The organism is uncultured Mediterranea sp. (assembly GCF_902493215.1).
Lineage (GTDB): Bacteria > Bacteroidota > Bacteroidia > Bacteroidales > Bacteroidaceae > Bacteroides.
The window spans coordinates 57,672-115,342 of record NZ_CABUOL010000004.1; the positions used below are offsets into that span (position 1 = coordinate 57,672).

Sequence of the window (57,671 nt, forward strand, 5' to 3'; positions counted from 1 at the left end):
GAAAACCGTCTGAAGAAGATAGAACGGGAAATCACTTCGGTACTGCCCGAATACATTCTGGAAAGAGTGTACAGAAATCCGCAGGCCAGAGTGGCCGAATGGGGCGAAGTGGCCGAACTGATGAGAAAGGACGGCAAGAACGAACAGGCGGAACAAATAGAACAGACCATCAGTACCTGCAAGGACAAGAACCGGCTGGGACTGGAGATGAAGAAACTGGACTTCTACCAAAGCGAAATAACGGAATACCTGAAGCAGCTGAGAGCCGTGAACTACAACTGCATCTACGAGGTGTACCGCGAGCCCAACGAGAAGGAAATCATGGCGCTGTACAAGCAGAAAGGTATCGATGGAGACTATACACGCTATGAATACTGGAGACTCTTCGAACTGGTGAAGGACGAACACGAACGCGAACTGCTGTACAAAAAGGCGTACCAGCAATCGCTGGAGGAAGAAAGACCCTGGGCACTGGCAGGCAACAACCTGGCCGCTGCCTACCTGAAAAGGGACACGACGGACACCAGCATCCTGGAACCGCTCATCGACCGAACCGTACACATCACCGACTATGAACGGGCCAGCGACGACAACGCACGCAAGACCCTCATCAACTCCTCGGAGGTGGTGAGCAACCAGCTGTGCATGTACATCAAGCAGGGAGACTTTGAAAATGCCAGCATCCTGGCCAAAATGCTGCCCGACGACTCCAAATATGACCTGATGAAGGCTTATGCCTGGGCCATGGGCGGATATTACCACGGAGGCAGAACGGCGGAAGAAAAAGAAAGGGCGGAAAAGACGTTCAACACCATCAAGAACTCGTCGCCACAGAATGAAGTCGTGATGTACCTGGCTCTGGAAACACGCGAAGGAGACCGGATGGCAGAAGAGGCTGTGAAGAAACTGCCCGAGAACAAGGCACTGACACAGTACTTCATGGCCATCATTGAAAACAGAAAGGGAGAAGTGGGATTCATGAACGCAGCCACCAGGCTGGTGAAATGCTTCAAACTGGACAAGAGCTTCGTGGCCAAAGCACAAAACGACGGAGAATTCAGCGAAGACCTGGTGATGACAGCCATGGACATGTGTAACTTTTAACAGGCAGACATTATGAAATTGAAATATATCATTCGGACCGTTTGCTTATGTACCGGACTGGCTGCAGCGGGAGGCACATACGCACAAAACGGCATGACAAAGGCCGACTCGGCCAGACAATCGTTCAACGCACTGGACTACACGCTGCAGAAAAGATACATACCGAACGGCAGAAGCATCGACCCGAAAGCTCCGGGAAAGAATTTCTTCATCTCGGTAACAGGAGGCATGCAGAAACTGACGGGAATGGGTGCGGGACTGCCGGCCGTATTCGACGGAGGACTGTCCGTGGGCAAGGAGGTGAGCCCCTTCAATACCTACAGACTGTCGGTCATCGGCGGATTCAACAAGCAGATGAAAAGAGGCGGACTTGAAATAGACCACCTGTTCAATCTATCGGACTACCTGAAAGGGTATGAGGAGGGACAACACTGGAACCTGTATACGGTGGCCGGTCTGGGAGGATATGTAGTGAAAAGGGACGGCGCAGACCTGAAAATCGCAGGAAGTGTACACGCCGGCCTGCAACTGCAATATCACCTGGGGAAAAACTGGGACGCCTTCCTGGAACCGAAAGTGTATATCTACACCGACGGCATAGATGCCCTGACTTCGTACAAGCGCTATGACATCGGGTATGGTATAACGGCCGGCATCAATTACCGGTTTACAGCACTGCCGGGCGTACGGATGAAATCGGAAGATCCGGGAGACAACCTCTTCATCGAAGCGGCTGTGGGTACGCAGGGTGACTTCGCCAGAGGTGTGAGAAGTAACCTGAAGGGACTGAAACCGCTGGGACCGTCGGTAGCCTTCTCGGTGGGCAAATGGTTCATGCCGCTAGGTGTAAGAGGAACCCTCTTTACCGGATACAACCACACCTGGAGCCCCGGAGACTACAAACAGAAGGAAGGATACGGAGGCGCACGCGTCGAAGCGATGCTGAACCTGAACACGCTGTTGAAGCCGTCGGTAGACGACCCCAGACTGGAGGTGAACCTCTCGGCCGGATATGAAGTGGGAGCCGTGGCACACAGATACTACACGTATGCAAAGAAGATCAGACTGTTTGACGGACCGACCGGAGCCGTACAGGTGCTGTACTTCGTCAACGAACAGATCGGTGTATTCGGCGAGGCACGCTACCGCAGAGACATGTACACACAGACCTTCGTCAACGGAACATCGAGCAACAGAAGACAGCAGAACCTGGGACTGATGTTCGGTGTGCAGTACCGCAGAAGAAAAGCGAACTTCGACGCCAAGAAGGGCGGATTCGAGCCCTACAAGTTTGCCTATGCCACCGTGGGAACAAACTTCCCGGTCAGAACAGCCGGACTTGACGGTAAGGACCTGCCGAAGCTGCTGGGACAACAGATCGGCATCGGTATCGGCAAGCAATATACACCGGTATCGGCACTGAGAGCCACTGTCGAGGTGGGAAGATATGCCATCGACACGAAGTCGGGAGCTTATCCGTTCTCTCTGTCGGCCGACTATATGTTCAACCTGACCAATATGGTAGGAAACTACAGCGATACCCGCATCTTCGACCTGAACGCCTTTGCCGGAGTGGTGTACACACACGTCGACACGGAAAAGAAAAACTACGTGGGACTGCAGGGAGGCGCACAGCAGAGCTTCAAGCTGAACGACAAATGGAGCCTCTTCCTGGAAGAGAAGGCACAGGCTTACAAGGGTAAGATCACACCGACAGCCCGCCAATATACTTCGGGCAAAATATCGTTCGTCATGAACGCCTCTATCGGTACAAGCTACCGCTTCTAAGGCAGGAACGACGACGGGACACCGGACAGGCACGGATAACACGCGCAGACGGACGGAAATCTTTTTCCGGACGGAAATGGCGTGTAATCCGTGCCTTCTTTGTACCTTTGCGTATCATCATCTCAGGAACCCCGCTTATGGAATTACTTGTCTACAAAGCATCGGCCGGATCGGGAAAGACATTCACACTGGCCGTGGAATACATCAAGCACCTCATCGAGAACCCGAGGGCGTACAGACAGATACTGGCCGTGACCTTCACCAACAAGGCAACGGCCGAAATGAAGGAGCGAATCGTGCAGCAGCTCTACGGCATCTGGAAGGCGGACCCCGACTCCGAAGCCTACCTCGGACGGCTGCGCCAGGACCTGAAACCCGGACTGACGGACGAAGAACTGAGGCGCAGAGCCGGAACGGCCCTGCTGTACATGCTGCACGACTACAGCCGCTTCCGCGTGGAGACCATCGACTCGTTCTTCCAGTCGGTGATGCGCAACCTGGCACGCGAACTGGAACTGAGCCCCAACCTCGACATCGAACTGAACAACGCCGAAGTGCTGGACGAAGCCGTGGACAGCCTCATCGAGAAGCTGACACCCGACTCGCCCCTCATGGGATGGCTGCTGGACTACATCGGCGAACGCATCGCCGACGACAAGCGCTGGAACGTGTCGGACGAGATAAAGGCATTCGGCCGCAACATCTTCGACGAGAATTACCTGGAGAAGGGGGAGAAGCTGCGGCAATGCCTCGACGAGCCGCAGATGATGAAGCTGTACAAGCAGGCACTCAAGGAGATGGAGACGGAAGCGCTCGAGCAGATGAAGGCCTTTGCCGACCAGTTCGAGGGAGAACTCGAAGGGCACGGGCTGAGCCCCGACGACCTGAAAGGTGGAAGCAGGGGCATAGGCAGCTACTTCCGCAAGCTGAGGGACGGACGACTGGCCGACAAGGACGTGGCAAACGCCACACTGGCCGCCTGCCTTGAGAAAGCGGACAACTGGAGCACCAAGACGTCGAAGCTGCGGAAAGACATCGTGCAGCTGGCCGAACGGAGCCTGATGCCGCTCCTGCAAGAGGCCGAACGCATGCGTCCGCAACGAAGCATGACCGTAAACTCCTGCCGCCTGACGCGACAGCACCTCAACAAACTGCAACTGCTGAACCATATCGACCAGGAAGTGAAGACGACGAACCGCGAACAGAACCGCTTCCTGCTCTCGGACACGAACGCACTGCTGCACCGGCTCATCAGGGAGGGAGACCCGTCGTTTGTCTTCGAAAAGATAGGCACCACGATACGCAACGTCATGATCGACGAGTTCCAGGACACAAGCCGCATGCAGTGGGACAACTTCCGGCTGCTGCTGCTCGAAGGCCTGTCGCAGGGCGAAGACAGCCTCATCGTGGGCGACGTCAAGCAGTCCATCTACCGGTGGCGGAACGGAGACTGGCGCATCCTGAACAACCTCGAACACAAGCTGGACCACTTCCCCATCCGACTGGAGACGCTGAAGGTGAACCGGCGAAGCGAACCTACGGTGGTGGACTTCAACAACCGGGTGTTCACCGAAGCCGTAAACCTGCTAAACGCCCGACACCTCGAGGAGCTGAAGGCCGAATGTACCGAACTGAAGGTGGCCTACAGCGATGTGGTCCAGCAGTCGCCCCGCACGGAGCAGCGCGGATACGTGCGCGTGGACTTCCTCGAACCGGAGGAAGGCTCCGACTACACCACCGCCACGCTCGAAGCGCTGGGGCAGACCGTGACCGAGCTGACGGGGCGCGGCGTCAAACCCGAAGACATGGCCATCCTCGTACGCAAGAACCGGAACATAGCTACCATAGCCGACTACTTCGACCGCCAGCTGGGCATGCCCGTCGTCTCCGACGAAGCGTTCCGGCTCGATGCCTCGCAGGCCGTGTGCATGCTGGTGGACGCCCTGCGCTACCTCGGCGACGAGACCGACCGCATAGCCCTCGCATCGCTGGCCATGAACCTGCGCTCCGCCGAAGGGGCAGGCGACGGCTCCGCACGCGAGCTGGCGCAGCGCAACCCCGAAGACTGCCTGCCCGAAGACCTGCGCCTGCGACGCGACGAACTACGCCTGATGCCGCTCTACCTCCTCCTTGAGGAGCTGTACCGACTGCTGCGCCTCGACCGCATCGCGCGGCAGGACGCTTACCTCTTCGCCTTCTTCGACGCGGTGACGGACTACCTCACCAGCCATCCGTCCGACCTGGGCAGCTTCCTGCGCCACTGGGACGAGACGCTCTGCCGCAAGACGATACCGAGCGGCGAACTCGAGGGAATCCGAATCCTGTCCATACACAAGTCCAAAGGCCTCGAGTTCCACACGGTGCTCATCCCCTTCTGTGACTGGAAGACGGAGAACGAGCGCAACGACCAGCTCGTGTGGTGTGCGCCCCGCACCCGACCTTACGACAGCCTCGGACTGGTACCCGTGAGCTACTCCCCGCTGATGGCGGAGTCGGTCTACAGGCAGGACTATCTGGACGAACGCCTGCAGCTGTGGGTCGACAACCTGAACCTGCTGTACGTGGCCTTTACACGCGCCGGAAAGAACCTCGTGGTGTGGACCCGCCGCGGACAGCGCGGAACCGTGGCCGAACTGCTGGCCGACGCCCTGCCCCGCATGGCGCAGGACGGACACGGCGCGTGGGACGACGAAGCCGCACGCTATGAGCAGGGCACCCTCCTCGCCTCGGAGCCGCGGACCGAACGGCAGGCGGCGAACCGCCTGGCACGCCGGCCGCTACCACAGCCCGTGGCGATGCAGAGCCTGCGACACGACGTGGAGTTCCGCCAATCGAACCGTTCGGCCGACTTCATTGCCGGGCGGGGTGAAGCGGACTCGGACCAGCGCTTCATCGACCGCGGACGCCTGCTCCACACCCTCTTCTCGGCCATCCGCACGAAGGACGACGTGGACGAGGCCGTGAGCCGTCTCGTCTTCGAGGGCGTCATCACCTCGCCCGAAACGGAAGCCGACATCAGGCAGCTGACGCACCGTGCCCTCGCCCAGCCCCAGGTGGCGGAGTGGTACGACGGCACGTGGCGGCTCTTTACGGAATGCGATATCATCTGGACGGAAGGCGGACGCCTATGCACCCGCCGCCCGGACCGCGTGATGATGAAACAGGGGCGGATTGTGGTGGTAGACTTCAAGTTCGGCTCGCCACGCCGCAGCCACGCCGCGCAGGTGCAGCAGTACATGCAGCTGCTGGCCGGCATGGGATACGACGCCAGCCGCATCGAGGGCTACCTGTGGTATGTCGAGCAGGGAAAAGTCCACCCCGTAAATCCTCCCCGAGCGGCATCCGAATCCGCCTAAGACGTGGTAGAGATGCAGTCGGACAACGTAAAAAAACAACACACTGCATATAGAGGCAAGCACTGCACTGGCATGCGTCGGAGAACGGATGCCGCAGCCGACGAAAACGGATGCCGTTGCAGTGTAAAACGGAAGCGCATCCGTTTAAAATGGAAGCGCATCCATTTCCGACGACTTAAGCATCTCGTTCAGGCCCCGCCCAGAAGCACGTGTGGACGGGATAGGATGCAAATAGGACGAAAACGCAGGAAAACAAGAAACAAATCAGGAAAAGGAATCAACGATATGGAAACGTTTTTACAAATGGTCGCACGCGACCTATATAATAAGGTGGGACGCGACATGAGCCGAACGGTGGTCGTCTTCCCCAACAAGCGTGCCGGTCTCTTCTTCAACGAGGGACTGGCCGCGATAAGCAGCGGGCCGATGTGGTCGCCCGCGTATGTCAGCATCAGCGACCTCTTCAGGCAGCTGTCGCCGTGGAAGGTCGGAGACCCCATCCGACTGGTATGCGAACTCTACCGCGTCTTCTGCCAGGAGACGGGCAGCACGGAGACGCTCGACGACTTCTACTTTTGGGGTGAGCTGCTCATCAGCGACTTCGACGACGTGGACAAGAACATGGCCGACGCCGCGCGCCTGTTCGGCAACCTCAAGGACCTGAGGGACATTGCCGACGTGCCTGACTTTCTGGAACCGGAACAGGAGGAAGCGCTGCGCGAATTCTTCCGCAACTTCTCCATCGAGCGGCGCACCGAGCTCAAGACGCGCTTCCTGTCGCTGTGGGACCGGCTGGGCGACATCTACACGCACTATCGCCGCCGCCTCGCCGAGGCGGGCATTGCCTACGAGGGCATGATGTACCGCCACGTGATAGAGCACCTCGACACGGACGCGCTGACGGACTACGACCACTACGTCTTCGTCGGGTTCAACGTCCTCAACCGCGTGGAGCAGGCCTTCTTCAGCCGCCTGCAGGAAGCCGGGCGGGCGTGGTTCTACTGGGACTACGACGTGTTCTACACCCGGCAGCCTGCCCTCTGCGACCCGCCCTACAGGCACGAGGCAGGGGAATTCATTGCGCGCAACCTCCGACAGTTTCCCAATCAGCTGCCCGAAAGCTGCTTCGACGTCATGCGACGGCCCAAGCAGATACGTTTCCTGTCGGCTCCCACGGAAAACGCGCAGGCCCGTTTCCTGCCGCGCTGGTTCGAAAGTCTGGGCCCGACGGCAGGCGGCCGGCTACAGGAAACGGCCGTGGTGCTGTGCAACGAGGCTCTGCTCGTGCCCGTACTGCATACCCTTCCCGAAGGCGTGGCGGAGGTGAACATCACCATGGGCTTCCCGCTGGCACAGACGCCCGTCTACAGCTACCTGAACGCACTGACGCAGCTGCAGACCGACGGCTACCGCGCCGACACGGGCCGCTATACCTACGAGGCGGTGACGGCCGTGCTGCGCCACCCCTACGTCCGCCAGCTCTCGCAGCAGGCCGAGGAACTGGAACGCCGGCTGGTGCGCGACAACCGCTTCTACCCGCTGCCGTCCGAACTCTGCGCCGACGCCTTCCTGGAGCGGCTCTTTACGCCGCAGAACGGCCTGCGTGCCCTCTGCGCCTGGCTCACGGAGCGGGTGCAGGACGCCGCCGCCCTCTACCGCACGCCTTCGGCAGCCGGCGACGACGACATCTTCGGGCAACTCTACCGCGAATCGATCTTCAAGGCCTATACACTCGTGGGCCGTCTGCTCGGCCTCGTGGACGAAGGGCAGCTGCAAGGAATCCGCACCGACACGTTCCGCCGTCTGCTCGTCCGCCTCCTCACGGGAGCAAGCATCCCCTTCCACGGCGAGCCGGCCATCGGCATGCAGGTGATGGGCGTACTCGAAACGCGCAATCTGGACTTCCGCAACGTGGCCGTCCTGTCGCTCAACGAAGGCAAGCTCCCCAAGGCCGAGGGCGATTCGTCGTTCATCCCCTACAACCTCCGAAAGGCATTTGGACTGACTACCGTCGAACACAAGATGGCCGTCTACGCCTACTACTTCTACCGCCTGATGCAACGGGCTGAAAACGTAACGCTGATGTATAACACGTCCAGCGACGGGCTGAACCGTGGGGAAATGTCGCGCTTCATGCTCCAGCTTCAGACGGAATGGCCGCACGACATCCGGCTGGAGTATCTCGAAGCGGGCCAGTCTCCGCAGACGGCCCGCACCATCCGCGTGGACAAGACGCCCGACATGCTGCTGCGCATGCGCCGCCGCTACGACGCAAACGCCCGGCCGGAGGCTGCTTTCTCGCCCTCGGCGCTCAATGCCTACCTCGACTGCCGTCTGCGCTTCTACTACCGCTACGTGGCAGGGCTCCGCCGGCCCGACGAGGTGACGGCCACTATCGATTCGGCGCTGTTCGGCACCATGTTCCACCGTGCGGCCCAGTTGGCCTACCTCCACCTGACGGCGCACGGACCGGACGTCCGGCGTGAAGACCTGGAGGCCCTGCTGCGCGACGACGTCCGTCTGCAGTCGTTTGTCGACCAGTCCTTCCGCGAAAACTTCTTCCACACCACACCCGGCGAGAAACCCGAATACAACGGTACGCAGCTGATACACGCCCGCGTCATCGGCTCGTACCTGCGCCAGCTGCTGCGCAACGACTTACGTCAGGCCCCCTTCCGTATCGAAGGCATGGAGCAGCCGGTAAGCGAGGCCATCGGGATAGATACGCCCGGGGGCAGGCTCGACGTGCGCATCGGCGGCACGATAGACCGCATGGACAGCCACGGGGACACGCTCCGCATCGTCGACTACAAGACGGGGGGCACGCCTCGCACCCCCGAGGACATTGCACAACTGTTTACCCCGGCCGACGGGCGTCCGGGGTACATCTTCCAGACGTTCCTCTACGCGGCCATCCTCTGCCGGACGCAGTCACGCAAGGTAGCCCCTGCACTGCTCTATATCCATCGGGCTGCGCAGGACACCTATTCGCCCGTCATCGAGATGGGCCCCGCCCGCCAGCCCAAAGTGCCGGTGACCAACTTCGCCCTCTACGAAGACGAGTTCCGGCACCGGCTCCAGTCGCTGCTGCAAGAGATCTTCGACCCGAACGAACCCTTCGTCCAGACGGAGCAGACGCGGCAGTGCGAATACTGCGACTTCAGGCGTCTGTGCCGCCGCTGAGGTCAGTCTTCATCAAAGTCGTACCGTTCCTGGCTGGCCTTCACTTCGCTGACTTCCCGCGTATCGGGGATGGTGAAGTCCTTGTCAGCAAAGAGGTCGGCCAGGCCGGTAATCTGTTTGAGGCGGAGCACTTCGTCACGGTCCATTCCGATGTGTTTCATGATCCACTCGTCAGTCATGCCGGCACGGTCGAGTTCGGCCACGATGTGACTCATCAGTTCGATGTTGTGCGTGCCGCGTGCGCGGTTGTGCCGGATGGTAGAAGCCATCCGGTTCGACATGTCCTTGTCGATGACGACCACGGGCAGCAGGCCCTTCTCACGGTCGTACACACGCTTCGACGTCTTGAGCACCTGATAGCGGTGGAATCCGTCGACCAGCACATAGACATCCTTCTCTGCATCGTGATAGCACACGCAGGGCATGGTGAAGCCGTCTTCCCAGATGGACAGCTCGAGCAGTTTCATTTCGGGCGGCGCCACGACATTGGGGTTATAGTCGTTGGCCTGCACTTTCTCTACGGGTACGGCCTGTACCCGGTATACGGGGCTTGTAAAGGTATCGTTCATAACATCATGTTTTTAAATTCTTCCATAATCTTGTCGCGCTTGTAGGCGTCTTCCTTGTTGAGGGCAAAGCCCATGTACTTGCAGGCGTGGTCGTTCTTCAGGATGCAGATGCACATGCGTTTGTAGGTGGGTATCTCCTTGAACTCGCGGATATTGATGTCGTCCAGGTATTCCATCCTGACGGGCCGTTTCTGCGTCTTGTAGTTGCTCTTCCCCATTACCTCGATGGGAATGTTCAGGTCCTTGAGCTTCTGTATCGTCTCTTCGCTGAGGCAACCTCCCTTCTTGCGCCAGAACTCGATGCTGACGGTCAGCTTGTTCAGGTAGTTGCGGCGCGTCTTCTCGGGCAAGGTGGAGAGCAGGAAATACATGTACTCTTTCCAGGTATAGCCTTTGGGCAGATTGACGCGGTGTCCCACTCCCAAGGCGCGCGTATTGCCGTAGATGCCCACAAAGTTCACCCCGTTCACCCGACACACCATCTTACCCCACGTATTGGGGTCGATGGCCCTGTAGAGCTTGAGGCTCTCCTGCGCCTCGCACAGGAAAGGACTGGCCACCCGCTGGCGTTCGATGTTGACGCCTGCCTTGTAATAGAGGTCGTACAGTTCGTTGTAGTCGAAGTGGAACTTCCCGTTGGCCACCCAGATGTCGGTCGTCTTCCAGTCGAACAACGGATAGGCATTGTATTCGTCGTTACCGATCTTCGACGTCCAGCGGTACGTGTGATACATCTGGTACTTGCGTGCCAGGTGGATGCTGCGCCAGCGGCTGAAACTCTCCTGCGTGCGTATGCCGATGAGGAAACACGAACGGGTAGCCTTCTTCCGCTCGTGCAGCCAGTGGGCAAAGTGCATCTGAAAGTTATAGTCCCACATGTCTTCCTCGTAGAAGGGGAAGTCTTCCTTGTTGTAGCACCCCTCGGGCTTCTGCCGCACCCACAGGTCCTTCAGTTCATCGTCCCACGGACGCCAGTAAGCCTGATACATCGAGGTACAGGTGGCCACCTTGAAGGGCACACACACCCGATAGACCTCCAGAATGTCCTTGTTGGCCTCCAGAATGCGGTCTACATAGTCTATCGTCACCTTGTACTGCACTTCGTAGTCGAGGTGGAACACGCTGATTTTACGATCCAGCTTGTTGCGCCTCACGTAGTCCATACACAGGTTCAGCAGCAATCCGCTGTCCTTTCCTCCAGAAAAGGACACACAAATGTTGTCGAACTCCTTAAAGATGATGTCCAGCCGCTCCTGCGCCAGTTCATACACATTTTTTGCTGTCTTCTTTGCCATAGTCTTCCACTTTGTCTTTCTTCATTTTTACATAGCGGGTCCACCGCTTCTCTTCCAGGAATCCCAGCTTCTGATACAGGGGGCCGTCTTCGAGAAAGGCCACCGCTTCCATAGCCATTCCGGCTTCCTCCGCATCGGTCATCACCTTGGCCAGCAGGGTGACCAGCACCTCTTCGTTGCGTCCCTCCACGTAGTAATTGTTGATGATCCACGTGTACGTCTTGCGCTCTACCGGAATGAATCCGATGACCGTCTCCTGCTCTACCGCGATGTACCAACGGAACTTCTCCGTCGTGCGGAAAGGAAAGTTGTAATTCTGCTTCAGCACTTTCGGATTCATCACCAACGGGCCAACCCACTGATACAAAGCGCTGTCCAGTCCTTCCAGTTCTATAATCTCCATAATATACGTTTATTGTTTTGCAGGAGGATATGCCAGCACAAAATCCAGCCGGACTTTCACGCCCCGGCACAACCTTCCTAACCCTCTATAACCTGCAAGCCTGCAACCTGTAAGATGGTTGCGAAAACAGGTTCCTTATTTCTCCCTCCAAAGATAGTGAAAGGCGAGAGCAGAACAAAATATTGAAACCGGTTTCAACTATTTTTTATCCCGAACCGTATCTTGTCTTATTTCATGAAAGCGAAAAAAGAGAGGAGAAACAAACCGAAACGACATTTCCGCTCCCAGCAGAAGAAAGCATACATTTAAGCTGGGAAAAACATTGCTTCAAGCAGGAAAAAGCATTGTTTTAAGCTAGGAAAAGCACTCATGTAAGCAGGGGAAGCCCGTCGGCTTGACATTGGTCAATTATCATGACAAAACAAGGAATTCATAGCTCATATATCATTTTTTATTCCTAACTTTGCACTTGATTGACATTCTATCAACATTTACATAAACAGTATTAAGTATGACGTTTAAAGCAATGAAGAACAAATCGAACCAAGGCCAGGCCATTCTGCTTGCCGCCCTGTTGCTGGGAGGCGCCACCTCGTGTTTTGATGACAGTTATGACCTGAACAAGGACATCGACATGACCATCAACGTAGGAGGCGAGAATCTGGCATTCCCCGTAGGAAACACCGAAAAGGTGACACTGGACAAAATCATCGAAATAGAGGAAGGCGACGACCTGCAGACCGATGCCAGCGGCGCCTACCACCTGCTGAAAAGTGGAAAGATAGACGACGTTAACACCCGCGTGGAGCCGGTGACCGTACAAGCTACGGACACGGAGATTGACCCCATCGAGGTGGCCAACGATACAGACTTCCCGGCAGGAGAAGTAGAGGTTACAACAGACAGAAAGCAAAGCAAGAATATCGAAACCCATGCCGAAAACATCGACGAGGCGATGAAGGAAATCTACAAGCTGACTGCACAAAAAACACCAGAAATGCCGGGGACACCCATCCACATCACCCTCGTCAAAGGAGGTAATATCGAACTGGAAAAACTGACAGCCGACGTTACTATTACCTTCCCAAAAATACTGAATATCAAAGAAGCGAACGAAAACAACGAGGTAACCTTCCAGCTGACAGAAAAAGACAACAATTTTACTCATACCGTACATCTGACCGGAATTACTTTTGGTGACGGAACGGTGGGCAAGGGATACGTCATCAAGGAAGACCGGTTGGTAGACATCTGCGAAGAGGTGACAGTCAAGGCTCACGCTACCATCACAGTTGAGAAAGTCCTGCCCAACACATCGCTGACCCTCACCCCCACCATCCACATCGGTGAAATGGAAGTGGTACAGGTAGAAGGTATCATCGACCCCACACTGGACGAAAGTACCTCGAGCATGGAACTGACCGGCCTGCCCGATTTCCTGGAGAACGACGAAACCAAGCTTGACATCGCCAACCCGATATTCACCTTCCATGCCAACAACCCACTGAACACGCCTGTGGAAATTACCGGCATCCTGTCCGGCAGCAAGAACGGACAGCCCATCGAAGGATCTGAAGTAGCGATTGGCAGCGGAGCCACCGACCCCATCATCCTACAGCCGGGTGACAATACCATCGCCCTGTCGCGCCTGGGCGAAGGAGGCCCGGATGAAGCTATCAAGATTGAGGTGAAAGACATCAACGACCTGATTCAAACCATCCCCGACGTTGTGAACGTCAGCATACAGCCTTCGGTGAACAGCCAGGAATACTACACCGTAGATCTGGACAAAACCTATACCGTAGCCTGTGACTATGACATCGACATTCCGCTGGCCTTCGGTGCCAACCTGAACATCGTATACGAAGAAACCATCGAAGATCTGGGCGGCGATCTGGAAGACGTGGACTTCAGCAAGGCCGTGCTGAGCGCATCGGTAGACAACACCATCCCGCTGGCACTGACACTGCCTGACGAAAATGTGGAAGTGCTCGATGCCAACGGACAGAAGATAGAAGGCATACAGGTAAAAGTAACAGGCAACATCGCCGCCGGCAACGGTACCGACCAGCCTGTAACAAGCAAACTGGACATCCAGCTGGAAACTACCCAGCCGGGCACACTGAACCAACTGGACGCCATCAAACTGAAAATTGTAGCCGCATCGGGCGGAAAGGAAGGCTTACAGCTCTACGACACCCAATGGCTGCAACTGAAGGACATCAAGCTGAAAGTGCCCAACGGTGTCAAAGTAGACCTCAACTAAATGGACAGACATTCTTATCGTATACATTACATTATATATAGAACCGTTTCAAGATGAAAATACGTACACTACACCCCATACTGACGGCCGCCTTCGCACTGGCCGTCACCGGTAGCGCCCTGGCGCAGACACAGAGTTCGCGCTCGGCCTACTTCCTCGAAGGAAGCACCTACCGTCACGAACTGAACCCTGCCTTCATCGGCGAAAGAGGCTACTTCAGCTTCCCCGCCCTGGGCAATCTGGACTTCGGCGTACAGTCTACCGCCGGCATCGGAAGTTTCCTCTACAAGCTTCCCGACGGACGGCTGACCACCTTCATGCACGAATCGGTGTCGGGACAGGAGTTTGTCGACGGCCTGCCCAACCGCTTCAAGCTGGGAGCCGATGTCAACGAAAACATTTTCTCACTGGGTTTCCATGCCTGGGGAGGCTTCAATACGCTGGGCATCTCCATCAAGTCGGACACACGTGTCAACATGCCTTCCGAACTGTTCAAATTCATGAAGCTGGGCATGGCCAGCGAAACAGGCAGCCAGTACATCGTAAACGGACTGAACATGATGAGCACCAACTATGCCGAAATAGCCTTCGGTCACGCCCGTACCATCAACAATCACCTTACCGTAGGTGCCAAGCTGAAGGCCCTTGTCGGACTGGCCAAGGCCAATGTGCGCATAGACAAGCTGACCATCACCGCCTCGCAGGATGCCTGGACCATCACGCCACAGGGAGCCGAACTGTATGCCTCGGCCAAGGGCCTCATCGTACCTACCAAAGGCGAGACAGGAAACTATCAGGAAGACGACTACATACTGGACGCCAACGGAAACCGTACCGACCAGCTGAAGACAGGTACCGACCAGCAGATAGACTATGACGGCGTGGACTTCGACGACAAGAACATCGGTCCCACCGGCTTTGGCCTTGCCCTCGACCTGGGTGCCGTCTACAAGCTGGGCGACTGGCAGTTCTCGGCCGCCGTGCTCGACCTGGGCTTTATAGGCTGGAAGAACACCGTCAAAGGCACGATGAGCAACGACTTCGAGTTCAGCGGCTTCGAAAACATTGCCGTAAAGGACACCGAAGGAAACGCCAACTCCCTAGAGAACCAGAGTGACGCCCTGCTGGACGATCTGAAGGACATGGCCAAGTTTACCAAAGAAGCCGATGGCATGAAGCGCACCACCGCCCTGGCCGCTACGCTGAACTTTGGTGCACAGTATACCCTGCCCGCCTACGACCGGCTGAACTTCGGCCTCCTCTCCACCACACGCCTGCAAGGCAAACACACGTGGACCGAAGCCCGCTTGTCGGCCAACGTCTCCCCGCTTTCGGGTTTCGAGGCATCGGTGAACTACGCCCTGTCCAACTTCGGCTCTGCCGCCGGCCTGATGCTCAACTTCCATCCGCGCGGCTTCAACTTCTTCGTGGCAGCCGACGTACCACTGGGCAAGCTCGAACCGGCCTACTGTGCCCCCATCGGACGTGCAGCGCTCAACGTCAACCTGGGTATCAACTTCACCTTCGGCCCGAAGTACAAACGCCAGTACAAGGTGACAAACGTGCAGAGCCTGTAATCCACCTATACAACAACCCTACATAAACATTCGAAAGAAATGAAAAAGATATATACCCTGATGTGCGCCCTGCTGCCTCTTGCAGCCATGGCGGACGAAGTGAAAGTGACAACTCCGTCGCTCTCCCTGAAGAACGACACCCTGACCCTCAGTTTCCAGATGGACGTGGCCGACGTCGAGGTGAACAGTACCCAGGCCTACGCCTTCACCCCCGTACTCAGCAAACAGTGGCGTCTCTATGCCCTCCCTCCTGTCGTGGTGAGCGGCAAGAAAAAGTTCAAGATGCGCAAGGCCGACCGCAAGATAGCCCGTAACGGCGACTACAAGGCTCCCTACACCGTCATCTATGGCAAGACTGACGACCGTAAGGACGTTGTGGACTACACCTTGCAGATTCCCTACCAGCAATGGATGTCTTCGGGGATGGACATGATTATCCTCGAGGAGGGTAAAGAAGCCTGTGTCATCGACCTGCCCGAAATCCAGCTCGTCGTAGAGAAACCGGTCGAAGAACCCAAGGCAAAGCCTCAGTTACCCCAAGCCGGACAGTTCTGCGAACCGTGCGTACAGATGGTTTCGTTCATCCCCTATACCGAACGTACCGCCAAGACACGCTCCATACAGAAAACCCTCTACATCGAATACCCCGTAGGCGGTACCGCCTTCAAGGCTGACTATAAGAACAACGCCCAGGAACTGAAGAAGATGCAGGATGAACTCACTCCGCTCACCCAAGATCCGCTCGTCACTTTCAAGGCCATCCGCATCTGCGGTTATGCCTCGCCCGACGGCTCCGTGAAAACCAACGAGCGCATGGCCTCGACCCGTGCCGCCTCGTTTGCCACACAACTGAAGGAGCGCAACCACTTGGCCGACAGCCTGATGCAGGTACAATCCGGCGGAGAAGACTGGGAGGAATTGAAGCGCCTGCTCAACGAGCGGAAACCCGCCTTCGCAGCCAAGGCTCTCGAGGTCATCGCCCAGTACGACAATCTTGACGTTCGCGAAGCCAAACTGAAAACAGCCCTCGGTGCCCAATACAGTACCTTGGTGAAAGAATACTACCCCAGCCTGCGACGCCTAGGCATCACCGTGGACTATGAAATTCGTGAAGTAACTCCCGAAGAGGCCGCACAATTCGTAAAGACACGTCCCGAAGCCCTCAATCTGCGGGAAATACTCAGTGCCGCCAAACTCTACAAGCCGGGCAGCCCCGAGTACAGGGAAATCTACGAAGTGGCCGTGAGCCGCTATCCCGACAATGCAGCAGCCAACATCAACGCAGCCGCTGCACAGATTATCTACGGAGACTTCGAACGTGCAGCCCGCTACCTAAGCCGCGTAAAGGACGACCCGCGCGCCTGGAACAACCTGGGCGTACTGGCCTGGCTGCAAGGCAACACCGAAGTGGCAAGAGTGTGGTTCAACAAAGCTTTGCAGAGCGAACCTGCCAAAGCCAAGACTAATCTGGAGATGATGGAACAATACTAAGCCACGACGGCTCTACAAACAAGAAGAGAGGCTGCGCCAAAATACTCTTGGCACAGCCTCTCTCTTTATATTCTGTGTTTCCCGTCAGGCCGAAGCCACCAGTCGGCGGGCATACAGCCACACTACCATATAAGCCACCAGCGGCACACTGAATGACAATACCATGGTCGAATGGTCGGCCACCAGTCCCATAAGCAACGGTCCCACCACACCGCCTACGGGCGACATCATGAGGAACGACGAAGCCCGCTTCGTGTGGCTACCCAATCCCCGCAACGACAGAGCGAAAATGGTAGGGAACATGATAGCTTCGAAAGCATAACCGCACAGTAACGCCACGAGCGAAACATAGCCCACATCGAGCAGTACGACGGTCGTCGTCAATACCGTCCCTGTGGCACACACCAGCAGCATCTTCTCGGCCCGCACACGGCGCATGATCCAGCTTCCCGCAAAGCGTCCCAGCATAAACAGCGACAACCCGCCGAACGACAACACCAGCGAAGCCTGACGCGCGTTCATCCATCCCTGCTCCACTACATAATTGATGAAGAAGCTGTTGATGGAGATTTCGCCAATCTCGTAGGCAAAGAGCGCCACCAGTCCGAACACAAACAACCGGTGATGCCACAGGCCCACCTTATGGCCTCCGGCGTCCACCTCGTCGGCATGCTCTATTTCCGGCAACCGTACACGAGAAAACACCAACGCCACCAACAATACCAATACGCCCATGCAGGCATAAGGTAGCGCCACGTTGCCCGAACCGTTGCCCCCGTCATCCGAAAAGAGCAGCAATCCCGTCACCAAAGGTGCACAGATACAGCCCAGACCGTTGAAAGACTGGGCAAAGTTCAAACGGCTGGCTGCCGTCTCACGCGGCCCCAGCTCTGTGGCATAAGGATTGGCTGCCGTCTCGAGAAACGTCAGTCCGCACCCGATGACAAACAGTGCGAAGAGAAACAGACGGTAAGACAGCACGGCCTGCCCCGGAATGAAGAGCAAGGCACCGATACCGTAGAGTATCAGTCCCAACACCACCCCACGACGGTAACCGAAGCGGTTGATGAACAACCCGGCCGGAACGGCCATCACAAAGTAACCCATGTACATCATGGCCTGTATCAAGGCCGACACCGAACGGTTGATGTGCAGCAACTCCTGGAAATGCTTATTAAGCACATCCAAAATGGCGTGGGCAAATCCCCACAAAAAAAACAGCGAAATAATCAGTACGAAGGGTACCATGTATTGTGCCCCCACGAGGGCAACCCTTCCATTTGTTTTTGTATGGTCCATATTTATATCCTTCCTATTTGCCAACAATATCTGCGATTGTGGCCAACTCGTCATCAGTAAAGTCCGTACAGCGTAAGGCGGCCAGATTGTCGTCCAGTTGGGTCACGGAACTGACACCTACAATAACCGATGTCACCCGCCGGTCCCTCAACAGCCAGGCCAACGCCATCTGGGCCAACGTCTGGCCACGACGACGTGCCACGGTATGCAGAGCACGCACTTTAGCCATCACCTCAGGCGTCAGCGATCCGGCTTTCAGGAAACCGCCGCGAGCCACCCGTGAATCTGCCGGAATGCCATCCAGATAGCGACCTGAAAGCAACCCCTGTGCCAGCGGCGAGAAGGCCACAAAACCAGCCCCCGCCTCTGCTGCCTGTTCCACAAGTCCCTGCTCCTCAACTGCACGGTCCAGCAGGTTATAGCGTCCCTGGTAGAGCAGGCAAGGCGTATCGTGATCCCTCAGATAGGCATAGGCGCGCTCTGCCTCATGGAGCGGATACTTCGAGAGACCTACGTAAAGCGCCTTGCCCTGACGGACGATATCCACCAGCGCCTGCATTGTCTCTTCAAGTGGCGTGTCGGGGTCATAACGGTGTGAATAGAAAATGTCCACATAGTCCAGATTCATACGCCTGAGACTCTGGTCGAGGCTGGCCATAAGCGACTTGCGCGAACCCCACGTACCGTAGGGTCCAGGCCACATGTCGTGTCCCGCTTTTGTGGAGATGAAGAGTTCGTCACGATAGGGTGCCAGGTCGTGCTTCATCACCCGCCCGAAGGCTTCCTCTGCGCTACCGGGAGGAGGTCCGTAGTTATTGGCCAAGTCAAAATGCGTGATGCCCCGGTCGAAGGCATAAAGCAGCTTGTGCCGGCTTTCAGCCGGAGCGTCAGCAGTACCGAAGTTATGCCACAGACCCAGCGAAAGTTCAGGCAGAAGAATGCCGCTACGCCCGGCCCGCCGGTAATTCAGACCTGCCCCATAGCGTTCCGGAGCAGCGATATAGGTAAAATTGTCTTCCATTATAGTAGGTCGTTACATTTTAGGAAGGCAAAGATACGGAAAGGCGATAGCAGAAACAAATGAAAATATAAATTTCAATTTTCATTTGTCCATTCTCCATTTTCCACTATTTATAAAGAACTTACATCCTGTCCTCCATCCTTCCTGTTTCGGAACTCCTCTACCAGTCTCAAAAGTTCTTCTCCATATTTTTCCACACTCTTCTTTCCCATGTAGGGAATAGCCAACAGTCGTACGGTGGAATCAGGCAACAGATTGGTAATGCCCAGCAGGGCTTTCTGCTGGAGGACCGTATAGGCCGGCAAGCCCAGTTCGGCAGCTTTGGAGGCACGCCAGGCACGCAACGACTCGAAAAGGGCTGGATGTAGGATGTCCTGCGGCACTTCGGCCTTTTTCTCTTTCGCCGACTTCCTGCGTGGCGATTTGGGCGCTTCGGACAGATCGATAATCAGGCGATTCTTGCGGGTCAGGTAGCCGGCCACGACAAAACCGTGTTCTTCAATCCAGGCTAACAATCCGGACTTCAACCGGACTTCCATGAGCAACCCGTCCAAAGCTTCGTCTACCCGCTTCTTAAGGTTCTTGTTGTCTGTAGTCACCGGATTGTCTTCGAGCAAGGAAAGCAGAGCAGCCACCGGCTGACGAAGATAGACAGCAGCGGCATGGAAGCGTTGCTGCAGATAAGCATCGTTTGCATAATCGGTACTGGTAGCAACGAGGCGGCGGCATTGAACAATGAACTTCTGGCCTACGGCATCGAGTTCCTTGACAGGTCCTTCGGCCTGAGCTTTGAGAGCTGTGAGCAATTGCGGATAGAGGCGGAACAAATGTTCGTCCAACAAACGGATGTAAGCCTGCAAAAGACGTGACAGACGGGCAAAACCGAAAAGACCCGCTACCTGATCTTCAAAATAAGCCTGTTGCAAAGCCGATATACGGACAGCATCAGGTATCTGCTGAGGAATATGGCTGACAAAATCGGTGACCACAGCATCGGACAAGATGGACGAAGCCTGAACCGGCGCACTGAGCACCAGTCCCTCCAGACTACGGCACCGGCTGAGCGCCACGTAAGCCTGACCGGGCGCAAAGGCCTGACGCACGTCAATGATAGCCTTGTCGAAGGTAAGTCCCTGGCTCTTATGAATGGTGATGGCCCATGCCAGCCGTAAGGGGTATTGTCTGAAGGTACCGAGAATGGTTTCGGTAATCTCTTTGGTTTCGGAATCGAGAGAGTATTTGCAATTGGTCCACTCCTCACGATCGAGGGCGATGACTTGACCGTCTTCGGCCTCCACTTCCACCGGTCCATCATCAGACAGGCTTACAATCCGCCCCAACATGCCGTTGTAGTAACGATGCTGTCCTGAAATGTCGTTCTTGACAAACATGACCTGAGCCCCGGCTTTCAGAACCAGTTCTTCTTCCGTGGGATACATGTAAGCTGGAAAGTCTCCATCTGTCTCAGCACGAAAGACGCTGGGCTTGCCCGGCAACCGCTCGAGCCGACCTGTATTCAAGTCATTGGCTTTCTGATTATGAGTGGTAAGATAAATGTAACCACGAGGCTGTTCGGCTGCAAAATCAGGAAGGCAACGGCGGTTGAGCCGTTCCAGCACAGAGGCGTTCACCCGATTATCACGGATACAATTCAAAAGATCCAGGAACTCAGCATTACTCTGACGGTAAACTTTGGTAAGTTCTACCGTCACGTAGCCCGACTCCTGCAGTGCCCGGCTACCGAAGAAATAGAAATGATCGTAATAGGGAGAAAGCAATTGCTGATCCTGTTCCTTGACGACGGGCGCAAGTTGCTGCAAATCGCCTATCATGAGCAGCTGCACACCCCCGAAAGGCTTGTAACGGTCGCGGTAACGGCGTAACACATCATCGACGGCATCGAGCAAATCGGCCCGTACCATGCTGATTTCGTCGATAACCAGCAAATCGATACTACGGAGTATATTAAGCTTTTCCTTACCGAAACGATACTGATACTGGGCTTCTCCACCGAAATGGGACTCGGGAACGAAAGGAGCAAACGGCAACTGGAAAAAGGAATGGATGGTGACACCGCCCGCATTCATGGCAGCCACCCCCGTAGGGGCCAGTACCACCATACGTTTGGAAGAACGTTCCCGAAGACTGCGCAGAAAAGTTGTCTTACCACTGCCGGCCTTACCGGTGAGAAAAACATTCACGCCAGTGTATTCCACCAACTGCCATGCCAACTCCAGTTCGGGATTGGACTCAATATGTACCTCTGCCTCCCGCAAAGCCTTTCCTGTATCCAGTTTACTTGCATCCATATTCACTTCTTTCGTATTAGGTTCTGCAAATATATAAAAAAGGCACAGAGAACGCGGACCATTGGGTGGAATAAAAAAATCCACAGGTATCCGCACTCTCCGTGCCAGAATATTGAATGCAAGACAAACTTACTTCTTGTAGTTGTCCAGTCCCGTCTGCAGGAAATCGACGTACTTGTCGATATCCTCGTCATAAGAATAGGACTTGTTCAGCGGCTTGCCTTCATTGTCTATCAGCACATAGAAAGGCTGGGCATTGGCACCGAACTTGACACGCTGCAAGTAGCTCCACTTGTCGCCCACGGTACGCAGAGTGCGCTCCGTACCGTTCTCCACCACTTTGATGGGTTCGGGCAGACGAGTCTTGTTGTCCACGTAGAGGGTGATGAGTACGTAGTCGTTATTGATGAGGTCGGCCACCTTCGTATCGGTCCAGACGGCAAGCTCCATCTTGCGGCAGTTCACGCAACCGTAACCGGTAAAGTCGAGCATCACGGGTTTGCCGTGTTCGCGGGCATACTTCATGCCGGCATCGTAGTCGTCGAACTTGGCATGTACCTCGTTATTGTAAAGATTGAAATCCTGCGTCTGCATGGGCGGGGCAAATGCACTGACAGCCTTCAGCGGGGCACCCCACAGGCCGGGTACCATGTACACGGCAAAAGCCAACGAAGCCAGTGCCAGGAAGAAGCGGGGCACAGTGACCTTGGTATCGTCATCGTCGTGGGGGAACTTGATTTTACCCAGCAGGTAGAAGCCCAACAAGGCAAAGAGAACAATCCACAAAGCAAGGAAGGTTTCACGGTCGAGAATGCGCCAGCCATAAGCCAGATCGGCTACGGAAAGGAACTTCAGTGCAAAAGCCAGTTCGAGGAAACCCAGCGCCACCTTGATGATGTTCATCCAACCACCCGACTTGGGCATGGACTTCAGCCACGAGGGGAAGAGGGCGAAAAGCGTGAAGGGCAAGGCCAGGGCGATGGCAAAACCCAGCATACCGACAGCCGGAGCTATCACATTGCCCGTGGTGGACACCTGTACCAACAGGAAGCCAATGATAGGACCTGTGCAGGAGAAAGATACCAGCGACAAGGTGAAAGCCATCAGGAAGATACTCAACAGGCCGGTAGTAGCTTCGGCCTTGCTGTCGACAGCATTGCTCCACTTGGAGGGCAACGTAATCTCGAATGCCCCGAAGAACGAAGCGGCAAACACCACCAGCATCAAACAGAAAATGATGTTGAAGATAGCGTTGGTAGAAAGAGCGTTCAAGGCATTGGCACCGAAAATGGCCGTGATGGCCAGTCCCAGTGTAACGTAGATAACCACGATGGAAGCACCGTAGGTCCAAGCGTCGCGGATACCTTTCTTCTTGTCCTTACTCCGTTTCAGGAAGAAGCTGACAGTCATGGGAATGATAGGCCATACACAAGGGGTGAAAAGCGCCAGCAGACCACCTACAAAACCGGTAATGAAAATATAGAGCCACGACATGTCTTCCTGTGACGTCGTTTCGCCCATGGCATTCAGTTCGTCGATGACAGGACTCCACAAATCATTCTCGGAAACAGCTATGGAAGTTGGACCGTCGGCACTGCCAATGACAGCTGCAGAATCCGCTTCGGCAGGTGCTGCAACAGAAGCCTGATCAGCCGCAGTGGCAGAAGCGGCAGCATCAGCCTTACCGGAGAAGCTGAACTCTACCTGGGTGGGCGGCAGACAGTTCTCGTCGTTACAGGCACCATACTCCAGGTAGCCCGTTATCTGATAGTCACCGCCAGTAAGCTTCAACTTCTGAACAAACTGAGCGTTGTGCTCGAAATAGCGTACATTCATCTCGAACAACTTGTCGAACGAAGACACCTCCTTGCCTACGGGACGGAGCTTGCCGTCCAACTGGGCACCGGTCAGTTTGTCTGTATTGAATGTAGCCGAGATGGGACCTCCGTCGCCCAGTTCGGTCGAATAGACATGCCATCCCTGTTCAATGGAAGCAGTGAATACAATTTCCACCTCGGTGGCGGACACATTTTTCAACTCGGTCTTGAACTTCACCGGCTCCTGAATCTGGGCATGCACGGCAAAGGCCAATAAGGAAAGAATCAGAGGAAATAAAATTTTCTTCATCAGCAATAAATATTATCAGGTTTAGAAAGTCATCACAATTCGTAATCGACACATGCACGGCTTTCCTTCACGTCGGCCAGCAATTTTCCGGCTGCTACATGGTCGGGATGTACGGCATAGCGCTTCACGTCGTCCAGACTGTCGAATTCGCTGTAGAGGGCAATACTCCACGTCTCGGAAGGATTGATGTTCAGTCCGACTTCTATCTTACGGATAAAAGGTATCCGGGCCGGAAGAGCCTCGATAGCAGCCTTGAAAGCATTCATGGCTGCCAGTTTCGTTTCGGCCGGCACCTCGTCTTTCAACTTAAACAAAACAATGTGTTTCACCATAACTTTGTTATTTTAATGATTTATACTATATTTGCAACTAAATATGCAGTCCTTAAACGGGTGCAAAAATACTTGTTTTGTTTCAGAAATTCATATAAACGGATGTTAATAATCGGAATAGCCGGCGGTACAGGTTCGGGAAAGACCACCGTCGTAAAGAAAATCATTGAAAGCCTGCCCGCAGGCGAAGTCGTATTGCTGCCTCAGGATTCGTATTACAAGGACAGCAGCCACGTGCCTGTAGAAGAACGGCAGAACATCAATTTCGACCATCCCGATGCCTTCGAATGGAGTCTCCTGTCCAAACATGTGGCCATGCTGCGTGAGGGCAAGAGTATCGAACAGCCCACCTACTCCTACCTGACCTGTACCCGGCAACCGGAAACCATTCACATCGAACCTCGGGACGTTATCATCATCGAAGGAATCCTCGCCCTGTGTGACAAGAAACTGCGCAGCATGATGGACCTGAAAGTTTTTGTCGACGCCGATCCGGACGAACGGTTGATCCGCGTCATCCAGCGCGACGTGGTGGAACGAGGACGAACGGCTGAAGCCGTCATGGAACGGTACACCCGTATTCTGAAACCCATGCACCAGCAGTTCATCGAACCGTGCAAACGGTATGCCGACCTCATCGTACCCGAAGGAGGAAACAATCAGGTAGCCATCGACATCCTGACGATGTACATCAAGAAACATATCCATGACAACGTCAACAACGGATAATGGAGAAATACAGGCTGACTAGAATTATCAGTATGGCTGCATTGCTGCTACTGCTGGCCGTTACAGGCTGCCGGAACCATACAGGCAGCCAAGAAACAGAGGCAGGCACACACGATCTGCAACAGATAAAGGACAGCGGCCAGCTGGTGGTTCTAACACTCTACAGCTCTACTTCCTACTTCAACTACCGCGGACAGGAAATGGGCTTCCAGTACGAACTGAGCGAACAATTTGCCAAAAGCCTTGGTGTAGAACTGAAAGTCAAGGTAGCCCGGAACGTCAAAGACCTCATCCGCAAACTACAGGCAGGCGAAGGTGATCTGATAGCCTATACCCTGCCCGTCACCAAAGAATGGAAAGACAGCCTGCTCTATTGCGGCGAAGACGTCATCACCCATCAGGTGGTAGTACAACGTAAGGGCGGACGGAACAAAACGCTGAAAGACGTCACCGAACTGATAGGTAAAGACATCTACGTGAAGCCGGGTAAGTATCACGAACGTCTGGTCAATCTGGACAAGGAACTGGGAGGCGGTATTCATATCCACCTTGTACGGGGAGACAGTGTGAGTGCCGAAGATCTTATCGAACAAGTAGCACAAGGTAAAATACCATATACCGTAACGGACAATGACATTGCCCGACTGAACCGCACGTATTACCCCAATCTGGACATCGACCTGGCCATCAGTTTCGACCAGCGCTCGTCATGGGCAGTACGCAAAGACTGTCCCCAACTGGCTAAAGCCGCCAGCGAATGGCACAAGGCAAACAGCACTTCACCCGACTATAAGGCGAGTACCAAACGATATTTTGAGATCAGCAAATCCACTCCCCACACTCCCATCCTTTCGCTGCGCGAAGGAAGAATCTCACACTACGACGACCTCTTCAAAAAATATGCGAAAGAGATAGGTTGGGACTGGCGGCTGCTGGCTTCACTGGCCTATACCGAATCGAACTTCGACACGACTGCCGTATCGTGGGCAGGTGCCAAGGGACTGATGCAGCTGATGCCCTCTACAGCCCGTGCCATGGGAGTGCCGCCGGGTAAGGAGCAAAATGCGGAAGAAAGCATCAAGGCGGCAGTCAAATACATCGGAAAAACCGCACAAAGCTTCAAGAACTTACCGCCAGAAGAACAGGTTAAATTCGTTCTGGCATCCTATAATTCCGGCATCGGACACGTACAGGATGCAATGGCCCTGGCCGAAAAATACGGGAAAGACAAGAATGTGTGGAAAGACAATGTCGAGAAATATATCCTCCTGAAAGCCAACGAAGAATACTTTACCGACCCGGTCTGCAAGAACGGTTATTTCCGTGGTACGGAAACATACAACTTTGTAAGGGAAATAACTGCACGCTATGAACAGTACAAGAAGAAGATAAAGGAATAAGCTTCAGGAAACGGCCTGATTCATTAAAGAAGATACATTCCCCATCTGCAATTCCCCATAACGGATGACAGTCCAGTTGCCTTCCTCGTCCTCGGCCAAGGCAGACATGGTCTCTACCCAATCGCCGGAGTTAAGGTAATGAATATCTCCGTACCAGATGTCGGCCGGATGATGTATGTGACCGCATATCACCCCGTCGCACTTGCGGGTACGGGCGAACTTCACCAGTTCCTGTTCGAAATCGGAAATATAGGAAACCGCAGTCTTTACCTTTTGCTTGATAGCCTGCGACAGCGAATAGTAGGGCAGGCCGTGACGCGTGCGGTAATTGTTGTAGATTTTATTGAGCCATAGCAGGAAAGTGTAGCCCCAATCACCCAATTGTGCCAACCATTTCATGTGAGTAGTCACTGTATCAAAGATATCGCCATGCGTCACATAATAGCGCTTGCCGTGGCTCTCGTGAACGAAATCCTTCACAATACGGATATTGTAGAAGGTGAAGGGAACCAGACTGTCCAAAAAGTCGTCGTGGTTGCCCCGCACGTAAATAACCTCCGTACCCTGCTTCTCCATCATCTTCATAAGGACTTTGAAGAACTCCGTATGGCGGGCCTGCCACTTGCGGGTACCTCCCTTACGCAAAGCCCATCCGTCGATGATATCCCCGTCCAGTATCAGGCGGCGGCAGTTCACCGACTTCAGAAAGTTGGTCACTTCGGTTGTCTTGGAATGTGATGTCCCCAGATGGATATCGGACAACACAATGGTCGAATAAAATGTACGCAGACGCATCATTGTTCAGTTTGTAGTTTTCCTGTCACAAAGATGTGCACAACCTGTGTCAAGAATGTGTACAAAGCGTTACAATGATGTGAACTTCCTGCTCAACGCACCAGAAAGTCATAGAAAGGAGTATAAAGCCGGTCGTTCACCTCCAAATAAAGAAAATTATTCTTGAAGTCATAAAGTTGGTTGAAACGTTGCAGGAAGTTGTTGCCCAACACTCCGTCCATCACGTCACTGGCCTGTACACCCGTTGTCACCGTAGAAAAGGCGCCGGGGATGCGGGGCAAAGTCAATACATCTCCCAGTGTCACCGCGTCGAAGTACACGTTCTGAAGTTCACCACCGTCCTTCACCGTACCGGCTATGCGCGAGATGGCAAATGGTTTCTGTGTGCCCAGCAGGCCGTTGCGGCGGACGAAAGGTGTGTTGAGGTCGAACACACGGTCGGAACCGGTATCCACCTCTACCGACACCTGGTAATCCACTCCGCCGACACGCACGCCGACCGGAACGACCGGCACTCCCAGACGATAATCCATCTTCAGCCTAACAGCCTTGTCAGATACCGCTTTCTGCCCGTCGCCCAGTTCATACAGGAAGATGGATTTCCGCCGATAATCGATGCAGACATCGAAATTCCTCAGATAAGACAGGCCCAGCACGCCGTCCCAGGCATCGGGCGGATAAGGAATAGCTATCAGTTTCAAGCCGGAAATGGCCCGGCTGCCCATCCTCACCACCTGAGAGGACTCTGTGGAAGGAATGGTTTCCACCGAATTGGCGCCATTGTTCGCCACACTTCCCGTAAAGGAAGCCAACCCTTCGGTACGCGGCGAATTGGAATTGAGCACCACATCCGTTGCCCCCGTATCCAGCAGAAAGCGTAAAGGACGGTCGTCCTGACCGTTGATATAGACTGTCACATACAAACGATTATCGACACCCAACTCGAAAGATATCGTGTCGAGTGGCACGACTTCTGCCCGAAGAGGCAGGCTCAACAGACAGATGAAACATATACTTAGCCAAACAATCTTTTTCATATTATTCCTTCATTCGAAATTCTTCCATGAGTACAATCTTCTCTTTTGCATCTTCTCCCCATTCTCTCCACACCTCATAAAACAGGCGGTAGCGGGTGGGAAGATTGGGGAAGAGTTCGGGATACAGACGGGCTGTGAAACGATGTTCGGTTCCGGGCTTGACAATGATGCCGATATCTTCGGCATAAGTGTTGATGGGCAAGTAGCACCAGTGGCCGGGAGACTTTTCGTAGGCCAGGGAGTAGTGCTTGCTGCATAAGATGTCCGTATCGCTTTCGTTGCTGAATACACAAGAAAGAGTCTGTGTGGACAAGGGCCGGACTTCCGCTTCGGTCCATAGATGCAAGCCGTACAGATGGTTCACGCCTTCTTCCACGCAGACATCGTTCCCGTCGTAACCATGAAAACGGATAAGAGGATGGTCGGCCACTTCTTTTCTGAAACGTTCCTGCCATTCCGGTGTGTTGGCTATCAGATAGACGTTCTCATACTCTCCCATACCGTAGCCGATGATACTACAACGAAGCAACGTATCTTTCAAGGAGTGTATCTTGGAAGATAAGGCTGTATGAAGCGCAGCCCCGTTCTTTCTGACAAACGCTGTATCGGCAGTCGGGCGGACAATACTGTCGATAATGTCTGTCTTATTCGTCTGTTTTTTTTCATAACCGGTACAAGAAATTCCCAAGAAAGTAACAAACAATAGACTTAGCAATAAACTCGATTTCATATCCAATGTTTTACTTTCCGGCAAAGATAGCATTTATTTTCTACAACTCATTACTTGAACCGCGACGTATCCACCGCCTCACGCTTCTTCTCCTTGTAGCCACCGAACTTCCAGGTAAAGGAAAGGCCGACACTGCGGAAACTGGAGTACTCGTTCGTCACCCATTGGCGCTCGTAGCGTATCTGCGGACAGGGCATCGAAGTCTGGAGGATGTCGCGGCACCAGGCGGTGAGTACGGCATTGCCGCCAAGGAAAGTATAGCGCAGCGTGGCCGAAAGGTCGCCACACGTGGGGATGTCGTAGATGCCCTGGATGGCGCGCCCCTGCAGACGTCCGTCGATGGTCAGACGGATGTCGGGCTTGCGGCTCAGGGTGAGGGTATTGTTCAGCACGGCGACACCCAACAGGCGGTGGCGGTCGAAGGGAAGGTCGTAGAAGTCGCTGTCCTTCTGACGCATCCACAAACCGATGAGGGTGAGGCGCGAGTTGAGCCATCGACCAGCTTTGAAGGGTATGGAGGCCTGCAGACCGGCCTGCTGCTCGAAGTCGAAGTTCAGGTATTTGTACAATTCCAGCAGTTCGTCGGGCGACTGGTAGAGCGTCTGCACGGCGCGGTCCTTGGTATGGTTGAACCAGGCACGGAAGACGTATTTCGATTTCAGGATATAGGTCAACGAAGTGGAATAGTCGATGGCCGGCTTCAGCAACGGATTGCCATGTATCTCGCTGTAGCCGCCGCCCAGGTAGGAGACGACGTCCTGCACGGCCCAATAGTCGGGATAGCTCTTGTCACTGCTGAAGTTGAGCTGGAGGATGTGTCCGTCGGCAGGCAGGTAGGTCAGGTTGAGGACGGGATAGACGTCCCACTCGTCCCACACGGGTGTCTTGTAACGCTCCATGGCCAGCGAGAAGTCTGTCATCAGCTTCTGCCCGAACGACTTGCTGAAGCCTGCATACAGGTTGAACGTCTGTTCGCGGCGGCGCGACCGGACGTCGTCCGGCAACCCGGATTCTTCATTCTTCGTTTTCAGTTCTTCATGCTCATACGTCTGGTACGAATGATCCACGCTCGTAGTATAGATGGCTCCGTAGTTCAGCCCCCAGCCGTTCTTCAGCTGATGTTCCTGTGCAAGGAAGAACTTCCAGGCATTGATGCGCTGCCCGTCTTCGGTATAGAAGTCGAGGGCATCATCGCCCATGCGGCTGTGCAGCAGCTGGTTGCCCGGAGCATTGTACCACGTGAACTCCGCACCCGCCTTCAGTCCGATGGACGTCCGATAATCCAGGCGGCCGTTATGCAGCCACGAGGTCTGGCCGCTCAGGCTTTCGGCCGTCTGTGTGCCCGTAGAGTTCTGCTGAGTGTGACTGGTGGCATAGGCACCGTTGTAGACAAAGCTCAGCGAATGGTTCTCGGCCAGCGTGTAGTCCGTGCCCAGGCGGAAGCTGTGGGTATGGCTGCGGGCGCGCATCTCCTCGTGGTTGTCGATGAGATGCGTCGAGCCGTCGGCCTGCTGCCAGTGGCGGGCTTCCTTGTCGGTGGTACTGAAGCTTTCGCCATGAGTGTGAGAGTAAAGAAAATCGGCCGAGAATTTCCGACCGTTATATAATAAGGAAGCACGCTCCTCAAAGGAAGCCTCGTGTTCCTGATTGTATTTTCCATAAAGTTCACCCTGAACCACGCCGGGGTCACCGATGCGATGGCGCAGACGGACGTTGATCATCGCCCCGCGCACCTGATAGCGGGCGGGTGCGTTGTACATCACTTCGACGCACTCGATGCGGTCGGCAGGCAGCGACTTCAGCAGGGCGTAGAGTTGCGCGCCGCTCATGTTGGTCACCTTGCCGTCCAACACGACCGTCACACCCTGCATGCCCAACGTCAGGGCGCCGTCCTGCTCCACTACACCCGGCAGTTCCTTCAGAGCTTCGTAAACGTTGTCCACGGGGCGGTCCTTGATCATCCGCGGCAGGTCGTATTCCAGCTTGCCCGCCGATGCCTTGACGACGGGGCGTTCGCCCACCACCATCACTTCGGGCAGGTGACGGTAGAGGCTGTCCATGCGGGCGTCGCCCGTCAGGATGCTGTCGGCAGACAGCGTCCGCAAGTTCTCATTTTTCAGATTCTCCTGAGCGGAGAGCGGCAGGGTCAGGAGAAGACAGACTGCCGGAAGTAATGTGTTTCGTTTCATCATTCTCTATGCTACATTGTACCTTATCAATCGTTTCAAGGCAAGGGAAAAACTTGAAGCCAGCAGTTTCAGAAAAGTTTCATTGCTTGAAACCATTGGTTTCATAGCATGAAACCATCGGTTTCCTACGTTGAAACCGTCGGTTTCCCCGCACGAAACCAACAGCAAAGCCAGCTGAAACCAACGGAAAGATACGGCAAACGTGCCACTCCCCTTCTTTTCCATGCCGCCACAAAGGTAAGCAGATACAAAATAAGCCCGCGTTACCGCAGGCTTACGAAGTCTTATCGAGTGTTATCGGAATGATTTATGCTGTTTTTCCGTCCTCCGCAATCTCCTTCAGATGCTGCTCTATCTTCTGGAAGAACAATGAAAGATGGGAGCCGTCGACAAAGGCATGGTTCACATAAATGGACAGAGGCATCATCAGACGGCCTTCGCGGGTGACGGCCTTGCCGGCGGTCATCAGCGGATAGTTGCAGGCATTGCCCGCCTCGGCCAGCGTGTAGGTGATGGAAGTGAAGTACATGCCGGGCACGGCACTCAGGTGCACCACGTCGTAGTCGCCCTGTGCCATCAGTGTCTTCTCGGCGCCGTAGGGGTCACCGTCAGGCGGAATGTTCTCAATGAGGCGGCGAGCCTCGGCGTAGAAGGTGCCGAAGTCTTCGTGATAAGGTATGCGCAGGGTAAAGAACGTGCGGCCGGGCACGGCGATGGGCGTGATGATGTCCACCCGGTCGTGAAAGACCACCTGTCCCTGCTTGTCGACGCGGTAGCGCAGCTCGTCCACCTCGTTGGCGGCACGCACCACAGCATAAAGGTAATGAAGAAAGAAGGAACGCCCCCGGCGACGGGCTGCCTCGCGGGCCTCGGTACAGTCGATTTCGGTGGCCACGGCATACCACGAACTGACAAAGCTCTGGAAGAAACGGTAGTTGTCGCGCCGCACCCAAGTATCTACATCAATGATATGTTTCATACGTTCAGCGGTTATAATTTTGCGGCAAAAGTAATACATGCAACCGAATAAACGAAACAAAGCGGCTACGAACAGGATGAAAAAGAAGTGTTATTTAGTCTTACCATATTCGCAGGGATAAGGATTAACTCTGTATCTTTATCGCCATGAAACTGCCCTCGAAATACATCGCCCTGCTCGTCGTGCTCTCGCTGGCAGGCATCTTCGCCTATCAGGCCTACTGGCTGACGGGGCTCTACCGCACCATGCGCACCGACCTGGAGCGCAACATCATGGAGGCCATGCGCATCAGCGACTACAACGAGATGCTGGTGCGTATCCAACTGATGCAACTCCGCAACAAGGAGCATGGCGAAATCTCCGTATCGGCAGGCTATGGCGACAAGGGAGAGAAAATCGTACAGAGCAACACGACCTTCCATACGTCTCCCGGCGATACAACCACCCATACACGGGTGGATACCCTCTACCAATCCGTCCCCACGGATACTACCTCGTCCGACGCCATGCTCCATAGTCAGGAGGGACTGGACATGCTATTGCGCGACCATAACAGTATCACCGACTTTGCCGCATATCTGCAACGGGGCATGCACTCGGGGCTGGACATCTTCATCGAACCCTCGTTCGCCACTTACGACAGCCTGCTCAACGCCCACCTCCGTGAGTTGAACATTCCTATCCGCTACCGCCTGCAATACCTCTACTCGGGCTATGACATCCAAGACCGCTGGATGTATACCGACACTCTGGCTACGGGCGGCACACCCGGCTATGTACCCGGCCACGATGCCGTCAGCTACCAATATGCCTTCTCTTCTTCCGGCCACGATGTATACTGGCTCACCACCGAGCCGTTGGGCGGACTCGTCCTGCGGCAGATGGCGGGTATCCTCACCACCTCGCTGGTCATCCTCCTCATCCTCGGCTTCTCCTTCTGGTACCTCATCCGTACCATCCTGCGGCAGAAGACGCTGGAGGAGATGAAGAGCGACTTCACCAACAACATCACCCACGAACTGAAGACACCCATCGCCGTGGCCTATGCCGCCACCGATGCCCTGCTCAACTTCCATCAGGCCGACGACCCCAGCAAGCGCGAACGCTACCTGCGCATCTGTCAGGAGCAGCTCGGCCGCCTCGGCGGACTGGTGGAGCAGATACTCTCCATGTCGATGGAGCGGCGCAAGACCTTCCGCCTCCACCTTGAAGAGGTGCGGCTGGCCGACCTCCTGCCCCCGCTCGTCGAGCTGCACAAACTGAAGGCCGACAAACCCGTCCACGTCGCCCTCGACATCGTCCCCGAGGACCTGACCGTCACTGCCGACCGCACACACCTGGCCAACATCGTGAGCAACCTGCTGGACAACGCCGTGAAGTATTCGCGCGACAGGGCCGACATCACCGTCCGCTGCCGCCGCACCGAAGCCGACGGCCGTACGTGGACGGAAATCATCGTCGCCGACCACGGCATCGGCATCGCCCGCGACCGCCTCCCTCATGTGTTCGACAAGTTCTACCGCGTGCCCACCGGCAACCTGCACGAAGTGAAAGGCTACGGTCTCGGTCTCTTCTATGTCAAGACGATGGTGGAGAAGCATGGCGGCACGGTGGAGGTGAAGAGCGAACCGGGAAAGGGAAGTGAGTTTATTGTAAGAATTTAATCGAATGGAAAAGATAAAAGTACTGTTAGTCGAGGATGAACAGACCCTCGCCATGATTATCAAAGATACCCTCAAAGGCCAGGGTTTCCTCATCCATACCGCCGCCGACGGCGAAGAGGGGCTGCGCCTGTTCTTCGACCTTCGCCCCGATGTGCTGGTGGCCGACGTCATGATGCCTCGTATGGACGGCTTCGAGATGGTACGCCGCATCCGCCAGACCGACCGACACACACCCGTCCTCTTCCTAACAGCCCGCTCGGCGGTGAACGACGTGGTAGAAGGTTTCGAACTGGGTGCCAATGATTACCTGAAGAAGCCCTTCGGCATGCAGGAACTCATCGTGCGCATCAAGGCACTCATGGGCCGTGCCTGCACCTACACCCCATCTGCCGAAAGCGAGCAAATCCTCTACGAAATAGGCCGTTACCAGCTCGACACACGCCGTCAGCTCCTGCTGCACGAGGGTACGGAACAGGAACTTTCACACCGCGAAGCCGAAATCCTGCGCCGTCTCTGCCAGAACCGCAACTGCGTGGTGAACATGCGCGACATCCTGCTTGACCTTTGGGGAGACGACTCCTTCTTCAACCAGCGCAGCCTGCACGTTTTCATCACCAAGCTCCGCCACAAACTGGCCAAGGACGAACACATCCGCATCATCAATGTGCGAGGTGTCGGATACAAATTGATTACAGAATAATCACCAACCACCTCATCCAACCTTGAAAAACCGATAAATTGTCTTAAGACGGAGTGAAGAGTGTCAGGAAAAGCAGTATCTTTGATGCAGACAACAATGTATAGAGATATGAAACGATTCTTGACTCTGTTTTCGCTCCTTGCCATATACTGCGGCATCGCCTTTGCACAGACTGAAGCGTCCTCCGACACCCTACGGCAAGTAGCAGGCGACATACCTCCGACAGGAGAACAACTGCTGCCCGACGGTGTAAAAAACTACGACGGCTTCCTGATAGACATGAACAGCCTGGTAAAAATGCCCAAGCCAGATTTGGAAAAATCATATAAGATAGTTGTCCCCGACGCCAGCAAGGACTACAACTGGATATTTCGCCTGAATCCTAATGTCACCTACTCCTCGGGACTGAGCAACATGTTCTCCCTATCAGGTTCACCCTATTTCAGCAGTAATCCGTTCGGCATTATGGGCTTCGGCTTCGGTAACACGACAGACAACCTGCAGATGGGCAGTTTCCGCCTGAAGAACGGCTGGCGGCTGAACACTTACGGCGAATATGACAAGGATGGCTGGCGGGTACCCAATCCTTCGGCCTTGCCCTGGCAGAAAAACAATTTCAAGGGTGCCTTCGAACTGAAGTCACAGAACGGCTCGTTCGGCATCCGCATCGAAGTGCAGAAAGGACGAGAAAACCCGTTTTTCTATTAAAACCCAGAACATCATGCAACAGAAAATACTGATAGTAGGAGCCAACGGATTCACAGGCCGACGCATCCTCGACACACTGTCGGCCAAGACGGAATACCAAGTGACCGGCTGTTCGCTGCACGCAGACATCCATCCACACTCATGCTGCAACTACCGCTTTGTGCAAGCTGACATCTGCAATGAAACGGCTGTCAACCGCCTGTTTGACGAACTTCGGCCCAACGTTGTCATCAACACTTCCGCTCTCTCTTCACCTGACTATTGCGAGAGTCACCGCACAGAAACGGACGAAATCAATGTCCATGCCGTTGCCCGTCTGGCCACGAACTGCGAACGCCTCGGCTGCCGGCTCGTCCATCTGTCTACAGACTTCGTGTTCGGTGGAGACTGCGACCGTCTTTACACCGAAGAAGACACACCTGCTCCCGTGAACTATTATGGTCGAAGCAAATGGGAAAGCGAACGCCAAGTTGCCCGTCTGTGCAGCAACTACGCTGTGGCTCGCATCGTAGTAGTCTACGGCCAGCCCCTGCCCGGCCAGCACGGCAACATCGTACGCCTTGTGGCTGACCGCCTGCGTAGCGGACAATCTATCCGCGTGGTAAACGACCAATGGCGTACACCGACTTTTGTGGACGACGTTGCACAAGGTATCGAACGGCTCATCAGTTATCCGTCAAACGGACTCTTCCACATCTGTGGTCCCGAATGCCTGACCATTGCCGACATAGCCTATCGGGTGGCCGACGTCCTGCAACTGGATGCCTCGCTGATTCAACCTGTCAGTACAGCCGAAATGCAGGAAGCCACTCCCCGACCCCGTTTCAGCGGTCTGAGTATAGACAAAGCCCGCCAACTGCTGGGCTACAGTCCGCGTTCGCTGGAAGAAGGTATACGCAGCATGTTCTAAAAAAATGGAGGGCATGCACCGAAAAAACGATGCATACCCTCCTCTACAACCAACGAAAGTTTGAAATTTCACATACACTGATAATCGGGGACAGAATTATGACTGCACACATTGATGCCCAATGTTTCCAACAGTTCTTCCAACCCCACAGGCGTCAACTGCTGGGCCGCATCTGAAAGCGCCTTTTCCGGGCAACAATGCGATTCCAGGAAAAGCCCGTCGTTGTGATGCCCGAGAGCTTCGCGACACAACTGATAAAGCAATTCTCTCTTTCCTGCAATATGACTGGGGTCACAATAAACGGGAAAATCAGGAAATTCTGCATGCATGCTGTCCACCAATTCCCATAAAGGGGTATTACGATAAGGTGCATTGTCGGGCAGACAAAAGCCTCGATGTATCAGCGAAAGCCGGCAAATGCCAACCCGTGCCAAACGCTCCACTGCCCCAATCCAAAGTGACAAGTCGGGACAAACAGGATTCTTCACAAAAAGAGGAATATCGACTCCACGCAATGCCTCAGCCAATTCGGACATCATAAAAGGATTGACTGTGGTCCGTGCTCCAATCCATAGCATATCCATTCCCCCCTTCAATGCAGCCTCCACATGCGACGGCATAGCCACTTCGGTCATTACTTTCATTCCATACAAGCGTTGAACTTCGTTGAGCCACGGCAAAGCCTGGACACCTACCCCTTCGAATGTCCCACAACGTGAACGAGGTTTCCACAAGCCGGCACGCAAAACAGAAATGCCGGCTTTCTTCAGTCCTGCTGCCGTTTCGAGCACCTGCTGCGCAGATTCCGCACTACAAGGGCCGGCTATCACATCCATTATTCTTCCTCTCATCATTACCCTGTCTTTAACCTGTTTATTTCATAATACACACATCCGATATCATGCCGAAACGTTCATTATCGTTCAGACTCCATACCACTTTACCGGATTCATCCATTTCAAAAACCTGAGGACTTCCTGCCTCTTTGGCTGTCTTGTCATGACCTTGCCAGTTGCAAACATAAATGCCACCGTTTTCGGATTTGCAAAGACCAGCCACAAAGAAAAGGCGTACTCCCTGAATATCATCCTGACCGTACTGAGCCACAACCTCACCCGTCTGCATATTTGCCTTGAGCAAAATGTGACGGTCACCACAGGCTACCCAATACAAATCGTCCTTGTCGTGAAGGACCGTAAAGAAGTTTCCACCCAAATCTGTTGAACGCACCAATTCTCCTTGCGGAGATACTTCACAAACTGTTTTACCTCCCATCAGGGGAATCATATAATTACCTATTGTATTCTTATTGACTTGACGAAACTGAGCATGCGAACGTTCGATGCCCGTCTCATACTCTGTGCGGCAGATTTCTTTTCCTTCTTTGTCTACTTCCATGATTACCGACGGATGACCGGCCCATGCCAACAGAATGTTTCCGTCAGGCAGGACACGCGCTGTCTGCATCTCACAACCTTCAGGGGCCGGAATGTTCCAAAGTTCCTGATGATCCTTTGTAACAACCTTGGCACCTTTACGGTAAGAGAACAGAATATTCCCTTCGGGGGTACAAGCAACCGAATTGCATTCCCAACCTTTCTCCAACGGATATTCCCATTCTATCTGTTTGGTTTCCTTGTCGATGATGACAACCTTATTCCAACCGGAACCTCCCAGCAACAATTTGACCTGTTCCTGCCGGCAGGAAGCCAGAGACAGGAACAGAGTCAATATACTTGCCAACACAAGTAACCTACGCATAACTTACTTGTTTTTGAGTTCCAGGAACAGCTGATAAGCCTGTTCGGGTGTAAGGCCGTCATGAACTACGGCATGTACAGCCTGAATCATAGCGGCAGGCGATTCACTCTGGAACACATTACGTCCCATATCTACGCCGGCAGCACCGTCGTTAACAGCTTTATAGCACAATTCAAGCGCTTCCTGCTCGGGCAGTTTCTTACCACCTGCAATCACTACAGGGACAGGACAAGAAGCCGCAATCTTCTCAAAGCCTTCGCAATAATAGGTCTTGACGATGGAAGCTCCATTCTCGGCACATACACGGGAAGCCAAAGCGAAGTAACGGGCATCGCGGGCCATCTGCTTGCCTACTGCCGTCACACCCATAACAGGAATGCCATAGCGGTTACCCAAATCGACTGCACGTACCAGATTGGCTGCTGTAATAGCCTCCTGATCACCGTCTCCTGCCGAAAACATGACTGCCATAGCCGAAGCATTGCAACGGATAGCGTCCTCTACATCAATCAGGACATTGCGGTTCAACTCGGTCAGAATCGTCGAACCTGCATCAGAACGCAAACAAACGGGCTTGTTCACATTGGCAGGAATCGAAGTCTGCAGAATGCCGCGCGTACACATCAGACAGTCGGCATACTGTACCAAGGGAACAATATTCAAGTCGATGCGCTCCAATCCAGAAGTAGGTCCCATAATAAAACCGTGGTCGAAAGCCAGCATTACCGTACGTCCAGTCTTCGGATTAAAAATGCGGGACAAACGGTCTTTCATACCCCAACTCATACAAGAAGCGCCTTTTACATGAAAATTTGCCTGCGAAGCAGCTTGGTCCAAACCAAAATTGGTCGCTTCTCTAAATCCATCCATATCAGCCATAATGTTTATTCTTTTTATGTTTTAAGTTTTGTAATATCTGTTTATTCATTCAACGCCTGTGCAAACGAACGGAACATGCAACTCCACGAAGTGGCACCACTGTCGGCAAAACCGACGGAGCGTTCACCATAATTCCGGGCACGGCCAAAATTAGCTTTCATCTGTACAGTAGCCTTGGCACCAGCTTCAGCCGCATCGGCACCTGCGCACATCACGACGGCGATGTCTTCATCCTTACAGCCTTGCATAGCCTCTACAGCCGGAACCAACGCATCCATCATGGTTTTGTCGCCCGGTTTGGCCTGGGTTTGTTTCTGCACGTTGGACAAACCACCGGCAAACATACGGCGAACACCTTCCGCATCCAATTCAGTTCCGGACGCACAATCGCTCATACCCAAAAAGAAGGCACCCAGCAACGTACTGGTAGAACCGCTCACCTGAAGCATCACATCGAAGCCCATATCGTTCAGCATCGTCTTGAATTCCGTTCCCTTACGGGCCGTCTCCACCACAGCCGTCATGGCCGTAACGATGGCCTGTCCATGGTCACCGTCACCAATGACTGCGTCAAGACGGGAGAACTCCTCTTCGCGCTCGCGGATATTCTTCAAGGCACATTCCAACATGGCCTTAAAATCGTCTATCGTCAAAATATTCTTCATCGTTTATCTGCTTTTATTTGCCAATGACAGTCCAGTAGGGGGCATTCGAAGGCTTGTTCTTCAAATAATCGATATGGTCATCGTCCAAACGGGCCATAATCATTTGGAAACCGGCCTGTTCCTGAACAGTCAGCAATTCCTGAATACGACTTACAACGACCTTCAGGCCACGTGCTTCCAATTCCTTATAGGCTTTGCGGAACACAATGTTCAGCTCCATATGCGTAGTGGCACCCACTCCATTGATGATAAGCATCATCTTGTCGCCCGACTGGGGTTGCAGCTGACGGCAAAGCAGGTCAACCATCTCAGCAGCTGTATCATCGGCCGAAACCAGCGGCTTCTGGCCACCACCACCTTCACCGTGCTGACCCATACCTATCTCCATGATACCGGCAGGCAGATCGGTAATGACTGCTCCATTCTGAGGATGTGAGCATGACTTCATGGCTACAGCCAGCGTAGCCACATTCTTGTTATAGCGTTCGGCAATCTCTACAAGTTCTTCCAACGACTTACCTTCTTCTGAAGCGGCTCCCAGAATCTTATACAAGGGAACACATCCTGCCAATCCGCGACGGTCATTGATATCGGCTCCGATACCGGCACTGATATCATCGTGTGTCAACACTTTGGCTACCTTGATGCCTGCGCGTTCGGCCAACTGGCATGCCATGTTGGCACTCATCACGTCGCCCGAATGATTGAGTACAACAAGCAGGATACCTGCTTCGCGCTTCATCAGTTGCAAAGCCTGAAACAGGCGCTGGGCACCAGGAGCTGCAAAGATGTCGCCCACTACGGAGCAGTCCAGCATACCTTCGCCTACGAAACCGCTCAAAGCAGGTTCGTGGCCCGATCCACCCAATGTCACGATAGCAACCTTGTCCGCAGCCTTGGGATTGGCACGAACTACAATATTCTCAGCAGCCAGCTTCACCTGGTCGGGATAAGCCAATACATAACCTTCCAGCAATTCGGCAGTAATATTCTCGGGATTGTTGATAAATTTAGTCTGCATAATGATAGTCCTCCTTCATTTATTATTTGATTTCCATTAATTCGATAGCGATGCCTTCTTCCTCGATGAAAGCAATCGTCAGGTGTTCATCACAAACGGCAGGTCCGAAAATAACATTCTTCCCCTTCAGCTCTTCCTCCAACGAAGGAACTGTATAAGCGATGTGTCCCTGCTTTTGCACGAGCTCAGGCATGCAACTGCCCGGTTCGAACTTCAGAAATTCTATCTTGTTGGGGCTCTTGCTGAAATCCGTAAGCCATACGCTCAAACCTTCGTTATAAAAAGCTCCCTGAGGGATGGTGTCGGTAACGAGTCCGACATGATTAAACGTTCTCATGGTTGTTGTTTTTAAAATTAATATTTGGATTGATTAAAGTATTTTTTCATCGACAGCCAAGACATGAATCCCAGCAGGAAAACCAGCCCGAAAGCAACCCCAATCCATACAAACAGATTGGACACATGGTCGTTCTGGCCATAGGAATGCATGCCGCTCAAGAAGTAATTGACACCGAAGAAGGTCATCAGTACAGATGAAAAGGCCAAAACGGAGAGGAAATTGAACAGCCACTCCTTCAGCCGTACCTTCAACAAATGAATATGTGTCACTATTGCATAGACTACCATCGTGATAAGCGCCCAAGTTTCCTTGGGATCCCATCCCCAATAACGTCCCCACGACTCGTTGGCCCAGACGGCACCCAAGAAAGTACCGACCGTCATCAAGACCAAACCGATCCACAAAGACATCTCGTTCATAATGCTCAATTCGTCCACACGGCCCATGAGACGGGCAGCCTGCCTGTTTCGGGGTACCATGCACATCAGCAGCAGATTGGCAATTCCCACCAGGCTGCTCAGGCCGAAGAAGCCATAAGCGGCCACAATCACTGCCACATGGAACATCAGCCAAGGCGACTTCAAGACAGGAACCAGAGTCGTAATCTGCGGATCCATCCAGTTCAATCCCGAAACAAAGAGAATGACACCGCCAAAGAGAACCGCGAGGGCAAACACCAGCATATCGCGTTTCACAAAGAGCAAACCAGCCAGGACGGTAGCCCATGCCACATAGACCATGGTTTCATAAGAATTGCTCCAAGGAGCGTAACCGCCCACATACCAGCGTATGCCCATACCATAGACATGGAAACAGAACACCGCTGCCACACCAGCCACAAGCACCCACCGTACCCAACGGTAACGGCACAGACCGAAAAGTGAAAGGACAGCCCAAAGCAGGCTCAAGCCTCCCAACACCAGATAGCCTACACGGCAACGGGAAAATACCTTCTGATGATTGTACTTCACCTCCATCTTCATCTTCTCGGGCGACACGTCAACTCCTTCGGCCTTGGCCTGCTGATAAGTGTCAATCATACCCAGCACTTCGTCGGCCGTCTTCCAGTCGTTACTGCCTATGGCACCCGAAACTTCTTCCAGATACCAGTCGAATATACGCGAAACAAACATTGAGTCCTGTCCGCTATAAGCCGAGAGGTCGTCGCCAGGCGCATACCACGTGTGTGTAGAGTCACCCTCCAGAGGAAACAGACGAATCATCTGGCGGGAAGAAAGCAGATGGAATACATTGGCTTGCTCATCCAGCTTCAGCATGTCCTTCTCCATCCGACTACGCTGGGCAGGATCTTTCTGATATATGACCTCAAGCGAATCCTGCAATTTATATTTTCCTTCCTCATCGAACAACTGTACGAACGAGACATGGGGCATCGACAAACCATAGCGTGACGCAAGCTCTTCGTCATCCAAAGCAATGCAAGGCACCTGCGCCCATACATCGGGCATCAGCAACAGGCTGAGCAGGAATTGGTCGGAATTCAGCGAACGGATATGGTCGGCCTTGTAGAGCTTGCGCAGGACTTCCGACGAAAAGGTATTGACTGGCATCATACGCCCTCCCTCACCCTGTACGGGTAACTCACCCCAACGGGCAGCATGAGCCTCGCTCACACGATAGCGTTCTATCATCTGCCAGGCATCATCGGGGGCAGCATTCAGTGCCAACCCTCCCCCCAGGAAGAGCAACAGGAGCGATGCCCTGCCGGCCTGCATCGTCTTCAGACGGCGGAACAGGCGACGAAAACGTCCGTCACGCCCCACAAGCGAAAGAATCAGCCCCAGGAGCAACAACACATAACCCGTATAGGTGACATTCCTGCCCGCCACATCGTGGTTGACCGAAAGGACACTACCCCGCTCGTCCGAATCGAAAGAAGCCTGATAAAGTCTGTAGCCCTCCACGTCGAGCACATTGTTCATGTAGATATGCGCGTCGTACTCTTTGGCCTGCGTATGTACGGTAACGAAGCTCTCATAGGAAGAAGGGCTGCCCGAGCCCGGATAGCGCTTCAGTACGAAATCGTTCAGACGGACACTGAAAGGCAACTTCTGTTCGGCATATTGCCCGTCGGCATCGCGAACCATCATCGATGCAGCCGATTCTCCCTCGCGCAGATGGAGTATTCCCTCCTCACCCCAAAGGTGAGTGATGACAGCTCCGGTCAGAATTACAACGAAGGAAAGATGGGTGAACATCAGCCCCAATCGGTTCTTCGACAGATATTGATGCTTGCCCGCATACAAAAGGAAATTGGCAACCAGCAACAGCTGTAAGAAAAGAAGAAACGGAGAACGATAGATCCAACGTCCAGCCACCGGAGTCCCCCAATATTTTTCGACCCAAGTAGCCACCGCCAGCAGCATTGCATAAACAACCAGCAACACAACCGACATGCGGAAAGAAGAGAACCACTTAACGAACTTATTCATCATGGTATTCATACACTTTTACTCTAAACCTGCAGGATGGAAAAGCATTGTTTTCATCAGGAGAAAGCACCGTTTTCGCCAAAGGAAAACATCGTTTTCTCCAAGAAAAGGCATCGGATACGGATGCCATCCCTTTTCTGCAGCATACATCAAAAGAAAGACAGAGGGGAGAGAGGATTTCTCCCCTCTGTCCAGTCACACTACCTTTAATCTTCAATAATCACACGGAAACCTACGTTGAATACACGCTGATAAGGATAGAATCCCTTGCGTGAATAAGAAGTGGAGAACTTGGGACGCTCGAAGAACGAACCTCCACGAACCACTTTATATTCGGCTTCCACTTTGCTGTTCTCCTTATACGGATAGGGCACATAGTCGGAACGGGTCCACTCGCCTACATTTCCATGCATCGAATACAGGCCGAACGGATTGGCTTCGTACTGCTTGCCACCTACCTGAATCAGGTTACCGTCGTCTACGCTCTCCTCTTTGGGCAGGTAGATATAGTACTTATACCAAGGATTGTTCGGACTCATCGGCTGAGGATCCACACCATATACAGCAAACTTCAAAGTTGTCTTGTCGGCCAGGTTGTCCTTCCGTCCGAAATCGGCATGCATGTCGCCATACCAGAAGTCGTCGGCACTTCCTGCACGGCAGGCCCATTCCCACTGAGCTTCGGTAGGCAGGGTCACGTTCAGACCTGTCTTCTCGCTCAGCTTGCGGCAGAATTCCATCGCGTCATTGTAGCTGACACGGATCACAGGTTGTTCGGGCTTATTGGCCGGATACCCCTGTACCACGTGGTCTTTCCACTGCTGGTCGATGAAACGGCTGTCATGCTCGGGGAAGAAGACGTTGAACTGCTCGTTGGTCACTTCCAGCTCGCCCATCCAGAATGCCTTGCGCACCTTCACCTTTGTAGTAGGATAAGTGTCGGAAGGACCGTTGTAGCTTCCCATTACGAACTGGCCGGCAGGAATGCGCACAAAGGTCATCTTCACGCCAGGAGCCAATTCGATAACCTTCTTGGTTTCTCCTTCGGCTTCCTGCATGGCGCGGGCGGTCTGTGCATCGAACGGCCAGCCTTTCGCCTTCAGTTCTTTCACCTTCACGGGCTTCACAGGTTCGGGCATGACAGGAGTAATTTCGCCTTTGCTCTTCAGGTAAGAAGCATAATCGGCAATTTCCTTCTTCCAATCCACACCTGCACCGTTACCATATTTATTGGTCAGCTCGATACGGCGTTCTATCTGGTCGAATCCCTTATAGGGCACCATATTCAGCACATTGGCATTGAAGTAGCCCTTGTCAGGTGCATTGTAGTCAATCCAGTTGTACAACGTACGCCATTCCTTATCGGTCAGCTGGACGTTGTAGTGTCCGCGCTTCAGCATACGAACCAACTCACTGGTATTCGGATGATATTCGTAGGGCTGGAGCACTACCATATCGCCTTCACCTCCCTGACGATGAACATAAGGATGCAGGTTCAGGTACGACGTACCATAACCTCTCTTGTCTTTCTTGCCTCCACGCAGGTCGAAAGCCTTTTCACCGTTATGACAGGCAATGCAGGCACGGTCGAGGATGGGTTGCATCTCCAGGTCGAAAGTAAACGAACGGACACCACCTTCGGGCGGGGTCAGCTTGTTGGGCTCTTTCTGAGAAGCGATAACACGCTTGGGAATGGCAATCTGATTCTGGTCTTCGTGGCAACCTACGCACGATACCACTTCGCCCGGCTGTCCTGTTACCCAGCTGCGCATCCATTGTATAGCCACACCATCCTTGTCGATAGGCTGAATGGAAATAGGCGTATTGGCAGGTGCCTTGAAGATAACGGAACCGTCTTCCTCCACAGGTACTGTACCCAGCAGGCGCTTGATATCCCAACCTGACTGGATGCCGTGCCAGTTGTGGTCCGAAGTCGTCTTTACATATGCATATTCGTAAGCGTGCAGACGGAGTTCCTTCACCGTACCACGAGGAATGCCACGCAGGCCTTCTCCTTCATAGATATCCTGAATGAAGAAAGTAGCCTCCTTCTGATCGAGCTTCACACGGTCGGGAATAACAGGAGGAGTAGCCGTCTTTCTCACCAGAATAGGACTGATGAAGCCCTCTCCTTCCGTCTCCATGATACAAGTCACGTTATCGAAGACATCCACCAGATAGATACCCCACAAAGAATTGGGAGACAACTTGGCAGCTACCAGGAAATATTTTTCATTCAGCACCGTCGGCTTGATGAACTGAGGCCATACGCCATCCACCAGCTGGTCCTTGATCAGTTCCTGAATCGGACGGTTACGATAAGGAATTTCCTGCACCATACCGCTTACACTCTTGCGTCCCTTGGCCGGATTGAAGACAATCAGACGACCTGAACGGGCTACACCATGGTGACCCGAAATGATACCCACAAAAGCAGAACCGCTGTTGGGCAAGGGCTGAACGTCGAACGTACTATTGGGGAACATGGCACCACTTCCATAAAGAGCCTTGTTCTCAGTACCGTCCGGATTCATGTGCATCACGATACGCGAATAATAGTGTGTCAGGTCGGTATACTCCCAACGGGTATACATCACCTTACCGTTGTTCATAATGACAGGATTCCAGTTGGCATCCTGGTCGAAAGTCAGACGGCGCAGGTTCTTGTCCTTCGGATTGTAAAGCACCAGATTACCTACCTGGTCGCTTCCGCTCACACAAGGCACACCCTGATAACCGATGTTCGAGATGGCCAGAATACGTCCGTCGGGCAGATAGGTACCATCATAGAACTCGAGATCGGGTTCTTCGTTGTGCACCAGTTTCTTGAATCCTGTACCATCCAGATTCACTTCGAAGATGTTCCAGCGCTGGTCTTCCTGAAGCTGTGTAAACATCATGCGGTCGCCATCCCAATGCAGACGCAAGTCGGCAATGGAAGAACCGTTGTCGGGCTTGTACACCTGACGCGTCTTAATATCGCCTCTCAGATTGGAGAGTTCGACAATCTCGGCATCGAAACCACCGCGACGAGCCGACTCCTGATTACTCCAGTTATTGGATTGCGTACCCAACTGGGGTGCCATCGCTCTACGGGCGTTACCTCCCAAACGATAATGGGAAGCCACAATCTTGTCCGAATCGAGCAACGGATTGCCCAACAGAATGGATCGTTTCAGCTGCAATGCCTTCCGCGCATTATCGATAGCCTGAGCATCTCCTTTGTAAATACCGGCAAACCCCTTTTGTACCAGGGAAGCCAGTTCGTTCAACTGAGGTTCGTAAACAGACGTCTTGAAGTTTCTGTCCCGCTGCATATCCTTGTAAGCCAGACGCACAGCTTCCATATTGAGCCAACGCAACTGCTCCTGCAGGTCGATGACAGCAAGCACCTCTTTCTGAAGATTCTTGACCTCGGCTTCTGTCAAACCGGCTTGTGCCTTTGCTTTCAATTCACCAAGCCGAGCTTCGAAGTAAGCCTTGTCCTTCAAACCGTCCACAAGTCTCTGCAGCCCCTTCAATTCAGCCTCGAACGGTTGCTTGTCCGCTTGGGCCACATATAGGGTGCTTGGCATCGTCCCAGCCATTGCCGTACCTTGGGAAAGGCATCCGGAAAGCAGAAGAAGGACTGTGTAAAACTGTCTATTCATGGTTCATGGTATTTAAATGGAAATACTTACAATTTAGCCTTCGTGTTCGTGAAGCGAAGTCCGTCATTGTCGTGGTAGCATGCCCACTCGTCTACAATGGCACCTTCAGGACCAGCCATCATGAAATGGAACGTACCCAGTTCTTTCAGACGAAGTACATCACCTACATTCTGCACAACAAAGTTCTTGCTCTTGATAGGACCGTGAGTAGGAGAAATGGCGGGTGCATTCGGCGTTTCGTCTCCCACTTCAGAGAAGTTGTATACCCAACCGTGTTCTACCATCCAGGACTCGTGCTTGGCAGGGAAGCCCGGAGTAGCGACATGAGCATGTTCGGGAATCATCTGGCCCGGAAGCAAATAAATGGCATGAGCAAAATACTTGTATTCAGGATCGTTCACCCAGAAGATGCCACCCATACCTACATTTTCAAAATCGCCCAAACCGAAATCGGTTACCCACATGTCCTTTGCCATCAGTTCAGTGAAAGGAACATTATAGAACTTGAACATGTCTTTCATGGCTTCCATAGCCACATCCTGCTGGAACTTGCCGTCCTTGTAGAAATCGGCATTCGTAAATTTCTTGCTATACTTCATGGTTTCTTTATTTTGATTAAGTTCAACATTGTCACACTCTTTTTCACAAGTTTCGCTCTTGTTCGCATTGCCCGAACAAGCAGCCAACGAAGCACATACAAATACTGTAAGCAACTGTTTCATAACATTCTTCTTCATAATAAATCTATTTAATCAGTTAATAATTATACATTTTCATTCCATCGCAATGCCTTCTATCTCTATCAGCAGCTCTTCCCTACAGACATCAGTCTCCAGATAGCAGACCGAAACCGTTTTCTCACGAGAAGCCAACTTGCGCTTGACTGCTTCATAATCTTTCGGATACTTCAGGTACACCCTTAACAGACAGATTTCGGCATTGCCCGTCAATTGGGCTATATTCTCCATCGTAATGTCCAGTTGCCTTTCTATTCCTACACCCGTCAGGCTTTCCTCTCCACGGATGGCTGCAGTGCCCGATATATAGACCAGACGGTTTCCATCGGTCGTTATACTCTTGGCGCGTTCAAACTTTGGAGTTGTTTTCTTCGATCCGGCCTCTAGCAATACATCATCCGAATAGGCGTGAGCCGCAACCTGCAACTTATTGTCTATCGGCGTAATCAGGCAGGAACCCGACTGAGGGACAACCGCATCAAAGTCAACCAATACTCCACCCCAACTGCTGCCTATACCTGTTGCGGCCGGATAGCCGTCCTTCCATTGGGCAGCCGAGTAAAATTCGCTACGGGCATTGTTGAACATTTGATAATGTTGGTCTTCACCGTCCTGAGCCGTGATACGTTCGATGTAATTCCATTGCCTTACGATAGAATCAATGGGAAAACTTTCCTTTTCCAAAAGTCCATTCATCTTCCGGAAAACCTCCTTCGACTGGGTGTAGATATCCGACGACAAATCGGCTTGCCACCCTCCGGAAAACAAGAAACGTCCATTGGCATTCTCCACCAAAACGTATGCTGTACCTTCATACGACTTATACGAAATCTTGTCATCCTTATCGGGAGAATAGCTGTGCACCTCCATGACAAGCCCACCTTCCAAAGGCGGCTGAGCCACATAATTCAACACAGGTTCCTTGCCTGCAAACCGGCTACGGACCTGCTTGCGCAACATTTCCCGCTGTTCTTCGTATTCCCGATTGCCGTCAGGCGCGCCAAAGAACACCAAACGGACAATGTCCCCCTTCTCGGGCAAACGGGTAAAGAGTTCTCCTGCCATCTGCTCAAAATCGCCTTCCGACGAACGGCAGAGGGTATAATGAATCTTTTCGCAATAATTCATAAGGAATTCACATATTCGGTTAGTGCTTCAATGTCTTTCTTGGATACTTTCTTTTCGATACCATGGCGGTGTACCTCAAAGACTTCCTGCATCGTGGCTGCACGCCCGTCGAACAGATAGGGAGCCGTACGCCATACTTCACGCAAGGTCGGAGTATCCCATCCTTTTTCAAACTCCACATCCTCGCCGATGCGGTGCATCTTCAAGTCTGTATAGTAGATACCGCTATGACACTCACCACATTTCAACTTGTCGAAGACCTTCTTGCCGGCCTGTGCCTTCTCGGACAATTCGCCATTGACCAGATAAGGACTGGGCACAGGTTGCAGGGACTTCAGATAAGCATCCACGCAACGTGCATCTTCTTCCGACACGTCAAAGAACTGGATAAACTTGAAACCGGCACGTACAGCCCATTCGGCCGACTCACGGACACCTGATATCATGCTGGGCGGAGTGACATGGCTGAACAACATGCTCTTACAGTTCTTGGAATTGCCTACACCATCGTTCATCAAATCCCAATTCATACCATCGGTACGCGCATCGCCCGGATGGCAACCGTTACAGCTCTGCCAATTCTGGAAACAATGTGAAGCGTCATTGAAATATTTTTCACCCTTGTCGATATCGCTCTCCACGCGCTCCGGATTCAAGTTGGCCGAAGTCAAGGCAAGGGTATGTATATCCATTACATTCAAGATGTCTGCAAAATAGGTCGGTACAAACAAACGACGGTCGGCCAGCAGAATGGCGCGGGGACCATTGCCCTGCAAGGGAATGCGTTCGCGCAAGCCATACAGGAATGTCAGGTCGTACTCCAGCAATTTCTTGTCGGGATAGGCCAGGAACTTATCCAGCATCTCTTTATGACGTATCACACTGATTTCGTGCGTACCCGAATGGGAAATGAAAATGCTCTCGTCGTTGCAGGCTATACTCCAGATACCTGCTGCACCACGTTCGGGCTCATCTACAATCACAACGCCGAGGAACTCCTGCTTTTCAGTATCAATCACACTGAAAGCACTTGTGTTCATCCAACCCTGCTGCAGCTGGGAAGTAGGAACCGTATAGCGTCCCAAGTTGTGGGACACATAAACATATTTTCCGTCGGGAGTTATACAGATTCCGCGCAAGGCATTGCTGCCGTTGGCCAATTTGATATCCTTTACTTTGGTAAAGCTCTCCAGATCGATAACCGACACACAGGCAGCTACATAATCCAAATCGGCCCGCTGGGCGGGGAGAAAATTCGTCACATACAGATATTTGCCATCTTTGCTGACAACGGCCGACTTCGGTTCACGAAGGACAGGAGCCGTACGCAAGACCTTGTTGGTGGACATATCCACTTCGGAAACCGTGTTTTGGAACTGGTTGCAGACATACAGACGACCTGCCTCCTTATTGACAATCGGACTGCAGGCACCCGAACCGGTTTCCACCACCGCAATTTCCTTGCCTGCGGGCCAATCCAGCACATGGAGCAGTCCCTTGGTTTCGAATGTAGTGACATACACCCGATTTCCATCTGCTGCCACTCCTGTCGGAATTTCCGGCATGGCAAACGATTTTTCCAACTTCTGGCCGTCTGCCGAATAGACCGCAACTCTGCGGCTTCCCTTTTCCGACATAACCAGTTTTCCCTGAGCATCCAAAACCAGACCTGTGGGATACAACGGGTTATGGCCAGCAAAAACTGTCATGGCCATACCCGTCATAAATCCCAGTAACAAACCTTTTATGTTTCTTTGTGTCTTCATGGTTTAATTATATCTTATTTAGTTCGTATATACCCCAATTCTGCGGAGATGCGGGCAGCCGTTTCCTTTATCAAGGCCGCATCTTCCTCTATCACTTTTTCAGGAAGCCTGTCTTTGGGTCCTGAAATCCAGATGGCTCCACAAGGATAGCCTCTGAAGTTGAAGACAGGAGCACCTATGCAGATAACCCCCGAAAGTTCTTCTTCATTGTCCATCGCAAACCCCTGCCGGAACACGTTTTCGAGTTCCTCCAGATAGCGTTCACGGGACGTGATTGTCCGCTCATTGAACCGCTTGAACTCCATATAGGAGAGATATCTGTCTCTTACCGTGTTTGGGAGATAGGCCATGATAGCCTTTCCCGGCGCGGAACAATGCAGTTCAAACGGCTTGCCCGGCGACAACTTGAAGCTGAAGGCGTAGGAACCTTGGGCCTGATCGATAAAAATACCTTTTTCTTCACCCAGTACCCCGAAGCACACCGTTTCCTTCAGCTTGTCACGCAGCTCCCGCATGTAAGGGAAAACCGTTTCGAGCAGCTGATGCTCGTTCAAAGCACGGAACCCCAACGTCAGCAGCTTGCGGGACAATTTATATCGTCTGGAATCCTCTTCATACATCAGATACTCCAGCCTTACCATCGCATTCAGGATGCGATAGGCCGTAGTCTGCGATATTTCAAGATCATCCTTTATTTCCTGCAAGGTTTTTCCTTGGTAACTATATGAAAGATAATCCAACACAGCCAACCCCTTTTCCAAGTTGGGCACCGAATAACCCGTATCCTTTTTTTCCATATTTGAACACAGCTTTTCCATATTTGGAATATTAATTCATACTGGAATTAAACATAAGAATTTATTTTCAGGGAGACAAATGCTTTAGCATTTTTTTATACTACTCATTCTCCACAAAAACCTCTCCCAACAATCTGTCTTCCACAAAGCATTGTTTTAGCCAGACAAAAGTAATGCTTTATCGTGGAAAAAGCATCGTTTTCGCACACGGACTTCCTACGCTTTACACTATTTTAAATATAGGTAAGCTTTCGGCACAGGCAAAACTGCGTTTTCCCCCTCTGTACTTCGCTCGGTTTGCACTATCGGTTCAGAATATAGGCGGCACCTCGGATGTACAAAAGATGAAAACTGTGTTTCCTCTTTTGTACTTCGCTCGGTTTGCACTATCTTTGCCATTCGAAAATCAATAAGGAGACTTGACCATCGTGAAAAAGAAACCGATCAGAAAATCGTCACTGCGCTTCCGCCGCTGGAGCCACAAGAGCTATGCTGCATTTGCCAGCATCGGGCGGAATGTCACTATCGGACGCCTGTCCAAAGGCGTGGCCGACAGTTCGCTGCGCAAACAGACGGACACGACGGATACACTCCTTCCATCCTTATCATCCATTATGACCATCGAACAACTGAAACTGCGGGTACTGGCAGGCACAGCCCTGTCGCCCGAAGAAGCGGCCTGGCTGGCAGGTACGGCCGACCGCGAGGCGCTCTACCGCGCCGCCCACGAGATTACCGAGGCATGTGCCCCGCGCGAATTCGATATGTGCTCCATCGTCAATGCCAAGTCGGGCCGATGCCCTGAAAACTGCAAATGGTGCGCACAATCCTCCCACTACCACACACAGGCCGACATCTACGACCTGCTGCCCGCCGAAGAATGCCTGCGGCACGCCCGTGCCAACGAAGAGCAGGACGTCAACCGGTTCTCCCTGGTGACCAGCGGACGAAAACCTTCCAAGAAACAGATTGAACAACTTTGCGACACGGTGCGCTACCTGCGCCGCCATTCGTCCATCCAGCTCTGCGCCTCGCTGGGCCTGGCCGATGAAGACGAACTGCGGCAACTGCACGAAGCCGGCGTGACGCGCTACCACTGCAATCTCGAGACGGCTCCCAGCTACTTCCCCACCCTCTGCTCCACACACACGCAGGAGGAGAAGATACACACGCTGGAAGCAGCCCGCCGCGTGGGCATGGACGTGTGCAGCGGCGGCATTATCGGCATGGGCGAAACAATGGAGCAGCGAATCGAGCTGGCTTTCACGCTCCGCAAGCTGGGCGTGCAATCCATCCCCATGAACCTGCTCAGCCCCATCAAGGGTACGCCGCTCGAACATCAGGCACCGCTGACCGAGGACGAGATACTAACCACCATTGCTCTTTTCCGCTTCATCAACCCCACAGCCTACCTGCGCTTTGCAGGCGGACGTTCGCAACTCAGCCGCGACGCCGTGAAGAAAGCCTTATATATAGGTATCAACTCGGCCATCGTGGGCGACCTGCTCACCACCCTCGGCTCGAAGGTAGCTGAAGACAAGCAGCTGGTGCGCGAGGCAGGTTACCGCCTCTGCGACTCACAGTTCGACCGCGAACACCTGTGGCATCCCTATACCTCGACCACCAATCCGCTGCCCGTCTACAAAGTGAAGAGTGCGCAGGGAGCCACTATCACACTGGAAAGTGGTGAAACACTGATAGAAGGCATGTCTTCGTGGTGGTGCCAGGTGCACGGCTACAACCACCCCGTACTGAACCAGGCCGTGGAGGAACAGCTGAAACGGATGTCGCACGTCATGTTCGGCGGCCTGACACACGACCCTGCCATCGAACTGGGCCGTCTGCTGCTGCCGCTGGTGCCGCCCTCCATGCAGAAAATCTTCTACGCCGACTCTGGCTCCGTAGCCGTGGAGGTAGCGCTGAAGATGGCCGTACAATATTGGGTCGGACGGGGAAAGGAGAAGAAAAACAATTTCGTCACTATCCGCTCGGGTTACCACGGCGATACATGGAATGCCATGTCGGTCTGCGACCCCGTCACGGGCATGCACTCGCTCTTCGGCAGTGCCCTGCCCGTGCGCTACTTCGTGCCGCAACCCCGCTCGCGCTTCAACGGTGAATGGAATCCTGACGACATCCTGCCGCTGAAAGAAACCATCGAACGCCATGCCGACGAACTGGCCGCCCTCATCCTCGAGCCCATCGTGCAAGGCGCGGGCGGCATGTGGTTCTATCATCCGCAATACCTGCGCGAAGCCGCCCGCCTGTGCCGCGAACACGGCCTGCTGCTCATCTTCGACGAGATAGCCACGGGCTTCGGACGGACGGGACGCCTCTTCGCCTGGGAGCATGCGGGTGTGGAGCCTGACATCATGTGTATCGGCAAGGCGCTGACGGGCGGATACATGACCCTGTCTGCCGTACTGGCCACGAATGAGGTGGCCGATACCATCTCGAACCACGCCCCCGGCTGCTTCATGCACGGCCCCACATTCATGGGCAATCCGCTGGCCTGCGCCTGCGCCTGCGCCTCCATCCGCCTGCTCACGTCGACGGAATACGACTGGCAGGGACGGGTTCGCCGCATCGAAGCACAGCTGCGCCGCGAACTGGAACCTGCCCGACTGTTTCCGCAAGTGGCCGACGTGCGCGTATTGGGTGCCATCGGCGTCATCGAAACCAAGACACCGGTGGACATGGCCTGGATGCAGCGCCGCTTCGTGGAAGAGGGCATCTGGGTACGCCCCTTCGGACGACTGGTTTACCTGATGCCGCCCTTCGTCATCGAACCGGAGCAGTTGAGCCGACTGACGGGAGGATTGCTGAAAATTGTAGCGGAAATGAAATAACAAATGACCATGAACTTTACCCAAGAACTGCAACAAGAACTCGACGCCCTGCGCGCCCGGGGTAACCTACGCCACCTGCCCCGCCTGGAGCACGACGGACGCTACATCACCACCCCCGACGGACGGCGGATGCTGAACCTCTCGTCCAACGACTACCTGGGCCTGGCGGCCGATACCGACCTGCGCCGCGAATTTCTGGAAACGCTGACGCCCGAAACCTTCCTGCCCACCTCGTCGTCATCGCGCCTGCTCACGGGCAACTTCCGCGTCTATGACGAGCTGGAAGACGAACTGGCCCGGCGGTTCGGTACCGAAGCCGCGCTGGTGTTCAACTGCGGCTACCACGCCAACACGGGGATTCTGCCCGCCGTGGCCGATGCGCAGACGCTCATCCTGGCCGACAAGCTGGTGCACGCCAGCCTCATCGACGGCATCCGTCTCGCCGCGCCCGCCCGCTGCATCCGCTACCGCCACAACGACCTGGCGCAGCTGGAACGGCTCGTCAGCGAACACAGCGGCCAGTGCCACCGCCTCATCATCGTCACCGAAAGCGTGTTCAGCATGGACGGCGACCGCACCGACCTGCGCCGCCTCGTGGCTCTGAAACAACAATACGACAATGTGCTGCTCTACGTCGACGAGGCCCATGCCTTCGGTGTCTTCGGTCCCACGGGGCTGGGCTGCGCCGAGGAAGAGGGCTGCACAAGGGACATCGACTTCCTCGTGGGTACCTTCGGCAAGGCCTGCGCCTCGGCCGGAGCCTACGTGGCGTGTAGCCGGACGGTGCGCGAGTACCTCGTCAACCGCATGCGCCCGTTCATCTTCACCACCGCCCTGCCGCCCGTCAGCGTGGCATGGACGCTGTTCGTGGTGCGCCGGCTGGCCGCGATGGACGACCGCCGCCGCCACGTCCTGCGCCTGGGCGAACGGCTTCGTACCCGCCTGGCCGAGGAAGGATACTCTACCCCCAGTGTCAGCCAGATTGTGCCGATGATTGTGGGGCCGAGCGCCGACACCGTGCTGCGCGCCGAAGCCCTGCAACGCCACGGCTTCTACGCCCTGCCCGTCCGCCCGCCCACGGTGCCCGAAGGCACGTCGCGCATCCGCTTCTCGCTGACGGCCGCCCTGACGGAAGAGGAAATAAACGCCATTCCCTTTACTGAAGAAAACGATTGATAAAAATAGAATTCACATGAAACAAGTATACCTCATCCACGAACGCCATCCCCGCCTGCTCCTGTTCTTTGCCGGATGGGCGGCAGACGAAACGCCGTTCCGCCACTACCGTCCGCAGGGGATGGACTACCTGATCTGCTACGACTACCGCACGCTGGACTTCGACGCCGCGCCCCTGCGCGACTATGCCGAGGTGCACGTCGTGGGCTGGTCGATGGGCGTATGGGCCGCCTCACACGTGCTGCCCTCCGCGGGCCTGAACGTGGCCAGCTGCACCGCCCTGAACGGCACGCCCCGCCCCATCGACGAGCGGCGCGGCATCCCGCCCGCCATCTACCAGGGCACGCTCGACGGACTGACGGGCGCCTCGCTCCACAAGTTCCTGCGCCGCATGTGTGCCGACAGCACCGCCTTCCGCGAGTTTCTCGACCGCACACCCCGCCGCCCGCTGGACGAGATACGCGACGAGCTGGCCTGCATCGCCCGCCTCGACACCACGCTGCCCGACGCCGCGCTGGCGTGGACCGAGGCTGTCGTGGGACGCGCAGACCGCATCATCCCGCCCGCCAACCAGCTGACGGCCTGGCGCGAGCTGGGCACGCCCGTCCTCGAGACCGACGACGCACACTACCAGGAACCTCTCTTCAAACACTACCTGCAAGATCGATGGACAAACAACTGATAGCTGAACGATTTGCCCGCGCCCGCGCCACCTACAGCCGCGAGGCGCGCGTGCAGCAGCAGGTGGCCGAGAAGATGACCGCCCTGCTCCGCCGCACCCTGCCCGACGCCCGCTTCGACCGCATCGCCGAGTTCGGCTGCGGCACGGGGCTGTATTCGCAGCTCATCCACGACACATGGCATCCCTCGCTGCTCCACCTCAACGATCTCTGCCCCGAGATGCGTTTCTGCCTAGAGGAACTGACGGCGCAACCCGGCGTGACCTTCGAGGCGGGCGATGCCGAGACCTGCCCCCTGCCCGGCGGGCTGGACCTGCTGACGTCGTGCTCCACCCTCCAGTGGTTCGCCTCGCCCCGTGACTTCTTCCGCCGCGCCGCCTCACTGTTCCGCCCCGACGGCGTGCTGGCCTTTACCACCTTCGGCCTGCGCAACCTGTACGAGATACGCACACTGACGGGCAACGGGCTGGACTACACGCCGCCCCAGCAGCTCCGCCGCGAGCTGGAAGACGCCGGCTTCCGCATCCTCCATCTGGAGCAGGAAGAGGCCGTGCTCCGCTTTCCCACTCCCGTCGACGTCCTGCGCCACCTGCGCATGACGGGTGTCACCGGCACGGAAAAGCAGACGTGGAGCCGCGGCCGCCTGCAAGCGTTCTGCGACGAATACATCCGCCGCTTCGGCTCACCCGAGGGAGTGAGCCTGACGTATCAACCGATATATGTGATTTCTTCCAAAAAAACACCAACATTATGAACAACATCTACTTCATCAGCGGCATCGACACCGATGCCGGAAAATCTTACTGCACCGCCTGGTATGCGGCGCAGCTCATCCAAGAAGGCCGACGGGTAATCACCCAGAAATTCATCCAGACAGGCAACGTGGGCCACAGCGAAGACATCGACCTGCACCGCCGCCTCATGGGCACCGGTTACCTGCCCGAAGACCGTGAAGGCCTCACCATGCCCGAAATCTTCTCCTACCCCGCCTCGCCCGACCTGGCCGCACGCATCGACCACCGCGAAATAAACTTCGAACGCATCGGGCAGGCTACGCAGGAACTGGCCCGCCGCTACGACACGGTGCTGGTCGAAGGTGCCGGCGGCCTGATGGTCCCCTTGAAGGACGAGTACCTCACCATCGACTACATCGCCGAACGGGGTTATCCGCTCATCTTCGTCACCTCGGGCAAGTTGGGCAGCGTGAACCACACCCTGCTCAGCCTGGAAGCCGTTGCCCGCCGCGGCATCCGGCTCGACACCGTGCTCTACAATCTCTACCCCACCCTGGCCGACACCACCATTCAACAGGACACGCAGCAGTACCTGCGCCGCTACCTCGAACGACACTTCCCTCAATGCCGCTTCCTGACGGTACCGGTACTCGAAAGGTAAGAAAAAAGAAAGGGCAGGCCGTACAAGGTGTGCACGAAAATTCGTACTTTTGCGGCAACACTACTATATATAAGGAAACATAATGGAAGCATTCGCACTCGACACTACCGAACAATATCTGCTGGCCGCTACCGGCATCCTGTTCATCGTTCAGGCCCTCTACTACCTTGCCCTCTACAACCGCATCCACCTGCGCAGCCGCAAGGCACGGCGCGAAGAACTGCACTTCTCGCAGGAACTGCCGCCCCTGTCCGTCATCCTCTGCGCCCACGACGAGGTGGAGAACCTGCGCCGCAACCTGCCCGCCATCCTTGAGCAGGACTATCCGCAGTTCGAAGTCATCGTCATCAACGACGGCGAGAAGAGCGAAAGCGAAGATTATCTGACCCAGCTCGAGGACCGCTACCCGAACC

General features: G+C 54.3%; 44 protein-coding genes (2 of these 44 cut by a window edge). 19 read left to right on the forward strand and 25 right to left on the reverse strand.

What is annotated here, in order from left to right:
• The 4 genes from RDO88_RS03710 to RDO88_RS03725 all read left to right on the forward strand — a co-directional run.
• On the forward strand, window positions 1-1,104 hold the end of the coding sequence (locus tag RDO88_RS03710; protein ID WP_307758084.1) for a hypothetical protein. Its footprint begins 1,134 nt before the window's first position; the window shows 1,104 of its 2,238 coding nt (coding positions 1,135-2,238); its start codon lies off the left edge, out of view; it ends in the stop codon at window positions 1,102-1,104.
• Between the two features lie 12 nt (window positions 1,105-1,116).
• The gene (locus RDO88_RS03715) at window positions 1,117-2,892 is read left to right on the forward strand and encodes a hypothetical protein (RefSeq protein WP_307758085.1); all 1,776 of its coding nucleotides are present in this window, start codon (window positions 1,117-1,119) and stop codon (window positions 2,890-2,892) included.
• Between the two features lie 137 nt (window positions 2,893-3,029).
• Window positions 3,030-6,248, forward strand: a complete 3,219-nt coding sequence (locus RDO88_RS03720) for a UvrD-helicase domain-containing protein (RefSeq protein ID WP_307758086.1) — start codon at window positions 3,030-3,032, stop codon at window positions 6,246-6,248.
• A gap of 285 nt (window positions 6,249-6,533) precedes the next feature.
• Window positions 6,534-9,431, forward strand: a complete 2,898-nt coding sequence (locus RDO88_RS03725) for a PD-(D/E)XK nuclease family protein (protein ID WP_307758087.1) — start codon at window positions 6,534-6,536, stop codon at window positions 9,429-9,431.
• Between the two features lie 2 nt (window positions 9,432-9,433).
• Here RDO88_RS03725 and RDO88_RS03730 read toward each other — a convergent pair whose 3' ends face one another.
• Genes RDO88_RS03730 through RDO88_RS03740 form a run of 3 tightly spaced genes read right to left on the reverse strand, consistent with a single transcriptional unit; the run spans window position 9,434 to window position 11,701 of the window.
• Window positions 9,434-10,000 (reverse strand): ParB N-terminal domain-containing protein, encoded by a 567-nt coding sequence (locus RDO88_RS03730; protein WP_307758088.1) that lies wholly within the window; start codon window positions 9,998-10,000, stop codon window positions 9,434-9,436.
• Window positions 9,997-11,295 carry a DUF3440 domain-containing protein gene (locus RDO88_RS03735; RefSeq protein WP_307758089.1) on the reverse strand — a complete coding sequence of 433 codons (1,299 nt, stop codon included), beginning with the start codon at window positions 11,293-11,295 and terminating at the stop codon, window positions 9,997-9,999. Before RDO88_RS03735 ends, RDO88_RS03730 begins: the two co-directional genes overlap by 4 nt.
• Window positions 11,264-11,701: a hypothetical protein gene (locus RDO88_RS03740; RefSeq protein WP_307758192.1), complete on the reverse strand. Its 438-nt coding sequence runs from the start codon at window positions 11,699-11,701 to the stop codon at window positions 11,264-11,266. Before RDO88_RS03740 ends, RDO88_RS03735 begins: the two co-directional genes overlap by 32 nt.
• Window positions 11,702-12,209: 508 nt before the next feature.
• Here RDO88_RS03740 and RDO88_RS03745 point away from each other — a divergent pair.
• Genes RDO88_RS03745 through RDO88_RS03755 form a run of 3 tightly spaced genes read left to right on the forward strand, consistent with a single transcriptional unit; the run spans window position 12,210 to window position 17,032 of the window.
• Window positions 12,210-13,964, forward strand: coding sequence for a hypothetical protein (locus tag RDO88_RS03745; RefSeq protein ID WP_307758090.1), 1,755 nt, complete (start codon window positions 12,210-12,212; stop codon window positions 13,962-13,964).
• 53 nt (window positions 13,965-14,017) lie between these two features.
• On the forward strand, window positions 14,018-15,541 hold the full coding sequence (locus RDO88_RS03750) for a DUF5723 family protein (protein ID WP_307758091.1): 1,524 nt from the start codon (window positions 14,018-14,020) through the stop codon (window positions 15,539-15,541).
• A gap of 39 nt (window positions 15,542-15,580) precedes the next feature.
• On the forward strand, window positions 15,581-17,032 hold the full coding sequence (locus tag RDO88_RS03755) for a DUF3868 domain-containing protein (protein ID WP_307758092.1): 1,452 nt from the start codon (window positions 15,581-15,583) through the stop codon (window positions 17,030-17,032).
• Between the two features lie 84 nt (window positions 17,033-17,116).
• Here the strand turns inward: RDO88_RS03755 and RDO88_RS03760 are convergent, their stop codons facing one another.
• From RDO88_RS03760 to RDO88_RS03780, 5 genes are all read right to left on the reverse strand, one after another.
• On the reverse strand, window positions 17,117-18,331 hold the full coding sequence (locus RDO88_RS03760) for an MFS transporter (protein ID WP_307758093.1): 1,215 nt from the start codon (window positions 18,329-18,331) through the stop codon (window positions 17,117-17,119).
• A gap of 13 nt (window positions 18,332-18,344) precedes the next feature.
• The gene (locus RDO88_RS03765; RefSeq protein WP_307758094.1) at window positions 18,345-19,352 is read right to left on the reverse strand and encodes an aldo/keto reductase; all 1,008 of its coding nucleotides are present in this window, start codon (window positions 19,350-19,352) and stop codon (window positions 18,345-18,347) included.
• Window positions 19,353-19,462: 110 nt separating this feature from the next.
• Complete coding sequence (locus tag RDO88_RS03770; protein WP_307758193.1) at window positions 19,463-21,607, reverse strand: HRDC domain-containing protein; 2,145 nt, start codon at window positions 21,605-21,607, stop codon at window positions 19,463-19,465.
• A gap of 183 nt (window positions 21,608-21,790) precedes the next feature.
• Window positions 21,791-23,788: a cytochrome c biogenesis protein CcdA gene (locus RDO88_RS03775; RefSeq protein WP_307758095.1), complete on the reverse strand. Its 1,998-nt coding sequence runs from the start codon at window positions 23,786-23,788 to the stop codon at window positions 21,791-21,793.
• Window positions 23,789-23,820: 32 nt separating this feature from the next.
• On the reverse strand, window positions 23,821-24,120 hold the full coding sequence (locus tag RDO88_RS03780) for a Dabb family protein (RefSeq protein WP_307758096.1): 300 nt from the start codon (window positions 24,118-24,120) through the stop codon (window positions 23,821-23,823).
• A 102-nt stretch (window positions 24,121-24,222) separates the two neighbouring features.
• Between RDO88_RS03780 and udk the strand changes: the two genes are divergently transcribed.
• The gene (gene udk, locus RDO88_RS03785; protein WP_307758097.1) at window positions 24,223-24,849 is read left to right on the forward strand and encodes a uridine kinase; all 627 of its coding nucleotides are present in this window, start codon (window positions 24,223-24,225) and stop codon (window positions 24,847-24,849) included.
• Between the two features lie 32 nt (window positions 24,850-24,881).
• Window positions 24,882-26,249, forward strand: coding sequence for a transglycosylase SLT domain-containing protein (locus RDO88_RS03790; protein ID WP_307758098.1), 1,368 nt, complete (start codon window positions 24,882-24,884; stop codon window positions 26,247-26,249).
• 3 nt (window positions 26,250-26,252) lie between these two features.
• Here the strand turns inward: RDO88_RS03790 and RDO88_RS03795 are convergent, their stop codons facing one another.
• From RDO88_RS03795 to RDO88_RS03815, 5 genes are all read right to left on the reverse strand, one after another.
• On the reverse strand, window positions 26,253-27,044 hold the full coding sequence (locus RDO88_RS03795) for a metallophosphoesterase (protein ID WP_307758194.1): 792 nt from the start codon (window positions 27,042-27,044) through the stop codon (window positions 26,253-26,255).
• A 92-nt stretch (window positions 27,045-27,136) separates the two neighbouring features.
• Window positions 27,137-28,081, reverse strand: a complete 945-nt coding sequence (locus RDO88_RS03800; RefSeq protein WP_307758099.1) for a retroviral-like aspartic protease family protein — start codon at window positions 28,079-28,081, stop codon at window positions 27,137-27,139.
• Window position 28,082: 1 nt separating this feature from the next.
• The gene (locus RDO88_RS03805; protein ID WP_307758100.1) at window positions 28,083-28,811 is read right to left on the reverse strand and encodes a hypothetical protein; all 729 of its coding nucleotides are present in this window, start codon (window positions 28,809-28,811) and stop codon (window positions 28,083-28,085) included.
• A 50-nt stretch (window positions 28,812-28,861) separates the two neighbouring features.
• Window positions 28,862-31,000, reverse strand: coding sequence for an outer membrane beta-barrel protein (locus RDO88_RS03810; RefSeq protein WP_307758195.1), 2,139 nt, complete (start codon window positions 30,998-31,000; stop codon window positions 28,862-28,864).
• Window positions 31,001-31,307: 307 nt separating this feature from the next.
• Window positions 31,308-31,979, reverse strand: coding sequence for a CatA-like O-acetyltransferase (locus RDO88_RS03815; protein ID WP_307758101.1), 672 nt, complete (start codon window positions 31,977-31,979; stop codon window positions 31,308-31,310).
• Between the two features lie 146 nt (window positions 31,980-32,125).
• Here RDO88_RS03815 and RDO88_RS03820 point away from each other — a divergent pair, with 146 nt between their 5' ends.
• The 4 genes from RDO88_RS03820 to RDO88_RS03835 all read left to right on the forward strand — a co-directional run bounded on the left by RDO88_RS03820 (window position 32,126) and on the right by RDO88_RS03835 (window position 35,961).
• Complete coding sequence (locus RDO88_RS03820; RefSeq protein WP_307758102.1) at window positions 32,126-33,643, forward strand: ATP-binding protein; 1,518 nt, start codon at window positions 32,126-32,128, stop codon at window positions 33,641-33,643.
• Window positions 33,644-33,647: 4 nt separating this feature from the next.
• Window positions 33,648-34,343, forward strand: a complete 696-nt coding sequence (locus RDO88_RS03825) for a response regulator (protein ID WP_307758103.1) — start codon at window positions 33,648-33,650, stop codon at window positions 34,341-34,343.
• Between the two features lie 108 nt (window positions 34,344-34,451).
• On the forward strand, window positions 34,452-35,051 hold the full coding sequence (locus RDO88_RS03830) for an occludin (protein ID WP_307758104.1): 600 nt from the start codon (window positions 34,452-34,454) through the stop codon (window positions 35,049-35,051).
• A 13-nt stretch (window positions 35,052-35,064) separates the two neighbouring features.
• A complete protein-coding gene (locus tag RDO88_RS03835; protein WP_307758105.1) occupies window positions 35,065-35,961 on the forward strand; it encodes a sugar nucleotide-binding protein in 897 nt (298 codons plus the stop codon).
• A 68-nt stretch (window positions 35,962-36,029) separates the two neighbouring features.
• On the opposite strand, the gene RDO88_RS03840 is transcribed toward RDO88_RS03835, so the two are convergent.
• From RDO88_RS03840 to RDO88_RS03895, 12 genes are all read right to left on the reverse strand, one after another.
• On the reverse strand, window positions 36,030-36,812 hold the full coding sequence (locus tag RDO88_RS03840; protein WP_307758106.1) for a phospho-2-dehydro-3-deoxyheptonate aldolase: 783 nt from the start codon (window positions 36,810-36,812) through the stop codon (window positions 36,030-36,032).
• Window positions 36,813-36,834: 22 nt separating this feature from the next.
• A complete protein-coding gene (locus RDO88_RS03845) occupies window positions 36,835-37,722 on the reverse strand; it encodes a hypothetical protein (protein ID WP_307758107.1) in 888 nt (295 codons plus the stop codon).
• A gap of 3 nt (window positions 37,723-37,725) precedes the next feature.
• Window positions 37,726-38,601, reverse strand: a complete 876-nt coding sequence (gene lsrF, locus RDO88_RS03850) for a 3-hydroxy-5-phosphonooxypentane-2,4-dione thiolase (protein WP_307758108.1) — start codon at window positions 38,599-38,601, stop codon at window positions 37,726-37,728.
• A gap of 41 nt (window positions 38,602-38,642) precedes the next feature.
• Window positions 38,643-39,266 carry a DAK2 domain-containing protein gene (locus RDO88_RS03855; RefSeq protein ID WP_307758109.1) on the reverse strand — a complete coding sequence of 208 codons (624 nt, stop codon included), beginning with the start codon at window positions 39,264-39,266 and terminating at the stop codon, window positions 38,643-38,645.
• Between the two features lie 13 nt (window positions 39,267-39,279).
• The gene (locus RDO88_RS03860) at window positions 39,280-40,287 is read right to left on the reverse strand and encodes a dihydroxyacetone kinase subunit DhaK (protein WP_307758110.1); all 1,008 of its coding nucleotides are present in this window, start codon (window positions 40,285-40,287) and stop codon (window positions 39,280-39,282) included.
• Window positions 40,288-40,309: 22 nt separating this feature from the next.
• Window positions 40,310-40,624: a hypothetical protein gene (locus RDO88_RS03865; RefSeq protein WP_307758111.1), complete on the reverse strand. Its 315-nt coding sequence runs from the start codon at window positions 40,622-40,624 to the stop codon at window positions 40,310-40,312.
• Window positions 40,625-40,641: 17 nt separating this feature from the next.
• Window positions 40,642-43,083, reverse strand: a complete 2,442-nt coding sequence (gene ccsA / locus RDO88_RS03870) for a cytochrome c biogenesis protein CcsA (protein ID WP_307758196.1) — start codon at window positions 43,081-43,083, stop codon at window positions 40,642-40,644.
• Between the two features lie 203 nt (window positions 43,084-43,286).
• Window positions 43,287-46,730, reverse strand: coding sequence for an SUMF1/EgtB/PvdO family nonheme iron enzyme (locus RDO88_RS03875; protein WP_307758112.1), 3,444 nt, complete (start codon window positions 46,728-46,730; stop codon window positions 43,287-43,289).
• 26 nt (window positions 46,731-46,756) lie between these two features.
• Window positions 46,757-47,467 (reverse strand): hypothetical protein, encoded by a 711-nt coding sequence (locus RDO88_RS03880; protein WP_307758113.1) that lies wholly within the window; start codon window positions 47,465-47,467, stop codon window positions 46,757-46,759.
• A 36-nt stretch (window positions 47,468-47,503) separates the two neighbouring features.
• Window positions 47,504-48,595, reverse strand: a complete 1,092-nt coding sequence (locus RDO88_RS03885) for an endoribonuclease L-PSP (protein WP_307758114.1) — start codon at window positions 48,593-48,595, stop codon at window positions 47,504-47,506.
• A complete protein-coding gene (locus tag RDO88_RS03890; protein WP_374043893.1) occupies window positions 48,592-50,361 on the reverse strand; it encodes a YVTN family beta-propeller repeat-containing protein in 1,770 nt (589 codons plus the stop codon). The genes RDO88_RS03885 and RDO88_RS03890 overlap by 4 nt, the downstream gene beginning before the upstream one ends.
• A 14-nt stretch (window positions 50,362-50,375) precedes the next feature.
• A complete protein-coding gene (locus RDO88_RS03895) occupies window positions 50,376-51,179 on the reverse strand; it encodes an IclR family transcriptional regulator (protein WP_374043894.1) in 804 nt (267 codons plus the stop codon).
• Window positions 51,180-51,772: 593 nt separating this feature from the next.
• Here RDO88_RS03895 and bioA point away from each other — a divergent pair.
• The 6 genes from bioA to RDO88_RS03925 all read left to right on the forward strand — a co-directional run.
• Window positions 51,773-54,007, forward strand: coding sequence for an adenosylmethionine--8-amino-7-oxononanoate transaminase (bioA, locus tag RDO88_RS03900; RefSeq protein ID WP_307758198.1), 2,235 nt, complete (start codon window positions 51,773-51,775; stop codon window positions 54,005-54,007).
• Between the two features lie 9 nt (window positions 54,008-54,016).
• Window positions 54,017-55,183, forward strand: coding sequence for an aminotransferase class I/II-fold pyridoxal phosphate-dependent enzyme (locus RDO88_RS03905; protein WP_307758116.1), 1,167 nt, complete (start codon window positions 54,017-54,019; stop codon window positions 55,181-55,183).
• Window positions 55,184-55,199: 16 nt separating this feature from the next.
• On the forward strand, window positions 55,200-55,865 hold the full coding sequence (locus RDO88_RS03910) for an alpha/beta fold hydrolase (RefSeq protein ID WP_307758117.1): 666 nt from the start codon (window positions 55,200-55,202) through the stop codon (window positions 55,863-55,865).
• A complete protein-coding gene (gene bioC, locus RDO88_RS03915) occupies window positions 55,850-56,617 on the forward strand; it encodes a malonyl-ACP O-methyltransferase BioC (RefSeq protein ID WP_307758118.1) in 768 nt (255 codons plus the stop codon). Before RDO88_RS03910 ends, bioC begins: the two co-directional genes overlap by 16 nt.
• Window positions 56,611-57,258, forward strand: a complete 648-nt coding sequence (bioD, locus tag RDO88_RS03920; protein WP_307758199.1) for a dethiobiotin synthase — start codon at window positions 56,611-56,613, stop codon at window positions 57,256-57,258. The genes bioC and bioD overlap by 7 nt, the downstream gene beginning before the upstream one ends.
• 82 nt (window positions 57,259-57,340) lie before the next feature.
• On the forward strand, window positions 57,341-57,671 hold the 5' portion of the coding sequence (locus RDO88_RS03925; RefSeq protein ID WP_307758119.1) for a glycosyltransferase. It continues 842 nt past the right edge of the window; 331 of the gene's 1,173 nt are visible here — the first part of the coding sequence; it begins with the start codon at window positions 57,341-57,343; the stop codon falls past the right edge of the window.

What these genes read in the sequence shown, in the direction of transcription:
- RDO88_RS03715 (WP_307758085.1), top strand. Translation starts at nt 1,117, where the DNA reads ATGAAATTGAAATATATCATTCGGACCGTTTGCTTATGTACCGGACTG.
- RDO88_RS03720 (WP_307758086.1), top strand. Translation starts at nt 3,030, where the DNA reads ATGGAATTACTTGTCTACAAAGCATCGGCCGGATCGGGAAAGACATTC.
- RDO88_RS03725 (WP_307758087.1), top strand. Translation starts at nt 6,534, where the DNA reads ATGGAAACGTTTTTACAAATGGTCGCACGCGACCTATATAATAAGGTG.
- RDO88_RS03730 (WP_307758088.1), bottom strand. Translation starts at nt 10,000, where the DNA reads ATGAACGATACCTTTACAAGCCCCGTATACCGGGTACAGGCCGTACCC.
- RDO88_RS03735 (WP_307758089.1), bottom strand. Translation starts at nt 11,295, where the DNA reads ATGGCAAAGAAGACAGCAAAAAATGTGTATGAACTGGCGCAGGAGCGG.
- RDO88_RS03745 (WP_307758090.1), top strand. Translation starts at nt 12,210, where the DNA reads ATGACGTTTAAAGCAATGAAGAACAAATCGAACCAAGGCCAGGCCATT.
- RDO88_RS03750 (WP_307758091.1), top strand. Translation starts at nt 14,018, where the DNA reads ATGAAAATACGTACACTACACCCCATACTGACGGCCGCCTTCGCACTG.
- RDO88_RS03755 (WP_307758092.1), top strand. Translation starts at nt 15,581, where the DNA reads ATGAAAAAGATATATACCCTGATGTGCGCCCTGCTGCCTCTTGCAGCC.
- RDO88_RS03760 (WP_307758093.1), bottom strand. Translation starts at nt 18,331, where the DNA reads ATGGACCATACAAAAACAAATGGAAGGGTTGCCCTCGTGGGGGCACAA.
- RDO88_RS03765 (WP_307758094.1), bottom strand. Translation starts at nt 19,352, where the DNA reads ATGGAAGACAATTTTACCTATATCGCTGCTCCGGAACGCTATGGGGCA.
- RDO88_RS03775 (WP_307758095.1), bottom strand. Translation starts at nt 23,788, where the DNA reads ATGAAGAAAATTTTATTTCCTCTGATTCTTTCCTTATTGGCCTTTGCC.
- RDO88_RS03780 (WP_307758096.1), bottom strand. Translation starts at nt 24,120, where the DNA reads ATGGTGAAACACATTGTTTTGTTTAAGTTGAAAGACGAGGTGCCGGCC.
- udk (WP_307758097.1), top strand. Translation starts at nt 24,223, where the DNA reads ATGTTAATAATCGGAATAGCCGGCGGTACAGGTTCGGGAAAGACCACC.
- RDO88_RS03790 (WP_307758098.1), top strand. Translation starts at nt 24,882, where the DNA reads ATGGCTGCATTGCTGCTACTGCTGGCCGTTACAGGCTGCCGGAACCAT.
- RDO88_RS03795 (WP_307758194.1), bottom strand. Translation starts at nt 27,044, where the DNA reads ATGCGTCTGCGTACATTTTATTCGACCATTGTGTTGTCCGATATCCAT.
- RDO88_RS03800 (WP_307758099.1), bottom strand. Translation starts at nt 28,081, where the DNA reads ATGAAAAAGATTGTTTGGCTAAGTATATGTTTCATCTGTCTGTTGAGC.
- RDO88_RS03805 (WP_307758100.1), bottom strand. Translation starts at nt 28,811, where the DNA reads ATGAAATCGAGTTTATTGCTAAGTCTATTGTTTGTTACTTTCTTGGGA.
- RDO88_RS03810 (WP_307758195.1), bottom strand. Translation starts at nt 31,000, where the DNA reads ATGAAACGAAACACATTACTTCCGGCAGTCTGTCTTCTCCTGACCCTG.
- RDO88_RS03815 (WP_307758101.1), bottom strand. Translation starts at nt 31,979, where the DNA reads ATGAAACATATCATTGATGTAGATACTTGGGTGCGGCGCGACAACTAC.
- RDO88_RS03820 (WP_307758102.1), top strand. Translation starts at nt 32,126, where the DNA reads ATGAAACTGCCCTCGAAATACATCGCCCTGCTCGTCGTGCTCTCGCTG.
- RDO88_RS03825 (WP_307758103.1), top strand. Translation starts at nt 33,648, where the DNA reads ATGGAAAAGATAAAAGTACTGTTAGTCGAGGATGAACAGACCCTCGCC.
- RDO88_RS03830 (WP_307758104.1), top strand. Translation starts at nt 34,452, where the DNA reads ATGAAACGATTCTTGACTCTGTTTTCGCTCCTTGCCATATACTGCGGC.
- RDO88_RS03835 (WP_307758105.1), top strand. Translation starts at nt 35,065, where the DNA reads ATGCAACAGAAAATACTGATAGTAGGAGCCAACGGATTCACAGGCCGA.
- RDO88_RS03840 (WP_307758106.1), bottom strand. Translation starts at nt 36,812, where the DNA reads ATGAGAGGAAGAATAATGGATGTGATAGCCGGCCCTTGTAGTGCGGAA.
- RDO88_RS03845 (WP_307758107.1), bottom strand. Translation starts at nt 37,722, where the DNA reads ATGCGTAGGTTACTTGTGTTGGCAAGTATATTGACTCTGTTCCTGTCT.
- lsrF (WP_307758108.1), bottom strand. Translation starts at nt 38,601, where the DNA reads ATGGCTGATATGGATGGATTTAGAGAAGCGACCAATTTTGGTTTGGAC.
- RDO88_RS03855 (WP_307758109.1), bottom strand. Translation starts at nt 39,266, where the DNA reads ATGAAGAATATTTTGACGATAGACGATTTTAAGGCCATGTTGGAATGT.
- RDO88_RS03860 (WP_307758110.1), bottom strand. Translation starts at nt 40,287, where the DNA reads ATGCAGACTAAATTTATCAACAATCCCGAGAATATTACTGCCGAATTG.
- RDO88_RS03865 (WP_307758111.1), bottom strand. Translation starts at nt 40,624, where the DNA reads ATGAGAACGTTTAATCATGTCGGACTCGTTACCGACACCATCCCTCAG.
- ccsA (WP_307758196.1), bottom strand. Translation starts at nt 43,083, where the DNA reads ATGATGAATAAGTTCGTTAAGTGGTTCTCTTCTTTCCGCATGTCGGTT.
- RDO88_RS03875 (WP_307758112.1), bottom strand. Translation starts at nt 46,730, where the DNA reads ATGAATAGACAGTTTTACACAGTCCTTCTTCTGCTTTCCGGATGCCTT.
- RDO88_RS03880 (WP_307758113.1), bottom strand. Translation starts at nt 47,467, where the DNA reads ATGAAGAAGAATGTTATGAAACAGTTGCTTACAGTATTTGTATGTGCT.
- RDO88_RS03885 (WP_307758114.1), bottom strand. Translation starts at nt 48,595, where the DNA reads ATGAATTATTGCGAAAAGATTCATTATACCCTCTGCCGTTCGTCGGAA.
- RDO88_RS03890 (WP_374043893.1), bottom strand. Translation starts at nt 50,361, where the DNA reads ATGAAGACACAAAGAAACATAAAAGGTTTGTTACTGGGATTTATGACG.
- RDO88_RS03895 (WP_374043894.1), bottom strand. Translation starts at nt 51,179, where the DNA reads ATGGAAAAGCTGTGTTCAAATATGGAAAAAAAGGATACGGGTTATTCG.
- bioA (WP_307758198.1), top strand. Translation starts at nt 51,773, where the DNA reads ATGACCATCGAACAACTGAAACTGCGGGTACTGGCAGGCACAGCCCTG.
- RDO88_RS03905 (WP_307758116.1), top strand. Translation starts at nt 54,017, where the DNA reads ATGAACTTTACCCAAGAACTGCAACAAGAACTCGACGCCCTGCGCGCC.
- RDO88_RS03910 (WP_307758117.1), top strand. Translation starts at nt 55,200, where the DNA reads ATGAAACAAGTATACCTCATCCACGAACGCCATCCCCGCCTGCTCCTG.
- bioC (WP_307758118.1), top strand. Translation starts at nt 55,850, where the DNA reads ATGGACAAACAACTGATAGCTGAACGATTTGCCCGCGCCCGCGCCACC.